The 55,785-nt window shown below is 69.9% G+C and carries 53 protein-coding genes (1 of these 53 only partly in view); 27 read left to right on the top strand and 26 right to left on the bottom strand.

The annotated features are described in order from the left end of the window. Positions 1-112 precede the first annotated feature (112 nt). From HXX10_RS09955 to HXX10_RS09940, 4 genes are all read left to right on the top strand, one after another. Positions 113-988 (top strand): F0F1 ATP synthase subunit gamma, encoded by an 876-nt coding sequence (locus tag HXX10_RS09955; RefSeq protein WP_296522020.1) that lies wholly within the window; start codon positions 113-115, stop codon positions 986-988. A 32-nt stretch (positions 989-1,020) separates the two neighbouring features. Continuing rightward, on the top strand, positions 1,021-1,425 hold the full coding sequence (locus tag HXX10_RS09950; protein ID WP_296522019.1) for an organic hydroperoxide resistance protein: 405 nt from the start codon (positions 1,021-1,023) through the stop codon (positions 1,423-1,425). A 62-nt stretch (positions 1,426-1,487) separates the two neighbouring features. Further along, positions 1,488-2,933: a F0F1 ATP synthase subunit beta gene (gene atpD / locus HXX10_RS09945; RefSeq protein ID WP_296522018.1), complete on the top strand. Its 1,446-nt coding sequence runs from the start codon at positions 1,488-1,490 to the stop codon at positions 2,931-2,933. A 126-nt stretch (positions 2,934-3,059) separates the two neighbouring features. Next, positions 3,060-3,461: a F0F1 ATP synthase subunit epsilon gene (locus HXX10_RS09940; RefSeq protein WP_296522017.1), complete on the top strand. Its 402-nt coding sequence runs from the start codon at positions 3,060-3,062 to the stop codon at positions 3,459-3,461. A 37-nt stretch (positions 3,462-3,498) separates the two neighbouring features. Here the strand turns inward: HXX10_RS09940 and HXX10_RS09935 are convergent, their stop codons facing one another. Continuing rightward, positions 3,499-5,052, bottom strand: coding sequence for a PAS-domain containing protein (locus HXX10_RS09935; protein ID WP_296522016.1), 1,554 nt, complete (start codon positions 5,050-5,052; stop codon positions 3,499-3,501). 316 nt (positions 5,053-5,368) lie between these two features. Between HXX10_RS09935 and HXX10_RS09930 the strand changes: the two genes are divergently transcribed. The 3 genes from HXX10_RS09930 (at position 5,369) to HXX10_RS09920 (ending at position 8,590) form a co-directional block, all read left to right on the top strand. After that, positions 5,369-5,647, top strand: coding sequence for a hypothetical protein (locus tag HXX10_RS09930; protein ID WP_296522015.1), 279 nt, complete (start codon positions 5,369-5,371; stop codon positions 5,645-5,647). 249 nt (positions 5,648-5,896) lie between these two features. After that, positions 5,897-7,060 carry a beta-propeller fold lactonase family protein gene (locus HXX10_RS09925; RefSeq protein WP_296522014.1) on the top strand — a complete coding sequence of 388 codons (1,164 nt, stop codon included), beginning with the start codon at positions 5,897-5,899 and terminating at the stop codon, positions 7,058-7,060. 204 nt (positions 7,061-7,264) lie between these two features. After that, positions 7,265-8,590: a hypothetical protein gene (locus HXX10_RS09920; RefSeq protein ID WP_296522013.1), complete on the top strand. Its 1,326-nt coding sequence runs from the start codon at positions 7,265-7,267 to the stop codon at positions 8,588-8,590. Positions 8,591-8,632: 42 nt separating this feature from the next. On the opposite strand, the gene HXX10_RS09915 is transcribed toward HXX10_RS09920, so the two are convergent. The 9 genes from HXX10_RS09915 to HXX10_RS09875 all read right to left on the bottom strand — a co-directional run bounded on the left by HXX10_RS09915 (position 8,633) and on the right by HXX10_RS09875 (position 17,775). After that, a complete protein-coding gene (locus tag HXX10_RS09915) occupies positions 8,633-9,139 on the bottom strand; it encodes an RNA pyrophosphohydrolase (RefSeq protein ID WP_296522012.1) in 507 nt (168 codons plus the stop codon). A 35-nt stretch (positions 9,140-9,174) separates the two neighbouring features. Continuing rightward, positions 9,175-10,134, bottom strand: a complete 960-nt coding sequence (locus tag HXX10_RS09910) for a tripartite tricarboxylate transporter substrate-binding protein (RefSeq protein ID WP_296522011.1) — start codon at positions 10,132-10,134, stop codon at positions 9,175-9,177. Between the two features lie 220 nt (positions 10,135-10,354). Next, entirely contained in the window at positions 10,355-11,572 is a 1,218-nt protein-coding gene (locus HXX10_RS09905; RefSeq protein WP_296522010.1) for a divergent polysaccharide deacetylase family protein, read from the bottom strand. A gap of 186 nt (positions 11,573-11,758) precedes the next feature. After that, positions 11,759-13,099, bottom strand: coding sequence for a S41 family peptidase (locus tag HXX10_RS09900; protein ID WP_296522009.1), 1,341 nt, complete (start codon positions 13,097-13,099; stop codon positions 11,759-11,761). Beyond that, positions 13,096-14,439, bottom strand: coding sequence for a peptidoglycan DD-metalloendopeptidase family protein (locus HXX10_RS09895; protein ID WP_296522008.1), 1,344 nt, complete (start codon positions 14,437-14,439; stop codon positions 13,096-13,098). The genes HXX10_RS09900 and HXX10_RS09895 overlap by 4 nt, the downstream gene beginning before the upstream one ends. 131 nt (positions 14,440-14,570) lie before the next feature. Beyond that, positions 14,571-15,053, bottom strand: coding sequence for a 23S rRNA (pseudouridine(1915)-N(3))-methyltransferase RlmH (gene rlmH / locus HXX10_RS09890; RefSeq protein ID WP_296522007.1), 483 nt, complete (start codon positions 15,051-15,053; stop codon positions 14,571-14,573). 16 nt (positions 15,054-15,069) lie between these two features. Next, positions 15,070-15,474, bottom strand: coding sequence for a ribosome silencing factor (rsfS, locus tag HXX10_RS09885; RefSeq protein ID WP_296522006.1), 405 nt, complete (start codon positions 15,472-15,474; stop codon positions 15,070-15,072). Positions 15,475-15,596: 122 nt separating this feature from the next. Beyond that, positions 15,597-16,421 (bottom strand): nicotinate-nucleotide adenylyltransferase, encoded by an 825-nt coding sequence (locus HXX10_RS09880; protein ID WP_367141954.1) that lies wholly within the window; start codon positions 16,419-16,421, stop codon positions 15,597-15,599. Between the two features lie 61 nt (positions 16,422-16,482). Continuing rightward, positions 16,483-17,775 carry a glutamate-5-semialdehyde dehydrogenase gene (locus HXX10_RS09875; RefSeq protein WP_296522005.1) on the bottom strand — a complete coding sequence of 431 codons (1,293 nt, stop codon included), beginning with the start codon at positions 17,773-17,775 and terminating at the stop codon, positions 16,483-16,485. Between the two features lie 184 nt (positions 17,776-17,959). Between HXX10_RS09875 and HXX10_RS09870 the strand changes: the two genes are divergently transcribed. From HXX10_RS09870 to HXX10_RS09860, 3 genes are all read left to right on the top strand, one after another. Further along, entirely contained in the window at positions 17,960-18,184 is a 225-nt protein-coding gene (locus tag HXX10_RS09870; RefSeq protein WP_296522004.1) for a hypothetical protein, read from the top strand. A 132-nt stretch (positions 18,185-18,316) separates the two neighbouring features. Then, positions 18,317-19,303 carry a hypothetical protein gene (locus tag HXX10_RS09865; protein ID WP_296522003.1) on the top strand — a complete coding sequence of 329 codons (987 nt, stop codon included), beginning with the start codon at positions 18,317-18,319 and terminating at the stop codon, positions 19,301-19,303. Positions 19,304-19,332: 29 nt separating this feature from the next. After that, positions 19,333-19,824, top strand: a complete 492-nt coding sequence (locus HXX10_RS09860; protein ID WP_296522002.1) for a GNAT family N-acetyltransferase — start codon at positions 19,333-19,335, stop codon at positions 19,822-19,824. Between the two features lie 55 nt (positions 19,825-19,879). On the opposite strand, the gene grpE is transcribed toward HXX10_RS09860, so the two are convergent. Both grpE and hrcA read right to left on the bottom strand, forming a co-directional pair. After that, on the bottom strand, positions 19,880-20,554 hold the full coding sequence (grpE, locus tag HXX10_RS09855) for a nucleotide exchange factor GrpE (protein WP_296522001.1): 675 nt from the start codon (positions 20,552-20,554) through the stop codon (positions 19,880-19,882). 125 nt (positions 20,555-20,679) lie between these two features. Beyond that, positions 20,680-21,753 (bottom strand): heat-inducible transcriptional repressor HrcA, encoded by a 1,074-nt coding sequence (gene hrcA / locus HXX10_RS09850; protein WP_296522000.1) that lies wholly within the window; start codon positions 21,751-21,753, stop codon positions 20,680-20,682. A 198-nt stretch (positions 21,754-21,951) separates the two neighbouring features. Here hrcA and rph point away from each other — a divergent pair, with 198 nt between their 5' ends. From rph to hemW, 3 genes are read left to right on the top strand one after another with little or no spacing between them, the layout of a single operon-like run. Continuing rightward, entirely contained in the window at positions 21,952-22,668 is a 717-nt protein-coding gene (rph, locus tag HXX10_RS09845) for a ribonuclease PH (protein WP_296521999.1), read from the top strand. Next, entirely contained in the window at positions 22,665-23,312 is a 648-nt protein-coding gene (gene rdgB / locus HXX10_RS09840; RefSeq protein WP_296521998.1) for an RdgB/HAM1 family non-canonical purine NTP pyrophosphatase, read from the top strand. The genes rph and rdgB overlap by 4 nt, the downstream gene beginning before the upstream one ends. After that, positions 23,299-24,489 carry a radical SAM family heme chaperone HemW gene (gene hemW / locus HXX10_RS09835; protein WP_296521997.1) on the top strand — a complete coding sequence of 397 codons (1,191 nt, stop codon included), beginning with the start codon at positions 23,299-23,301 and terminating at the stop codon, positions 24,487-24,489. Before rdgB ends, hemW begins: the two co-directional genes overlap by 14 nt. Before the next feature lie 109 nt (positions 24,490-24,598). Here the strand turns inward: hemW and HXX10_RS09830 are convergent, their stop codons facing one another. From HXX10_RS09830 to HXX10_RS09810, 5 genes are all read right to left on the bottom strand, one after another. After that, positions 24,599-25,015: a hypothetical protein gene (locus HXX10_RS09830; RefSeq protein ID WP_296521996.1), complete on the bottom strand. Its 417-nt coding sequence runs from the start codon at positions 25,013-25,015 to the stop codon at positions 24,599-24,601. A gap of 189 nt (positions 25,016-25,204) precedes the next feature. Continuing rightward, positions 25,205-25,390 (bottom strand): 50S ribosomal protein L32, encoded by a 186-nt coding sequence (gene rpmF, locus HXX10_RS09825; protein WP_111418141.1) that lies wholly within the window; start codon positions 25,388-25,390, stop codon positions 25,205-25,207. A gap of 224 nt (positions 25,391-25,614) precedes the next feature. Next, entirely contained in the window at positions 25,615-26,529 is a 915-nt protein-coding gene (locus HXX10_RS09820; protein ID WP_296521995.1) for a 3-keto-5-aminohexanoate cleavage protein, read from the bottom strand. Positions 26,530-26,532: 3 nt separating this feature from the next. Next, positions 26,533-27,516, bottom strand: coding sequence for a tripartite tricarboxylate transporter substrate binding protein (locus HXX10_RS09815; protein WP_296521994.1), 984 nt, complete (start codon positions 27,514-27,516; stop codon positions 26,533-26,535). A gap of 68 nt (positions 27,517-27,584) precedes the next feature. Beyond that, entirely contained in the window at positions 27,585-28,376 is a 792-nt protein-coding gene (locus HXX10_RS09810) for a cyclase family protein (RefSeq protein WP_296521993.1), read from the bottom strand. A 172-nt stretch (positions 28,377-28,548) separates the two neighbouring features. On the opposite strand from HXX10_RS09810, the gene HXX10_RS09805 reads away from it, so the two are divergent. Continuing rightward, complete coding sequence (locus HXX10_RS09805; RefSeq protein ID WP_296521992.1) at positions 28,549-29,265, top strand: TetR/AcrR family transcriptional regulator; 717 nt, start codon at positions 28,549-28,551, stop codon at positions 29,263-29,265. Positions 29,266-29,284: 19 nt separating this feature from the next. Here the strand turns inward: HXX10_RS09805 and mtgA are convergent, their stop codons facing one another. After that, positions 29,285-29,989 carry a monofunctional biosynthetic peptidoglycan transglycosylase gene (gene mtgA / locus HXX10_RS09800; RefSeq protein WP_296521991.1) on the bottom strand — a complete coding sequence of 235 codons (705 nt, stop codon included), beginning with the start codon at positions 29,987-29,989 and terminating at the stop codon, positions 29,285-29,287. A gap of 220 nt (positions 29,990-30,209) precedes the next feature. On the opposite strand from mtgA, the gene HXX10_RS09795 reads away from it, so the two are divergent. The 3 genes from HXX10_RS09795 to HXX10_RS09785 all read left to right on the top strand — a co-directional run bounded on the left by HXX10_RS09795 (position 30,210) and on the right by HXX10_RS09785 (position 33,304). After that, the gene (locus HXX10_RS09795) at positions 30,210-31,817 is read left to right on the top strand and encodes a Na+/H+ antiporter (RefSeq protein WP_296521990.1); all 1,608 of its coding nucleotides are present in this window, start codon (positions 30,210-30,212) and stop codon (positions 31,815-31,817) included. A gap of 105 nt (positions 31,818-31,922) precedes the next feature. Continuing rightward, positions 31,923-32,906 (top strand): c-type cytochrome, encoded by a 984-nt coding sequence (locus tag HXX10_RS09790; protein WP_296521989.1) that lies wholly within the window; start codon positions 31,923-31,925, stop codon positions 32,904-32,906. A gap of 215 nt (positions 32,907-33,121) precedes the next feature. Continuing rightward, positions 33,122-33,304: a hypothetical protein gene (locus HXX10_RS09785; RefSeq protein WP_296521988.1), complete on the top strand. Its 183-nt coding sequence runs from the start codon at positions 33,122-33,124 to the stop codon at positions 33,302-33,304. A 29-nt stretch (positions 33,305-33,333) separates the two neighbouring features. On the opposite strand, the gene gshB is transcribed toward HXX10_RS09785, so the two are convergent. Beyond that, positions 33,334-34,278, bottom strand: a complete 945-nt coding sequence (gshB, locus tag HXX10_RS09780; protein WP_296521987.1) for a glutathione synthase — start codon at positions 34,276-34,278, stop codon at positions 33,334-33,336. A 94-nt stretch (positions 34,279-34,372) separates the two neighbouring features. On the opposite strand from gshB, the gene HXX10_RS09775 reads away from it, so the two are divergent. Together HXX10_RS09775 and HXX10_RS09770 are read left to right on the top strand one after the other, a co-directional pair. Beyond that, positions 34,373-36,085, top strand: coding sequence for a methyl-accepting chemotaxis protein (locus tag HXX10_RS09775; RefSeq protein WP_296521986.1), 1,713 nt, complete (start codon positions 34,373-34,375; stop codon positions 36,083-36,085). Positions 36,086-36,297: 212 nt separating this feature from the next. Further along, positions 36,298-37,257, top strand: coding sequence for a tripartite tricarboxylate transporter substrate binding protein (locus tag HXX10_RS09770; protein ID WP_296521985.1), 960 nt, complete (start codon positions 36,298-36,300; stop codon positions 37,255-37,257). A gap of 29 nt (positions 37,258-37,286) precedes the next feature. Here HXX10_RS09770 and HXX10_RS09765 read toward each other — a convergent pair whose 3' ends face one another. From HXX10_RS09765 to rsmI, 3 genes are all read right to left on the bottom strand, one after another. Then, positions 37,287-37,694, bottom strand: coding sequence for a RidA family protein (locus tag HXX10_RS09765; RefSeq protein WP_296521984.1), 408 nt, complete (start codon positions 37,692-37,694; stop codon positions 37,287-37,289). A gap of 51 nt (positions 37,695-37,745) precedes the next feature. Then, the gene (locus HXX10_RS09760) at positions 37,746-38,195 is read right to left on the bottom strand and encodes a YraN family protein (RefSeq protein WP_296522055.1); all 450 of its coding nucleotides are present in this window, start codon (positions 38,193-38,195) and stop codon (positions 37,746-37,748) included. A gap of 103 nt (positions 38,196-38,298) precedes the next feature. Then, the gene (rsmI, locus tag HXX10_RS09755) at positions 38,299-39,285 is read right to left on the bottom strand and encodes a 16S rRNA (cytidine(1402)-2'-O)-methyltransferase (protein ID WP_296521983.1); all 987 of its coding nucleotides are present in this window, start codon (positions 39,283-39,285) and stop codon (positions 38,299-38,301) included. A gap of 145 nt (positions 39,286-39,430) precedes the next feature. Between rsmI and HXX10_RS09750 the strand changes: the two genes are divergently transcribed. Then, positions 39,431-40,663, top strand: a complete 1,233-nt coding sequence (locus tag HXX10_RS09750; protein WP_296521982.1) for a penicillin-binding protein activator — start codon at positions 39,431-39,433, stop codon at positions 40,661-40,663. Here HXX10_RS09750 and HXX10_RS09745 read toward each other — a convergent pair whose 3' ends face one another. Continuing rightward, the gene (locus HXX10_RS09745) at positions 40,664-43,759 is read right to left on the bottom strand and encodes an FAD-binding and (Fe-S)-binding domain-containing protein (protein WP_296521981.1); all 3,096 of its coding nucleotides are present in this window, start codon (positions 43,757-43,759) and stop codon (positions 40,664-40,666) included. It abuts the gene before it with no gap. Between the two features lie 224 nt (positions 43,760-43,983). Here HXX10_RS09745 and HXX10_RS09740 point away from each other — a divergent pair, with 224 nt between their 5' ends. The 4 genes from HXX10_RS09740 to HXX10_RS09725 all read left to right on the top strand — a co-directional run bounded on the left by HXX10_RS09740 (position 43,984) and on the right by HXX10_RS09725 (position 48,496). Next, positions 43,984-45,192, top strand: a complete 1,209-nt coding sequence (locus tag HXX10_RS09740; RefSeq protein WP_296521980.1) for an aminotransferase class V-fold PLP-dependent enzyme — start codon at positions 43,984-43,986, stop codon at positions 45,190-45,192. 196 nt (positions 45,193-45,388) lie between these two features. After that, positions 45,389-46,258 carry an aldo/keto reductase family oxidoreductase gene (locus HXX10_RS09735; protein WP_296521979.1) on the top strand — a complete coding sequence of 290 codons (870 nt, stop codon included), beginning with the start codon at positions 45,389-45,391 and terminating at the stop codon, positions 46,256-46,258. 237 nt (positions 46,259-46,495) lie between these two features. Further along, positions 46,496-47,746, top strand: coding sequence for a 23S rRNA (adenine(2503)-C(2))-methyltransferase RlmN (gene rlmN, locus HXX10_RS09730; RefSeq protein ID WP_296521978.1), 1,251 nt, complete (start codon positions 46,496-46,498; stop codon positions 47,744-47,746). Positions 47,747-48,007: 261 nt separating this feature from the next. Then, complete coding sequence (locus HXX10_RS09725) at positions 48,008-48,496, top strand: hypothetical protein (RefSeq protein WP_296521977.1); 489 nt, start codon at positions 48,008-48,010, stop codon at positions 48,494-48,496. On the opposite strand, the gene HXX10_RS09720 is transcribed toward HXX10_RS09725, so the two are convergent. After that, complete coding sequence (locus tag HXX10_RS09720) at positions 48,415-50,340, bottom strand: glycosyltransferase (RefSeq protein ID WP_296521976.1); 1,926 nt, start codon at positions 50,338-50,340, stop codon at positions 48,415-48,417. The genes HXX10_RS09725 and HXX10_RS09720 overlap by 82 nt on opposite strands. A 119-nt stretch (positions 50,341-50,459) precedes the next feature. Between HXX10_RS09720 and HXX10_RS09715 the strand changes: the two genes are divergently transcribed. The 3 genes from HXX10_RS09715 (at position 50,460) to HXX10_RS09705 (ending at position 54,063) form a co-directional block, all read left to right on the top strand. Then, on the top strand, positions 50,460-51,386 hold the full coding sequence (locus HXX10_RS09715) for a transporter substrate-binding domain-containing protein (RefSeq protein WP_296521975.1): 927 nt from the start codon (positions 50,460-50,462) through the stop codon (positions 51,384-51,386). A 136-nt stretch (positions 51,387-51,522) separates the two neighbouring features. Next, positions 51,523-53,163, top strand: a complete 1,641-nt coding sequence (locus tag HXX10_RS09710; RefSeq protein ID WP_296521974.1) for a lysine--tRNA ligase — start codon at positions 51,523-51,525, stop codon at positions 53,161-53,163. Between the two features lie 132 nt (positions 53,164-53,295). Next, positions 53,296-54,063, top strand: coding sequence for a TSUP family transporter (locus tag HXX10_RS09705; protein WP_296521973.1), 768 nt, complete (start codon positions 53,296-53,298; stop codon positions 54,061-54,063). 653 nt (positions 54,064-54,716) lie between these two features. Here HXX10_RS09705 and HXX10_RS09700 read toward each other — a convergent pair. Then, entirely contained in the window at positions 54,717-55,481 is a 765-nt protein-coding gene (locus HXX10_RS09700; RefSeq protein ID WP_296521972.1) for a carbonic anhydrase, read from the bottom strand. A gap of 146 nt (positions 55,482-55,627) precedes the next feature. Then, a protein-coding gene (locus tag HXX10_RS09695) for a helix-turn-helix transcriptional regulator (RefSeq protein ID WP_296521971.1) crosses the window boundary here: on the bottom strand, positions 55,628-55,785 show its 3' portion. The gene runs 472 nt beyond the window's last position; only the last 158 of its 630 coding nucleotides appear in the window; its start codon lies off the right edge, out of view — the gene reads right to left on this strand; the stop codon is at positions 55,628-55,630.

The raw sequence follows: 55,785 nt of genomic DNA, 5'->3' as shown, positions 1-55,785 counted from the left end.
GCCTGTCCCGGCCGTCCACGTCCTCGGCGGGGCTGATGACGAGCGTGGATGCCCGGCACGGGGCCGGGCATGACGGAGCAGAGGCCGGTACGGGCGCAAAGGTGACCACGGAATGCCCAGCCTGAAAGATCTGCGAAACCGGATCGCCTCGACCAAGGCGACGCAGAAGATCACCAAGGCCATGCAGATGGTCGCGGCGTCCAAGCTGCGGCGTGCGCAGGCGGCGGCCGAGGCCGCGCGGCCCTATGCCGAGCGCATGCAGCGGACGCTGGGCAACATCGCCGCCTCGGTGCAGAACAATCCGGAGGGGCCGCGCCTGCTCGCCGGCACCGGCACCGATCAGGTCCATCTGCTGATCGTCTGCACCGGCGAGCGCGGCCTGTGCGGCCCGTTCAACTCGGCGATCGTCCGGCTCGCCCGCGAGCGCGCCAACGCGCTCATCGCCGAGGGCAAGACGATCAAGATCCTGTGCGTCGGCCGCAAGGGCTTCGACCAGCTCAAGCGGCAGTACGAGGACGAGATCATCGACCTGATCGACCTGCGCGCCGTGCGGCAGCTCCGCTTCGACACCGCCAAGGAGATCGGGCAGCGCATCATCGCGCTCTACGACCAGGGTGCCTTCGACGTCTGTACGCTGTTCTTCTCGCGCTTCAAGTCGGTGATCGCCCAGATCCCGACGGCCCAGCAGGTCATCCCGGCCGTGTTCGAGGGGGCGCCCGCCGACGGCCCGGCGCCCGCCTACGAGTACGAGCCGGACGAGGAGCAGATTCTCGCCGAGCTGCTGCCGCTCAACATCTTCGTGCAGGTGTTCAAGGCGCTGCTCGAGAACTCCGCCTCGTTCTACGGCTCCCAGATGAGCGCGATGGACAACGCCACCCGCAATGCCGGCGAGATGATCAAGAAGCAGACCCTGAAATACAACCGAACCCGCCAGGCGATGATCACCAAGGAACTGATCGAGATCATTTCCGGCGCCGAGGCGCTGTGACGCCGGCCCAACTGCCGAGAAGGAGAACCCCCATGGCCTACACCACGACGGCGACCACCAAGGGCGGCCGCGACGGACGCGCGGTCCTCGAGAACGGCGGCCTCGGGCTGGCGATGGCGTTGCCCAAGGAGATGGGCGGCTCCGGCGAGGGCCACAATCCCGAGCAGCTCTTCGCGCTCGGCTGGTCGTCCTGCTTCGGCCAGGCGATCCTGGCGCTGGCGAAGAAGCACGGCGTCGACGGCCAGGCCGCAAAGGTGACGGTCGCCATCGGCATCGACAAGGACGACATCAGCTTCGCCCTCACGGCCGAGATCAAGGTCCAGATCCCGGGCGCCGACCGCGACAAGGTCCAGGCGCTGGTCGAGGACGCCCATCGGATCTGCCCCTATTCGCGCGCCACGCGCAACAACGTGCCGGTCAAGCTGACCGTCCTTTAAGGCGCTCACTCGCGTATCGCTCGGGCCGGCTGCGCCGCGGCTCGAGGTCCAAGGAGACTTGCATGGCCACCCAAGACACATCGGTCGGACGTATCACCCAGGTCATCGGCGCCGTCGTCGACGTGCAGTTCGAGGGCTTTCTGCCGGCGATCCTGAACGCGCTCACGACCGACAACCAGGGCCACAAGCTGGTTCTCGAGGTCGCCCAGCATCTCGGCGAGTCGACGGTGCGCACCATCGCCATGGACACGACCGAGGGGCTGGTGCGCGGCCAGACCGTCGCCGATACCGGCCTGCCGATCGCCGTGCCGGTCGGCGTCGGCACGCTCGGCCGCATCCTCAACGTGGTCGGCGAGCCGATCGACGAGGCCGGCCCGGTGCCGCACACCGAGACGCGCCCGATCCACCAGGACGCCCCGCCCTACACGGAGCAGTCGACCGAGTCGCAGATCCTGGTCACCGGCATCAAGGTGGTCGATCTGCTGGCGCCTTACGCCAAGGGCGGCAAGGTCGGCCTGTTCGGCGGCGCCGGCGTCGGCAAGACCGTGATCATCCAGGAGCTGATCAACAACATCGCCAAGGCGCACGGCGGCTACTCGGTGTTCGCCGGCGTCGGCGAGCGCACCCGCGAGGGCAACGACCTCTATCACGAGTTCATCGAGTCCGGCGTCAACAAGGACCCGCACGAGAACAACGGCGACATGACGGGCTCCAAATGCGCCCTGGTGTTCGGCCAGATGAACGAGCCGCCCGGCGCCCGCGCCCGCGTCGGCCTCTCCGGCCTCACCGTCGCCGAGTACTTCCGCGACCAGGGCCAGGACGTGCTGTTCTTCGTCGACAACATCTTCCGCTTCACCCAGGCGGGCTCGGAAGTGTCGGCACTGCTCGGCCGCATTCCGTCGGCGGTGGGCTACCAGCCGACGCTGGCGACCGACATGGGCGCCCTGCAGGAGCGCATCACCACCACGACCAAAGGGTCGATCACCTCGGTGCAGGCCATCTATGTGCCGGCCGACGACCTGACCGACCCGGCGCCGGCGACCTCGTTCGCCCATCTGGACGCCACCACGACGCTGTCGCGCTCGATCGCCGAGAAGGGCATCTACCCGGCCGTCGACCCGCTCGACTCCACCTCGCGCATTCTCGACCCGCGGGTGGTCGGCGAGGAGCACTACGCGGTCGCTCGCCAGGTTCAGCAGATTCTCCAGCGCTACAAGGCGCTGCAGGACATCATCGCGATTCTCGGCATGGACGAGCTCTCGGAAGAGGACAAGCTGACCGTCGCGCGCGCGCGAAAAATCGAGCGGTATCTGTCGCAGCCCTTCCACGTGGCCGAGGTGTTCACCGGCACGCCCGGCGTGTTCGTCGACCTCGCCGACACCATCCGCGGCTTCAAGGGGCTGTGCGAGGGCAAGTACGACCACCTGCCGGAGCAGGCCTTCTACATGGTCGGCACCATCGAGCAGGCGGTCGAGAAGGGCAAGCGGCTCGCGGCGGAAGCCGCGTAAGTCGCGGCTCCCAGGCGAATAGCGAGTGGCGAATAGCGAATAGGGGAGTAGCGAAGCGGGAAGGGCGGCAGCGGATGGTCTCTGAAACTATTCGCTACTCGCTATTCGCCATTCGCTAGAGAACAGATGTCCACGTTCCATTTCGAGCTCGTGTCGCCGGAGAAGCTGATGTTCTCCGGCGAGGTCACCCAGGTGGACGTGCCCGGCGAGGAGGGCGATTTCGGCGTCTTGGCCGGCCACGCGCCGTTCGTCGCCACGCTGCGACCCGGGGTGCTCACCGTCTATGGCGGCGAGCATGTGCCGACCATGATCGTGGTGCGTGGCGGCTTCGCCGAGGTCGGCCCGAACGGCCTGACCGTGCTGGCCCAGGAGGTCGTGCCGGTCGACGAGATTCAGCCCGAGGTGATCCGCCAGGCCATCCAGGACGCCGAGGAAGACCTCGCCGACGCCAAGGACGACCGCACCCGCGACAAGGCGACCGAGCGACTCGCCCAGCTCCAGACTCTCAAGGACGCGCTCGGGCACTGAGCCGAGACATCACCCGCTTTCGGCCCGGCTCGCGGACCTACTCGGCGGCGGCGAGGCGCAGCGGCGCAGCGGCCGCCTTCGCCGTCCGGTCCTCGACCACGCTCAGCAGGAAGGTCACTTCGCCCGCCTGACCGTAGATCGGCAGGCGCCGTGACACGATGGTGCGTCGACCGTCTCTCGGCGTATCGATTTCGTGATCCGGGAATTCCATCATATGCCCCGCGGCCACCATGGCGCGGTCATGGGATTCGATGATCTCGGCCGCTGCCGCGGGAAAGATCTCGCGGGCCGTCTTGCCGATGATGTCCGATCGAGGGACGCCGAAGAGCGCATCGGCTGCCTGGTTGAGCAGCACGTAACGCAGACTGCGCGCGTCCTTCACGATGATCGCTTCCGGAACGTTCTCGATGACGGTGCCGAGGAATCTCTCGGTGCATTCGAGGGCACGCTCCGCCCGCCGTTGTTCGGTGATGTCTTCGTGGGTGGCGACCCAGCCGCCTTCTTCCAAGGTGCGGTTGCAGATCCGGATGGTCCGGCCGCCGGTGAGCTCGAGGTCGCCCGACGTCACCTTGCCGTCCGCCATCCAGCGGATGAATGCGGCGATATCGCCGCAGAACGTCCCGGCCTTGATCTGCCGCCTCAGCAGGCCGTCGAGCCGCAGTCCTGGCTCCGCCGCGTCGGCGGGCAACCCGTAGATCTCGAGATAGCGCTTGTTGCAGAAGACGAGCCGCATCGACCGGTCGACCACGAGCAGACCATGCGCCATGTTGTCGAGCGCCGTGTCGAGGTGGCGCTTCTGCAGACGGATCACGCCCAGCATCAGATTGCGTTCGACCACGGCAGCGGCCGACTCGGCGTCGAGCACCCCGTTGCGTTGCATGGTGCTCTTGAAGACCTCGATCGCGCCGGCGAGGGCGCCGATCTCGTCCGGGCGGTCGGTGTGAGGGGTCTTGGCGTCGACTAGGCCGGCCGCGATCGCGAGAGTCGCGTCCTTGATCTCGGTGAGAGGCTTTACGACTGACCGGTGCATCATGAACGCGCCGGCGATCAAGAGCACCAACGTCACTGTGGCGGTCAGCGCCAGGGACCAGGAAATCAGAATTGAGCTGGCGGTTTGTCGCTCGATCTCGTCCACGCGGGCTTGATAGACGCGCGACAAGGCTTCGAGATCCTGGTTGAGCGCGACCCGCACGGCGCGTGCGGCCTCGTCGTCGCCGAACTTGCGTGCGGACAGCGGGCCGAGATCCACGGCGCGCCGCACCAGCTCCTTGCGGAAGGCGCGGAACTGCTCGACCCGTGCGTGGAATCCGGCGAACCGCACGGCATCGTCCGCGCGCACCATCCTCGACCAGTCGGAGGTGACCTTGCCGATCTCGTCGGTGAACCGCGTCACGCCGTCGGCGAAGCGCTTCGCGGCCGCCGCGTCGGGCGACATGTAAATGCCGCGGGACTCCATGACGGTCGCGTAGACCAGCCCGTTGATCCGCTCGACGTTCAGGGCGCCGCGCTCGGAATTGCGGATCAGCTCCCGAAGGGTCGCCTGCTGCGCTATCGCCGAAACGGCGACGATTGTCAGCAGGGCGATCAGCATGCCGAGCCCGACATTGATCCTGAGGAGCTTCCCGGCGATCGTGGGGCTCCGGATCGCGCTGACGGCGGCGGCGACGTGAGGGTTCACGGATGAGCTCGTTCCTGGAGGTTGCTTCGGCCCCAGGGTTCGCCCGATCTTCTAAGGAAGTCTTGCCGGTGCCTTCACGGCCGGCGAGCGGGACGGTCGGCTAGCCCACAAGAATGACGCACGACTTCTCCGAAAAGTTGAGTTTTCGTGAGTAAATTTGGGTTAAATGCGGTGTTAAGGACGTTTTCATCCTGCCGGCGCGGAAGGCTGCGCGCTTGACGGAGCCCGCATGAGCACACCAGCCGCCTATCTCACGCTCCAGTTTCTCGGCTGGCTCGCCGAGCACCCGCGCAACTATGCGGACGTCATGGAGGCGTGGCGGACGAGCTGCCCGCGGCTGTCGATCTGGGAGGATGCCCTCATCGACGGCCTGGTCGAGATCGGGTCGGGCGCCGCGACGCGCGACGCGTCGCCGGTGCGCCTGACGGCCCGCGGCCGCGCCATGCTGGCGGCCGTGACATCGTCGTCCCGGCCCGCCCGCACATCCGGCGGACGTCCCCGCGGCTGATCGCCGGCCGGCCCCGATCTGCCGTGTCCGCCGGAACGGACATTGCTGCTCTTCCTCTTCGCCGCCCGCGATGGCCGGAGGGCCGGATCGTTCGCCGCCGGTTTGCATCGGTTGAAACTTAGAAAATGGAACTTTGCTTCGTCGAAGCCTAAGCGGTGACGACGGTGCGAGGTCGTCGATCGGCGCGGCGTGGGAGGCACGTCCGGACGAGCAGGACCTGCGGCCGAACCCAGACCGATGGAGTGAAGGATGGGCCGTGTCGAGAGGATGCTCCGCGTCCTGGCCGCCGTGGCGACCGTGCTTGCCGTCGGCGGCGTGACGGCGCTGCAGGCGAGGACCTTCGTCTATGTCGCGAACCCCGACGGCGGCCACATCGTCTCGTTTCGGCTGGACGAGGACACCGGCGATCTCGTGCCTCTGAAGACCGTCGAGGCCGGGAAGGTGGTCACGCCGATGGCCGTCAGCCCCGACCGGCGCTTCCTGTACGCCCACGTGCGCGCGCGGCCGACCTCGGTCCTGACCTACGCGATCGACTCCGTGACCGGCGACCTGGTCCGGCTCGCGACCGTTCCGCTTCCCCACAGCGCTCCGTTCGTGTCGGTCGATCGCACCGGACGGTTCCTGCTGTCCGTCGCCTATGGCGCGGACAGTCTGGCCGTCAGCCCGATCTCCGAGTCCGGGCTGGTGCTCGGCGAGGCGGTTCAGGTTCTGAGGACCGGCAAGCAGCCGCATGCGGTTCTCGCCGATCCCTCCAACCGCTTCGTCTACGCGACCAATCTCGGCGCCGACCGGCTGGAGCAGTTCGTGTTCGACGAGAAGACCGGCCTCCTGCGTCCCAACGATCCCGCCGCGGTCGTCTTTCCACCCGGCACCGGCCCGCGACACTTCCGGTTCGCGCCGAACGGGCGGTCCGTCTATGTCCTCAGCGAGAGCCAGGGCACGGTGACCCGATTGAGTGTCGACGCCGCGACCGGGCTCCTTGCGGTCGCCGAGTCGGTGTCGGCCGTGCCCGCGAGCCTCGGGCTCGCGCCAGGAAAGCCCCACGACGGACGCAGCGCGGCCGGACAGGCGGCGGAATCCCCCGACACCCGACCGGCGATCTGGGCTGCCGACCTTCATCTCGCTCCGAACGGCCGATTTCTCTATGCGAGCGAGCGGTCCAGCAGCACGCTGGCGGTGTTTACGGTCGAGCCCGGCACCGGCCGGCTGACCTACGTGAAGAGCGTACCGACCGAGGCGCAGCCGCGCGGCTTTCGTATCGACACCCGCGGCAACTTCCTGATCTGCGCCGGCGAGAAGTCGTCGGACCTGTCGGTCTTCAGGATCGACCAGGCGTCGGGCGACCTGACGCTGTTGAAGCGCTATCCGGTCGGGCCGTCGGCGAGCTGGATCGAGATCGTCGATCTCCACTGAGCGGCCCGGTTCCGGCGGACGAGCCCCGGCACCGCCGATCACGCGAATGCGGCGGCCACGGGAGCGGCCACTTCGCTCGACCACGCTCCGGAGCGGCGGCGAGCAGCAGGTGAGGTCGTCGGCCGATCGACATCTTGCCGATTGCGGTCCGGCCGCCGACGCGGCACCGTCGCGCGGCGCCGCCGGCGCCTCACAGAGTGGCCCATGCTGTCAAAGACCCTCGATCCCGTGCTCCGCGCCGCGGTGCTGCTCGCGATCGTCGCGCTGGCCGTGTCCGGCGTCTGGTCGGCCCGCGGTCTCTACGGGGACGGCGCCTACTTTTTGCTGCAGATCCTGAAGACGGACGGGTTCTGGACGACCGACCCGCCGCGGCTGTTCGCCAATCTGATCCTGCAGGCGCCCGTGGTGGCGGCGCTCGAGGCGGGCGTCGCGGATCTCAACGGCCTGATCCGGCTGCACAGCGCCGCCCTCGTCGTGCTGCCGCTGGCAGCCTGGACCGGCGCCCTCCTGGTGCTGTTTCGGTCACGCTGCTTCTGGCTGCTCGTCTGGGCATTCGCGGCGACCTATCTCGATTCGGGCTTCTTCGCCGCCGGCGAGTACAATCTGACCTACGCGATGGCGGCCCTGTGCGCCGCGATCCTCGTCCAGGATGGTCCGCTGCGGACCGGCGGCGTCGTCGTGCTGGTCGCTCTCGCCGCCGCGCTGACGCGGTCCTACGAGGCGACGGTCTTTCTCGGGCCGCTGCTGTGCGGCGCGTCGCTTGTGCGGCTGGTCCGGCGTGACGACGCGTCCGCCGTCACCCGGACCGGGCTCGGGCTGGCGGCGGTGCTGTTTGTGGTCGGCGCGGCCGTGGCGGCGTGGTCGATCCTGTCTCCGAGCAGCCCCGGCAACATGGCCGGCGCCGCCGCCGTCAAGCAGGTGCTCCGCAGTCCGCAGGTCGTCTACACCTGCCTCATGAGCATCGCGGTCCTGGTCGCGCTGGTGTCGCGACGACCGTCGTCGCGGCGCGCCGCCCTGATCGGCGCCGCGGTCCTGTCGGTCGTCTTCGTCGCGATGCCGATGCTGTGGCTTCCCCCGGATATGCATTACCTGTCGCGGGCCGTGGCCGGCCTCGGGCTGTTCGGGATCCTGCTGGTGACGATCGTCTGGCGGTTCTCGGCGAGCCTCGGGTGGCGGCCGGTCGCCGAGCCGGACGCCGCCGTCTCCGGGGTCGCGCTTCTGCTGCTCGGGTCGCTGCTGATTCCGTTCCTCGTGCACACGGTCGGCTTTCGCGACTGGGCGAGGACGTTCGAATCGGAGGTGACGACCCGCACCGGGCGGGTGCCGATCGAGGCGACGGCGGTGTATCGCGGCGGTCTGTTCGAGGGCTACAATTGGCCGTGGACCAACCCGGCCCTGAGCGTGCTCCTGCGGGCCGGACCGGCGAGCGCCGTCATCATCAATCCGGTCGTCTATCGCGGCTGGCAGCCGGACGAGCAGGCCCACGCGCTGGCGCCGCGGTTCGCGCGCCGTGAGCCGCTGTTTCGCTGAGCGGGCGGCGCGCCGCTCGACGCGTCGCCGGCAGGGCGGCCGCTACGGCGTCGCGAACCGCGAAAACTCCTGCACCACCCGCTCGTAGACGGGCCGCTTGAACGGGATGATCAGGCCCGGCAGGTTTTCCACCGGCTCCCACCGCCACGCGGCGAACTCGGGCTTGTGGGCGCCGCCGCCCGGGCTGGCGATGTCGATCTCGCGCTCGTCGCCGGTGAAGCGCAGCGCGTACCATTTCTGCGTCTGGCCGCGATACCTGCCCTTCCAGGCCTGGCCGACGATGGCGCGCGGGATGTCGTAGGCGAGCCACTCGGGCATCTCGCCGAGTTTCTCGACCGAGCGGATCGAGGTCTCCTCCCACAGTTCGCGCAGCGCCGCCGGCCACGGGTCCTCGCCCGGATCGACGCCGCCCTGCGGCATCTGCCAGGCGTGCACGGCATCGACGTGCTCGGGCCCCTCGGTGCGCCGCCCGACGAAGGCGAGGCCGTCGCGGTTGAGCACCATCACGCCGACGCAGGGACGGTAGGGAAGGTCTTCGAAGCGGGTCATGCGGGTCTCATGGTCAGCGGTGTGGCGCCTGCGGCTCAGGGCGCCAGCACCTTGCGGTACTTCTCGATCTCGGCCGTGACCAGCCGGCCGGCATTCGCCGGCACCATCTCGTCCTCGGTCGCCGGGATGGAGCCGAGATCGTCCATGCGCTTCTGCAGCGCGTCGCTCGCCACCGCCTTGCGCAGCGCCACGTTCAGCCTGTCGAGCACGGCCTGCGGCGTGCCCTTGGGGGCGAACAGGGCGTTCCAGCCCTGCTGCTGCCACTCCGGCAGGCCGGCCTCCACGGCGGTCGGCACGTCCGGCAGGGTGCGCATGCGGCTTTGCGCCGACACGACGAGGCCGCGCACGAGGCCGTTCTGGATCGCCCCCGTCACCGAGGCGGCGGCGTCGCAGACGCCGTCGACCTGGCCGCCCATCAGGTCGTTGAGGGCGGGGGCGGCGCCCCGATAGCTCACCAGCGTCACATCGATGCCGGCCGCCGCCATGAAGGTCTTGCAGATGAGATAGTTCGACGAGCCGATGCCGGCATGGCCGAGATTGACCTTGCCGGGATTGGCTTTCACGTAGGCGATGAAGCTCTTCAGGTCGGCTGCCGGAAAATCCTTGCGCACCGCGATCACCGGCACGGTCTTGGCGGCCAGACCGATCGGGACGAAGTCGTCGTTGGTGTACTTGATCTCGGGATAGATCGTGTAGGCGGCCGCGTTGGTGCCGACATTGCCGATGGCGATCATGTAGCCGTCGGGGACCGCGCGGGCGACGCGGGCCAGCGCCGTCGAGCCGCCGGCGCCGGGGACGTTCTCGTTGAGGATGCGCTGGCCGAGCGCCTGGCTCATCTGCTCGGAGACGATGCGGGCGATCACGTCCGAGGTGCCGCCGGCCGCGAACGGCACCACCATGGTGACGGGACGGGTCGGATAGGCGTCGTCGGCGGCGGCCGCCGGCAGCGGCGCGGCCAGGATCGCGAGGGCGACGAACGTGGCGACGGCTCTCATATGAAAACTCCGGACATCCGGGGGTCGCGGCGGGGCGCCGAGCGGGCACCGCAAATCTAGCCGCTTTCGCCGACGGCTTCACCGGGAGTTTCATCGCCGTCATCGCCGGGCTCGACCCGGCGATCCATCCCTTCGAAAGAAGAGCATTTTCCGCAGCTTGATGGATTGCCGGGTCGAGCCCGGCAATGACGGAGAATGGCGAGGACAGGAAAGACGGGTATCAGCTCGCCTTGGCCTTGGCCGCGATCGCCGTGATCGGCACCAGCACGATGCCGCGGCCCTCCGCCTGCTTGGCCCACTGGGCGAGGCGCTCGATCGACAGCGGCAGGGCGCGGGCGATGCCGACGGCGCTGCCGGACTCGCGCGCCACAGCCTCCAGCTTGGCCAGCGCCCGGTCGAGCTCGGCGTTGGAGGGCACCGCGTCGAGCACCACGGCGGCCTTGGCGAAGGGCAGGTTGTTGGCGCCGGCGAACTGGCCGGCGAGGCTGCGCGGCGAGGAGCCGTCGTCGACATAGACGAGGCCGCGCTTGGCCACCTCGCGCAGCACCGGGCCGATCGCCGTCTCGGTCGAGGTGAAGCGGCCGCCCATGTAGTTGACGATCCCGACATAGCCCTGGAAGCGGCTCATCGCCCACTGCATGCGGTCGATGTTCTGCTCGGGCGTCAGAGAGGTCAGCAGGGTCTGCGGGCCGGGGTCGTTGTCGGGATACTCGAACGGCTCCATCGGGAGCTGCAGCAGCACCTCGTGGCCTTCGCCGCGGGCCTTCGCCACCAGCTTGTCCACCTCGTTTCCGTAAGGCACGAACGCGAAGGTGACGACGCCCGGCAGCTTCTTCATCGCGTCGGCCGTGGCGGTCGCGCTCACCCCGAGGCCGCCGATCACCAGGGCGACCCGGGCGGTGGCGCCGTCGCTGAGGGGCGGCGGCTTGCGGGCATAGACAACCGAGGGACGCCCGCCGTTGAGGCCGATGCGCGGCACGTGGCCGTGGCGGGTCGCCTCCAGCAGGCTCTGCTCGACCGCGGCGAGCTTGACCTCGCCGCCGGCCGCGCCGCCCGCGGCGGGAAGCGTGACCTCCTGCCGCTTGCCGGTCGAGCCGTCGATGATCGTGATGGTCTGGCCGCCCGCGGCCGGGCCGGCCGGTGCCGGGGTAGCGGCGGCTGCCTCGACCTTGGGCGCGGCCGGTGCCTCCGCCCCGGACGGAGCGGGCGCCGGCGCGGCGCCGCCCGCAGGTCCGCCCGCGGCCGGGAGCGCGGCCGGCAGCTTCACCACCACGACCGGCTCGCCGCCGAGCGGATCGTCGACCACGAAGGCCCAGCCCACGAAGGTGACGAGGCACAGCACCAGCAGGGCCGCGATCGGCATGCCGATCGGGATATGGCGCCGCTTGCGCCCGGGCTCCGTCACGCCGAGCGGCTTTTCCAGGTCGTCGCCGGCCACCGAGGACTCCTCGCGAATCACGCCGCGAATCTAGCACACGCGATTCGCGCCGGTGGCTCCGCGACGCACTCCGTCACGTGTTGGAAACACGGATGCGGTCGGCGCCGGGTCAAACCGAATGGGCCCTAAAACGAAAGGGGCGGCCCTGCGGCCGCCCCTTCGAGCTCGGTTGGGCGCGCGCGCCGTTCAGTTCGGCACGGAGGCGGCCTTGGCGCTCGGCGGGAAGGCGGCGTTCACCTGGGTGCCGCGCATCAGCTCGAGGGCGAGGTTGAGGGCCTTGTCGTCCTTGGCCTCCGGCGGCACGTAGGACTGCGACCCGGCCTGCTCCTCGCCGTCCGCCTTGAGATGGCCGCGCAGCGAGGACTCGCCGCGCATCTCGGCGCGCGACTTCACCTCCTCGGGTACCTCCTGCAGGACCTCGATGTCCGGCACGATCCCCTTGGCCTGGATCGACCGGCCGGCCGGCGTGTAGTAGCGGGCCGTGGTCAGCCGCAGCGCGCCGTTGCCGGCGCCGAGCGGGATGATGGTCTGCACCGAGCCCTTGCCGAACGAGCGCGTGCCGACCAGGGTCGCGCGCTTGTGGTCCTGCAGGGCGCCGGCGACGATCTCGGAGGCCGAGGCCGAGCCGCCGTTGACCAGCACGATCACGGGCTTGCCCTTGGTCAGGTCGCCCGGGCGGGCGTTGAAGCGCTGGGTCTCGTCGGGATCGCGGCCGCGGGTCGAGACGATCTCGCCGCGGTCCAGGAAGGTGTCGGAGACCGAGATCGCCTGGTCGAGCAGGCCGCCCGGATTGTTGCGCAGGTCGATGACGAAGCCGCGCAGCTTCTCGGGCGGGATCTGCGCCGTGATGTCGCCGATCGCCTTCTTGAGGCCCTCGGTGGTCTGCTCGTTGAACTGGGTGACGCGGATGTAGCCGACGTCGGTGCCCTCGATCCGGCTGCGCACCGAGCGCACCCGGATGATGTCGCGCGTGATGGCGATCTCGATCGGCTTGTCGGCGCCCTTGCGCATCACCTTCAGATTGATCTTGGTGTTCACGGGGCCACGCATCTTCTCGACCGCCTGGTTCAGGGTCATGCCCTGCACGGCCTCGCCGTCGAGATGCGTGATCACGTCGTTGGCGCGGATGCCCGCCTTGGCGGCCGGCGTGTCGTCGATCGGCGCCACCACCTTGACCAGCCCGTCCTCCATGGTGACCTCGATGCCGAGCCCGCCGAACTCGCCGCGGGTCTGCACCTGCATGTCGCGGAAGCTCTTCGGATCCATGTAGCTCGAATGCGGATCGAGCCCGTTGAGCATGCCGTTGATGGCCGACTCGACGAGCTTCGAATCGTCGGGCTTCTCGACATAGTGCGAGCGCACGCGCTCGAAGATGTCGCCGAACAGATTGAGCTGGCGATAGGTGTCGGTCGACGCGGCCTTGGCGCTGGACCACAGGAGCCCGGTGGTCGGCGGCTGGATCGCGAACACCGTCAGGGCGGCGCCGGCCGCGGCCCCGAGGAGAACCAGTGAAGTCTTTCGCATCATCCGCGGACCTTCTCGCTATCGTTGGTTGCCCACCATGGGGATGGATCGACGGGGAGGCCGTCTTTCCGGAATTCCACATAGAGAATCGGTTGTGCGGCACCGGCGGCGGCGGTGCTTGCCGTGGCCGGGCCGCTCGTTCCCATCGTCCCTACGGGCTCTCCGGTCAGGACGAATTGGCCGAGGTCGACCGTGATCCGTTCCATGCCCGCCAGCAGCACATGATATCCGCCGCCGGCGTTGAGGATCAAGAGCTGGCCGTAGGAGCGGTAAGGGGCGGCATAGACGACCCAGCCGTCGCACGGCGCCGTCACCTGCGCGCCCGCGCGGGCGGTAATCGACAACCCCTTCTCGGTCCCGCCATGCGTGTCCGAGGCGCCGAACTCGCGCAGTCGCGCGCCGTTCACCGGCAGCGGCAGCAGGCCCTTGGCAGAGGCGAAGGCCACGCCCGGCGCGAGCCGGCCGGGATCCTTCAGGGCGGCGAGGTCGCGGCGCGGCTCGGCCGGCTGGCGGTCGGCCTGGCGGTCGGCCTGGGTGCGCGCGGCGCGGGCGGCCGAATCGAGATTCTGCTCGAGCCGGGCGATCAGATCCTTGAGATTGTCGGCCTGGAGGGCGAGCTGCATGGCGCGGCGGCGCGCCCCGTCGAGCTCCTTCTCGACCTCGCCGAGACGGCGCTGGCGCTCCTCGACCAGAAGACCGAGACGGGTGCGCTCCTCCGACAGGACGGCCAGGTCGTTGGCCCGCTTGGCGTGCTCGGCGGCGCTCTCGCGGCGCACCCGCACGAGGTCGGCGAGGTCGGTGGCGAGCGCCTCCGCCTCGCTGCGCAGCTCCGGCAGCACGGCGCCGAGCAGGATCGCGGTGCGGACCGACCTCAGCGCGTCGTCGGGCGACACCAGCAGGGCCGGCGGCGGCCGTCGGCCGAGCCGCTGCAGGGCGGCCAGCACCTGCGCGATGATGGCGCGGCGCCCCTCCAGCGAGCCGTTGATGCCGTGCTCGGTGCTCTCCAGGAGGTCGAGCCGCGACTCGATGGCGGCGATCGCCTGCTCGGCCCCGCGCACCCGCGCGGCGGTGTCGATCATGGTCTGGTTGAGCTTGCGGCGGTCCTCGCCGAGCCGGTCGATCTCGGCGCGCAGCGCCTTCTCGGTGTCGACCGCGCGCTTCTGCTCGGCCTTGATGGACTCGAGCTCCTGGTCGCGCTGGCGGATGCTGTCGAGCGTCGCCGGGCCGCGCGGTGCGCGCTCCGATTGGGCACGCCCGGGCACCGCCGGCACCGCCACGCAGGCGAATGCCAACGCCAGCGCGAGCGCGGCATGCGCGGGTCGGAGGGCGTGGCTCGGCGTCATCGGTTGCGCGGTCGGGCCTGAATCGCGGAACTTGGGAACGGCACGCTCGTAGCGGCCGATTGGGGCGGCTTCGCGTCCCTGCGGGCGGGCGAAGATGAATTGGAGTCCATGATTCCGGCTCGCAATCCGCCTCAGCCGCGGTGGTAGGGGTGGCCGGACAGGATCGTCGCCGCCCGGTAGAGCTGCTCCAGCAGCATCACGCGGACGAGCTGGTGCGGCCAGGTGGCGGCGCCGAACGACAGCGTCACGTCGGCGCGGCGCCTGATCTCGGGTCCGAGCCCGTCGGCGCCGCCGATCGCGAACACGGCGGCCTCGCGGCCCGAATCGCGCCAGGCGCGGATTTCGCCCGCGATGGTGCCGCTGTCGAGATTGTCGCCGCGCTCGTCGAGCACCACGGTGGCGGCGCCGTCCGGGATCACATTGGCGAGTGCGATCGCCTCCTCGAGGCGGCGGCGCTCCACCTCCTGGGCGCGGCTGTCGCGAATCTCGATCACCTCGACGCCGCGCAGGCCGATCGCCCGCCCGGCCTTCTCCAGGCGGTCGAGATAGCGGTCGGCGAGCTCGCGCTCGGCCCCGGCTTTCATGCGGCCGACGGCGGCGACGACGAGCCGCATGGTCGCTCCGCTGGGCTCAGCTCGCGCGGCGCGTGCCCGTGTCCCGCCCGGCCCACATCTTCTCGAGAGCGTAGAAGCTGCGGACTTCGGGCCGGAACACGTGGACGACCACGTCGCCGGCGTCGATCAGAACCCAGTCGCAATGCGGCATGCCCTCGACGCGGGCCCTCAGCCCGGCCTTGTGCAGGTCCTCGATCACCCGGTCGGCGATCGAGCCGACATGGCGGCTCGAGCGGCCGCTGGCGATCACCATGGTGTCGGCGATCGTCGACTTGTCGCGGAGGTCGATGGTGGTGGTGTCCTCGGCCTTCATGTCGTCGAGGCGTGTGAGGACCAGACGGAGAGTCTCGTCGGCATCGGGTCGCGGCTTTGACGCCGAAGCGGAAGCCGCCGGAGCGGAGGATACCGAACGGGAGACCACGGCGGGCTTTCGTTGAGCGCTCGCCCGCGGGCGCACAGATGTCGTCAGGGGACCTTCCTTCAAGCAAGACCCGGGCCCGTTGCCCGGGAGACTCACAAGATAGGTGGTCGGGGTAAACGGTTTCAACCTCCCCCGGTGCCCTGCCGGCGGTTTCTTTCGGACTCGGGCGGCCGGGCCACAATCGGCGCGTCGGGTCCGACGGACGCCGTCTCGGCGGTCGCCTCGGCGCTGCCGTTGCCGCCCGATGCGGCCTCGCTCCGCCGCGCAGCGGCGATCTCGGCCGCCGTCGGCCGGCGCCTGGCCCGCAACTGGGTCGAGGACAGCGGCGATTTCAGCCCGTGCAGGAAGGCCCAGGCGGGCGGCCGCAGCATCGGCAGACGCACCGCGTTCTCCTCGCGCACGCGGGCGAAGGCGAGCGCCTGCCCGGCAACGCCGGCGCTGGCATAGAGGCTGGGGCCGAGCCGGTCGACCACCACGATCGGCACCAGCGACGCGATGCCGCGCCAATTGTTCCAGCGGTGGAAGCTGCGCAGATTGTCGGCGCCCATGATCCAGACGAAGCGCACGCCGTGGCAGCGCGTCACCAGGTATTTGACGGTGTCGTAGGTGTAGCGCACCCCGACGGCGGCCTCGAAGCCGGTCACGTCGATGCGGGGATGGTGGGCGAGCGCGCGGGCGGCGGCGATCCGCTCGGCCAGCGGCGCGAGGCCGGCCGTGTTCTTGAGCGGGTTGCCGGGCGTCACCAGCCACCACACCCGGTCGAGCTGCAGGCGCCGCATGGCCAGCAGGCAGGCGGCCAGATGCGCCTCGTGGGGCGGATCGAAGGTGCCGCCGAACAGGCCGACCCGCATGCCGGGCGCGTAGGGCGGAACACGGTAGTCGCGGCCGTTGAGCGCCGCGTCATCCCGTGCCGGGATGGGCCGGGGCGATTGGTACGCCATGGGCATGGAATTCGACGATCCCTCCGGCTCCGCGCGCCCCCTCCCGGCCGGGAGGATCAGTCGGACCCTATGGACGGGTCTGTCCCGAGCCGCGGATGCGGTACTTGAATGTGGTGAGCTGCTCGACGCCGACCGGGCCGCGGGCGTGCAGCCGGCCGGTGGCGATGCCGATTTCCGCCCCGAACCCGAACTCGCCGCCGTCGGCGAACTGGGTCGAGGCATTGTGCAGGACGATGGCGGAGTCGACCTCGGCGAGGAATTTTTCGGCCGCGGCGCCGTCGTTGGTGACAATCGCGTCGGTGTGGTGCGAGCCGTAGTGCTCGATGTGGTGGATGGCGTCGGCGACGCCGTCCACCACCTTCACGGCGATGACGGCGTCGAGATACTCGGTGAACCAGTCTTCCTCGACGGCCGCGGTCACGCGCGGATCGACCGCGCGGGCGGCGGCGTCGCCCCGCACGGCGCAGCCGGCGTCGAGCAGCATGCCGACGAGAGGCGCCAGATGGGTCGGCGCCGCGGCGCGGTCGACCAGCAGGGTCTCGGCGGCGCCGCAGACGCCGGTGCGCCGCATCTTGGCATTGAGGACGATGCTCTTGGCCATCGCGAGGTCGGCCGCCGCGTCGACATAGACATGGCAGTTGCCGTCGAGATGGGCGAACACCGGCACCCGCGCCTCGGCCTGGACGCGGGCGACCAGCTCCTTGCCGCCGCGTGGCACCAGCACGTCGAGATTGCCGTCGAGGCCCGCCAGCATCATGCCGACGGCCGCGCGGTCGCGGGTGGGGACGAGCTGGATCGCATCCTCGGGCAGGTCGGCGGCGTGCAGCCCCTCGACCAGCGCCCTGTGGATGGCGCGCGAAGAGCGGAAGCCGTCGGAGCCGCCGCGAAGGATCACGGCATTGCCGGCCTTCAGGCACAGCGCGCCGGCGTCGGCCGTGACGTTCGGCCGGCTCTCGTAGATCACGCCGATGACGCCGAGCGGCACCCGCACGCGCTCGATCCGCATGCCGTTCGGCCGCGTCCAGGCGTCGATCGCGACGCCGACCGGATCTTGCAGGCCGGCGACCACGGCGATGCCGTCCGCCATGGCGCCGATGCGCTTGTCGTCGAGCCGCAGCCGGTCGATCAGCGCGGCGGTGGCGCCGCGGCTGCGCGCCTCGGTCACGTCCTCGGCATTGGCGGCGAGAATGTCGTGGGCGGCTGCGCGCACCGACTCGGCCATCGCGCCGAGCGCCTCGGTCTTGTCGGTGGCGGCGGACCGGGCGATGACGCGCGCGGCCGCGCGGGCCCGCCGGCCGATGTCGCCCATCTGGGCGGCGAGATCCGGAGCCTTGATGCTGGTCGTCAGGGTGGCGCTCATGGCCGACATGCCCTTGTCATCACGCCTTCCTAGCATGTCGACAGGCCGGCTGCGAAGCCGCCGTCGATCTGTCTGCCGCGGGGCAGATTGGCGTTTCGGGCGCATCGGCCTCTGCCCGGCCGCCGCGCCCGTGGTCCACCGGCCCGTTCGCGGCCGCCCGGAAGACTGCTCCTGGAGCTTTGCCATGACCCCCAAGCAGCGACTGCCCCGCCGATTTCCGGTCGGGACCCGTCTGGTGATCGAGGGCGAGCCGGACCGCCATGGCGCGCTGCGTGTCGTGTCCCGCTATGTGGTGATGCCGAACGGCCGCCGCTACGACCTCATGCCGCAGGAGACCGCGCCGCAGGGCACGCTGCCGCCTGCCGCGGGCGGCGTGCGCCGATCCCGCCGCGGCGCTGCGCCGGCCTGAGGGCTGGTCCGCCGGACAGCGAGCGGGGCGCAGATCTGCGTCGACGGCCCGTCTGCCCGAACCGCGCCGCATTGGGCTGACATCAGTCCTCGACCCGGACGGCCGAGCCGATCGGGGCGCGAGGACATGTCGATGGTTCGAAAGCTTCGTCCGTTTGCCTGCGGCCGCGTGCTGGCCGGCCTGACCCTGGTCACGGCGCTGGCGGCCGCCGCCCTGGTCGTCCCGGCCCGGGCGGCCGACCCGGTCTATCCGATCGGCCAGAGGATCGGGCTGTCGCCGGCGCCCGGCCTGCAGGCGAGCGAGCGCTTCCCCGGCTTCGAGGACAAGGACACGGGGGCCTCGGTGCTGCTGCTCGAGGTGACGGGCCAGCCCTTCGCCGAGACGGCCAAGCAGATCGCCCGCGACCGCATCAAGAAGCAGGGCATCGCCGAGGACCGCCGCGAGGCTTTCCCGGCCGGCGGCAAGGGCACGCTGGTGGCCGGCCGCCAGGAGGCCGAGGGCAAGGCGGTGCGCAAATGGCTGCTGCTGGCGCCGGCCGGCGAGGGCGCCGCGCTGGTCATCGTCCAGGTCCCCGAGGAGTCCGCCAAGGCCTATCCGGACGCCGCCGTGCGCGACATGCTGGCCTCCTTCGCGGTGCGCACCGAGGTGCCGATCGAGGAGCAGCTCCGCCTGCTGCCGATCCGGCTCGACGACCTCTCGGGCATGCGGCCGATCCGGGTGATCGGCAGCAACGGCGCGCTGCTCACCGACGGACCCAAGGATACGCTCGACGCCGCCGAGCAGCCGCTGCTGCTGGTCACGGTCGGTCGCGGCGGGCCGGAGGAGAACTCGGCCCGCGACACCTTCGCCCGCAACCTTCTGGCCGGCTTCGGCGGCTACAAGGACGTGCGGGTCGTCGGCACCGAGATGCTGCGGCTCGGCGGCGGCGGTGCCCACACCCACCAGGTGATGGCCGAGGGCAAGGACCCCAAGACCGACGCGCCGATCAAGCTGGTGCAATGGGTGCGGTTCGGCTCCGGTGCCTATCTGCGCATCGTCGGCATCGCCCGCGACGACGCCTGGTCGGACGCGCTCCGCCGCTTCCGAGCCGTCCGCGACGGGGTCAACACGCGAGGGTAGGGCACGCGCAAGGCAGGATGCACAGCCCGATGTCCGAGCGAGTCGATGTCCGGGAATATGTCGGGATCGATCGGACCGACGTGATCGAGCTGATCGTTTCGATCCAGCGGGACGAATTCGGCGTTGCCATCACGGCCGCGCAGCAACCCGACCTGTCGGACGTCGAACACTATTACCAGACGGGCAACGGCAATTTCTGGGTGGCGCAGCACGATGGCCGCGTCGTCGGCACGATCGCGCTCAAGGATATCGGCGCGGCCGGGGCCGCCTTGCGCAAGATGTTCGTGTCCCCCGGCTATCGCGGCCGCGACCACGGTACGGCGGGTCGTTTGCTGCGCACCGCCCTCGCCTGGTCCAGGGCCCGGGGGCTGGCGACCATCCATCTCGGCACGACGGCGCAGTTCCTCGCCGCACACCGCTTCTACGAGAAGAACGGCTTCGTCGAAGTGGCGCGATCGCAGCTTCCGCCGTCGTTCCCGGTGATGGACGTCGACACCAAATTCTATCGATATTCGCTTTGAGTCCCGGGGACGCGGGGCTTCTGCCTCAGCACTGGAAGCGCGCGCCGGAACGTCCTTACGACGCTCCCGGTCCGGCTCCGGCTGTCCCGGAAGACTCGGTCCCGGTCGAGGCCGGCGCCGCTGGCGCCGCCTTCGGGCCGCCCTTGGCGACGCCCACCATCGCCGGACGGAGAACGCGGTCGCCGATCATGAAGCCGGACTGCAGCACCTGCACGACCGTGCCGGTCGGTGCCGTCGGATCGGGGATCTCGAACATGGCCTGGTGGACATTGGGGTCGAATTTCTCGCCGACCGGATCGAACCTCTTCACCCCGTTGCGCTCGAAGGCCTTCAAAAGCTCGCGCTCGGTCAGCTCGACGCCGTCGATGAAGGCGACGATCGGGGCGGGCAGGTCCGCTCGGCTCTCCGGCGCGACGGCGGCGAGCGCGCGGCGGAGATTGTCGGCGACCCCCAGCATGTCGCGGCCGAAGCCCGAGATGCCGTAGGCGCGGGCGTCGGCGACCTCGCGCTCGGTGCGCCGGCGCAGGTTCTCCATCTCGGCCAGCGTGCGCAGCAGCCGGTCCTTGTTGTCGGCGGCCTCCTTGGCGAGCGCGGCGACGTCGACCTGCGGCTCCGCCTGCAACGGGCTTGCCGGCGGCGGATCGGCGGGGGCGGTCGTCGGGGGGGCGCTGGGCGCCGCCGCGCTCGTCGCCTCGTAGGCGGCCGCGGCGTCTGCCTTGCTGTCGGTCATGGCGGTCGGTCCATCTCTGACGGGTACGGTTATGAGTTTCGCCCCCGCATATCGGGCTGCGAGGCCGGAAAATCAAGCGTTTCGGCCGGCATATCGGCCCGCCCGCCGCGCCGCCCGGGCGGCGCTCAGCCGCCCAGCAGGCGGCCGACCACCCGGGCCGTGTAGTCGACCATCGGAACGATGCGGGCATAGTTGAGCCGGGTCGGCCCGATCACCCCGATCACCCCGACGATGCGGCCGGCGGCATCATGGTAGGGGGAGACTATGGTCGACGATCCGGACAGCGAGAACAGCTTGTTCTCCGAGCCGATGAAGATGCGCACCCCCTCGGCCGATTCGGCCCGTCCGAGCAGGTCGACGAGGCCGCGCTGGGTCTCCAGCTCGTCGAAGAGCTGGCGCACCCGCTCGAGGTCCTCCAGCGCGTGCAGGTCCTCCAGCAGATGGGCGTGGCCGCGCACGATCAGCCGCCGCTCGTCGCCGTCGCCGCCCGACCAGCTCGCCAGCCCGGCCGTGACGATCCGCTGGGTGAGCTGGTCGAGCTCGGCCCGGCCGGCCGTCAGCGCCCCTTCGAGCGCCGCCTTGGCGTCCAGGATGGTCTGGCCGCGGATGTGGCGGTTGAGGAAATTGGTCGCCTCGACCAGGGCGGAGCTCGGCAGGCCGGGCGGCAGGTCGACGACGCGGTTCTCGACCTGGCCGTCCTCGGAGACCAGCACGACCAGGGCCCGGGTCGGCTCCAGCCGGACGAACTCGATATGCTTGAGGCGGGCATTGGACTTCGTCGTCAGCACCACGCCGGCCGCCCGGGTGAGGCCCGACAGCATGGTCGAGGCCTCGGTCAGCACGCTTTCCATCGACCGGCCGGCGGTCGCCACCTGGGCCTCGATCGAGCGGCGCTCGTCCTCCGGCAGGTCGCCGACCTGCATCAGCGCGTCGACGAAGAAGCGCAGCCCGAACTCGGTCGGCAGCCGGCCCGCCGAGGTGTGCGGGGCGTAGATCAGGCCGGCCTGCTCGAGGTCCTGCATGACGTTGCGCACCGAGGCGGGCGACAGCGTCATCGCGATCATGCGGGACAGATTGCGCGAGCCGACCGGCTCGCCGGTCGCCAGGTAGCTCTCGACGATCCCACGAAAAATCTCGCGGGAGCGCTCGTTGAGTTGCACCAGGCTGGCGCTCGGAGAGATCGGGAAGTCCTGGGACACGGGGTGCGTCTCGCAAAAGGGCCGGGGACAACAGACTTGTCCCTCCGTCCCCCCGAGCGCAAGGCGGCGTCATGCGCCAGGGGGCCTTGCCGCACCGCCCGCAGAGACCTACAAGCGAGCCGCTGATCGTCATGCGCGCGGCGCCCGCCGCCCGCACGGTCCGGCCTTGTCCCCAAAGCCTGTTCGAGGAGTGCCCCGATGCGTCCGAGTCACCGCCAGCCCGACGAGCTGCGTGCCATCTCGCTCGAACGGGCCGTGGTGAAATACGCCGAGGGCTCCTGCTTCGTGAAGTTCGGCGATACCCATGTGCTGGTGACGGCGACCCTGGAAGACCGCCTGCCGCCCTGGCTGAAGGGCCAGGCGCGCGGCTGGGTGACGGCCGAGTACGGCATGCTGCCGCGGGCCACCAGCGAGCGCACCCGCCGCGAATCCTCGGCCGGCAAGCAGACCGGCCGCACCGTCGAGATCCAGCGCCTGATCGGCCGCAGCTTGCGCGCCGTGGTCGATCTCGAGGCGCTCGGCGAGCGGCAGATCACCATCGACTGCGACGTCATCCAGGCCGACGGCGGCACCCGCACGGCCTCGATCACGGGCGCCTGGGTGGCGCTGCACGACTGCCTCGCCTGGATGAAGGCGCGCGACATGCTGCGCGGCGGCGAGGTTTTACGCGATCACGTCGCCGCGGTGTCGTGCGGCGTCCACAACGGCCTCGCCGTGCTCGACCTCGACTATGCCGAGGATTCCACCGCCGACACGGACGCCAATTTCGTCCTCACCGGCAACGGCGGCATCGTCGAGATCCAGGCGACCGCCGAGAAGGTGCCGTTCAGCGAGACCGAGTTCCTGGTCCTCCTGGGGCTCGCCCGCAAGGGCACCGGCCGCCTGATCGAGCTGCAGAAAATGGCCGTGATGTGAGCCCGCACGCGCATCGCCTGCTGACCGGCCGGTTGGTCGTCGCGACCCACAATGCCGGCAAGCTGCGCGAGATGCGCGATCTGCTCGCCCCCTTCGGCGTCGACGCCGTCTCGGCCGGCGAGCTCGGCCTCGCCGAGCCCCCCGAGACCGGCACGACCTTTCGCGAGAACGCTCATATCAAGGCGGCGGCCGCCGCGGCGGCGACCGGGCTGCCCGCCTTCGCCGACGATTCCGGCCTGGTGGTCGATGCGCTGGACGGCGCGCCCGGCATCCATTCGGCCCGCTGGGCCGGCCCGGACAAGGATTTTGCCCGCGCCATGGCCGACATCCACGAGAAGCTCCTGGAGCGCGGCGCGACCGCGCCGGACGCACGCCGGGCGCATTTCGTCTCGGCCCTGTGCGTCGCCTGGCCGGACGGGCACCGCGAGGACTTCGAGGCCCGGGTCGACGGGATCCTGGTGTGGCCGCCGCGTGGACAACTCGGCTTCGGGTATGATCCGATGTTCCTGCCCGACGGGCATTCGCGTACCTTCGGCGAGATGCCGGCGGAGGAGAAGCACGGCCTTCCGCCGCGCGGCCGCGGCCTCTCGCACCGGGCGCGTGCGTTCCTGCAACTCGCGGAGGCGTGCCTTGAGCAGCGCTGACGTGCTCGACCTCGCCGAGACCGAAACCCGCGAGGACACGCCCTTCGGGGTCTATATCCACTGGCCGTTCTGCCTGTCGAAGTGCCCCTATTGCGACTTCAACAGCCATGTCCGGCAAGGCGCGGTCGACCAGAAGCGCTTCGTCCGCGCCTTCGCGGCCGAGATCGCCGCCACGGCGGCGCGGACCGGCTCGCGCACCGTCTCGACCGTCTTCTTCGGGGGCGGCACGCCGTCGCTGATGGGCCCGGACACGGTCGGGGCCGTGCTCGACGCGGTGGCGAAGCACTGGACCGTGGCGCCCGACGCCGAGATCACGCTCGAGGCCAATCCGACCTCGGTCGAGGCGACGCGGTTCCGCGGCTTCCGCAGCGCCGGCGTGAACCGGGTCTCGCTCGGCGTCCAGGCGCTCGACGACGACGCCCTGAGGGCGCTCGGGAGGATGCACACGGCGGCCGAGGCGCTCGCCGCCATCGCGGTCGCCCGCAGCGTGTTCGATCGCTATTCGTTCGACCTGATCTATGCCCGCCCGGGCCAGACGGCCATCGCCTGGCGCGAGGAGCTCGGTCGTGCGCTCGGCGAGGCGGCCGAGCATGTGTCGCTCTACCAGCTCACCATCGAGCCCGACACGCCCTTCGCGGCGCTGGAAACCGCCGGCAAGCTCCATGTGCCGGGCGACAATGCGGCGCGCCATCTGTTCGACGCCACCCAGGAGGTCTGCAGCCTCGCCGGGCTGCCGGCCTACGAGGTGTCGAACCACGCCCGCCCCGGCGCCGAATGCCGGCACAATCTGGTCTACTGGCGTTACGGCGAGTATGCCGGGATCGGCCCGGGCGCGCATGGCCGCCTCGATGTCGCCGGCAAGCGCATCGCCACCGCGACCGAGAAGCGGCCCGAGAAATGGCTGGAGCAGGTCGAGGCCGCCGGCCACGGCCTGGTCGTCGACGAGATCGTGACGCGCCCCGAGCAGGCCGACGAGTTTCTGCTGATGGGGCTGCGCCTCACCGAGGGCATCGACCCGAAACGCTTCCAAAGGATCGCCGGCCGCGCCCTCGATCCGGCCCGCATCGCCGAGCTCCACGCCTACGGCTTCGTCGAGACCACGCCCTCCGGCCGCCTGCGCGTCACCCGCTCCGGCTTTCCCATTCTCGATGCCGTGGTGGCTGATCTCGCGGCGTGAGGGGGCGTCAGGGCCTTGGCGCGCGCTGCGACACGCGCCATCGAGGACGGCCTCGACGCCGCCTGCCCGTTGCCGGAACCGGGCGTACAGCCGGCGATGCCCGTCGGGATCACGCGTCCGAGGCCCGCACCGTCTCGAAGGAGACGTCGCGCTGCGCGGTGCGCAGCGACACCGTGAAGCCGGCGATCACGTCGACGAAGGCGATGGCGAGCAGCAGGAAGAAGGTCGCGGTGGCGGTCTCCTTGACCATCAGGAACTCGACCAGCATGGCGATGAACAGGAGCAGCGACAGCACGTGATCGACGACGCTGCGGCGCGACATCCGGGTCGCCTTGGCGATCTCCAGGAACAGGAAGAAGAGCGCGACGACGATCAGGCCGTCGCCCCAGCTCAGCACGAAGGGTGCCTGCGAGATCATCGTCACCTGCACCATCGGGTCGGTCCACACGAAGCCGCGCAGCAGGAAGGCGACGATGTTGTAGAGCGCGAACGGGACGACGAGCAGCGGAAACCCGAGGATGAACATCGGCAGGTCCTCGAAACGGCAGAGTCTCGAATGCCGCGTCGTTAAAGCACGTCGGCGCCGTCAGTCCAGTGACACCACGGTACTGGACGCACAAAAACGTCCGGCGCGAAAAAACGCCAGACGTCCGCCGCGATCCGGGTCGCGGCCCCGCAGAGGCTCGGACGCGCCGCCGGGCGGCGCGGGCGGGCCTTATTCCTCGGTCTTCTTGGTGAAGATCTGGCGGCCGCGATACATGCCGGTCTTCAGGTCGACATGGTGCGGGCGGCGCAGCTCGCCCGAATCCTTGTCCTCGACATAGGTCGGCGCCTTGATGGCGTCGGCCGAGCGGCGCATGCCGCGACGGGAGGGCGAGGTCTTTCGTTTCGGCACGGCCATGGGTGCGGTCTCCTCGACAGGGGCCGGCTGCGAAGGCGCGCCGAGGCCCGGTTTTCCGGAAGGTCGGGCTTATAGAGCATGCGCTCCGGCCTGGCTAGAGCGGTTTTCGCGGGGCACGGGCGGGCGCCAAGTCCTTGACATGACACGGCCGTCCGCCGGCGACCGATATCGTCCCCGCGGCGGCCCGCGACGCCGTCGCAGGCCGCGCCGCAACCGTTGGGATATCAAGCGGCTGCCCGTGGCAACCCCAGGAGGCGCCTCGCCTCGGCCGGGCTGGCCGGCTCGGCGTCGAGCGCCCGAACAATCCGCACCGCCTTCTCGACCAGCGCCGCATTGCTGGGGGCGAGCACGCCGCGCTCCAGATGGAGATTGTCCTCCAGGCCGACCCGGACATGGCCGCCGAGCAGCAGTGCCTGCGCCACCATCGGGAACTGGGCCGGGCCGATGCCGAAGCCGGTCCAGAAGGTGCCGGCCGGCAGCATGTCCTTCATGAACATCATGGCCTCGGTCGTCGCCGGGGCGCCCCACGGCACGCCGAGGCAGATCTGGAACATGGCCGGCTGGCGCAGCACGCCCTCCTCGATCAGCCGCAGGGCGAGCCGGATATTGCCGCTGTCGAAGCATTCGAGCTCGGGCAGGACGCCGGCGGCGGCGACCGCCTTCCCCATCACCCGCAGATGCGCCGGCGTGTTGACGAAGACGAACTCGCCGAAATTCATCGTGGTGATGTCGAGCGTGCAGATCTCGGGGCGGATCGCCTCGATGTGCCTTACGCGGACTTCCGGCGGCGCCAGCGTCGAGCCTTCGCCGCCGACCTTCGGGTCGGCCTGCGACGGGATGAAGCGCGCCCCGGCTCCGGTCGTGATGTTGAGGACGACGTCGGCGTCGACGGCGCGGATGCGGTCGACCACCTCGCGGTAGAGCGCGAGCTCGGTCGCCGGCTTGCCGGTCGCCGGATCGCGCACATGGATGTGGACGATCGCGGCGCCGGCCCGGGCCGCCTCGACGGCCGAGACGGCGATCTGTTCGGGCGTCACCGGCACGGCCGGGTTCTTGCCGACCGTGTCGCCGCCGCCCGTCAGCGCGCAGGTGACGATGACGGGCCGCTTGCCGGCGCTGCCTTCAGGCGTCTTTGCCATGGTCTATTCGCCCTTCAGTCCCAGCCGCTGGATCAGCTCGCCCTTGAGCTTGTAGTCGGCGACGATGCGGGCGCGGAACTGCTCGCTGTCGAGATACTCGGCCGTCTGGCCGGTGTTGGTGAGGGCGTTGACGACGCTCTCGGACGTGATCGCTGTTGCGCAGGCGCGCTCCAGGCTCGCCTTGACGGAAGCCGGGATTCCCTTCGGCGCGAACAGGCCGTTGAGGCCCTGCGACAGCGAGCGCTCGACGCCGAGCTCCTTGGCGGTCGGCACGTCCGGCAGCGACGGATGGCGCCGCTCCGAGAACACCATCAGGACCCGCACGGTCTGGCCGCGAACCGACGACAGCGCCGGCACCAGGAAATCGATGTCGCTCTTGAGCAGCACCGGCAGGCCGGCGGCATCGCCGCGGAACGGGATGTGCTGGACCTTGAGCTTGAGGGCGTCGGCCATGTTCTCGGCCGACAGATGGCCGATCGAGCCGACGCCCGGGCTGCCATAGGTCAGCTCGGTCGGGCTCGCCTGCGCGGCGGCGACGAAGTCCTTGGCGGTGGCGTATTTGGAGTCGGCCCGCACCACCACGGCGAAGACGTTCTCGAAATACTGGCAGATGTATTCGAACGAATCGGCGTTGTAGGCGACGCCCTTGACCAGATAGGGCGCATTGGTGACCGGGGTCGCCGGACCCGCGGCGAGCATGTGGCCGTCCGGGGTGGCGGCCAGGAGCTGGCGGAAGCCGAGCGTGCCGCCGGCGCCCTCGCGGTTGGTGACGAAGACGTTCTGGCCGAGCTGGCCCGACATCGCCTGCGCCATGGCGCGGGCGACGATGTCGACGCCGCCGCCCGCCGTCCACGGGACGACCAGCTCGATCGGCCGCGACGGCCAGGTCTGCGCCGCCGCCGGCGCGATCGACAGAGTGCATGCGAGCGCGAGAGCCGATCCCAGGCCGCGCCCCAGTCCAGCTCCTCGTCCAAAAATTTGTCTCATGACAGCCCTTCTTCGCGTGACATGACCGTGCATCGACAGGTCGGTGATGCGGGGGAGCGGCCTGCCGATCAGGTGTCGAGGATCGCCACGGCGCGGGTCCAGCCGGCCGAGGCGGCGTGAATCTTCACGGGAAAGCAGGCGACCGTGAAACCGGTCGGCGGCAGCAGCTCGAGATTGTGCAGCTTCTCCAGGTGGCAGTAGCCGATCTCGCGGCCGGCCTTGTGGCCTTCCCAGATGAGCGCGGCGTCGTCGGTGTCGGCGAACCGCTTCGCCGTCGCCGCGAACGGCGCGTCCCACGACCAAGCGTCCGTGCCGGTGATGCGCACGCCGCGCTCGGTGAGGTAGAGGGTCGCGTCGCGGCCGATGCCGCAGCCCGAATCGAGATAGTCGGGCTGGCCGTAGCGGGCGCCGGCCGCGGTGTTGATCAGCACGATCTCGAGCGGCGCCAGTGTGTGGCCGATGCGGGCGAGCTCGGTCTCGACGTCCGCGGGCGTCGCCACATAGCCGTCGGGCAAATGCCGGAAATCGAGCTTCACGCCGGGCTTGAAGCACCACTCCAGCGGGATCTCGTCGATGGTCGCCGAGCGCTCGCCGCCGGCGACCAGCGCATGGTTCATGGTCGGATGAAAATGATACGGCGCGTCGAGATGGGTGCCGTTGTGGGTGGTCAGCTCGATCTTCTCGATGGCCCAGGCGGCGCCGTCCGGCAGCCGCTCGAGCGTTAGGCCCGGGAAGAACGCGCCGATCCGGTCGAAGGTCTGGCCGTGGTCCAGATAGGTGATCTTCGGCCGCGCCATCGGCGGGTCGCTGACCAGCTCGTTGTCGATGCTGATCGAGAGATCGATGATGCGCTGGACCATGGATGCGGACGCGCTCGGGACAGAGGCGGGCAGGCGGTCGACCATTGCGGCCGGCTCGCCCCGAGGATGGGGCGCGCGAACGACACCATGGGCCGGAATTTTTGTCAATCACTTGCTTGAAGCAGATGCTTGAATTATGGCTATCACCTTGGCAGATCGAGACGAGCACGTGGTGGGTACAGCGATTCGAACCGCGATCGGGAGCCGGCGGGCGAGCGCGGCGGGACGCGAGACGCGCGAGCGGATCCTCGATGCCGCCGAACGGCTGTTCGCCGAGAGCGGCTACAGCAATGTCTCGACCCGCCAGATCGCCGACGAGGCGCGCTCCAACATCGCCGCGGCGCATTACCACTTCGGCTCGAAGGAAGGGCTGCTCGAGGCGGTGCTCGGGCGGCGTCTCGACGGCATCAATGCCGAGCGCGAGCGCCTGCTGACGCAGTGCATGCGTGACGCCGGCGGCCGGCCGGCCATCCAGGACGTGCTGGAGGCCTTCATCGGGCCGACCTTGCGGCTGTCGAAGACCGAGGAGGGGCGGCGGTTCAACCTGCTGACCGGCCGCGCCTCGACCGACCCCAATCCCGAGGTCAAGCGGATCCTCTTCCAGGTCTACGATTCGGTCGGGCGCTGCTTTGTCGAGGCGGCCGCGGCGGCCTGCCCGGACCTGTCGAAGGCGGAGCTGTTCTGGCGGCTCACCTGCGTCTACGGCGCCATGATGTATATCCGCGCCGACAACGGCCGGCTGCAGCACCTGTTCGGCCCCGGCTTCACGCTGTCCGACGTCGACGGCGCGCTCAAATACGCGATGCCGTTCCTCACCACCGGCATGCAGGCGCCGCCGAGCGCTGCGGCTGCCCCGGATGCGACGCCGTCCCGGCGCGAGGACGACTGAGACCAGCCGGCGGCCGCGCTCACCGTCGGGTGGCGACGCAACGCGTCAGCACCCGGGTGGCGCGGCGCTCGTACAGCCCGCCGAGCCGGCGCAGCCCGGGGCCGGGATGGGCGGCATTGCGCCGGTGCGGATCGGGCAGCATGGCGGCCATCAGGGCGGCCTGGCCGGCCGTGAGGTCGCGGGCCGAGCGGCCGAAGGCCTTTCGCGCGCCGGCTTCGGCGCCGAACTCGCCGTCCGGGCCCCATTCGGCGATGTTCAGGTAAATCTCCATCAGCCGGCGCTTGCCGAGCACCAGATCGAGCCACAGCGCCAGCGGCGCCTCCAGCGCCTTGCGCACGAAGCTGCGGCCCGGCCACAGAAAGAGATTCTTGGCGAGCTGCTGCGACAGCGTCGAGGCGCCGCGCACATCGCCGAGGTCGCCGTCCGCGACGGCGTCGCGGATTTCCGCCAGATCGATGCCGCGATGGCGGCAGAATTGGCCATCCTCCGAGGCAATCACGGTGACGGGGAGCACCGGCGCGATCTCGGCGAGCGGCACCCATTGTCGCTCGACCCGGGCGCCGGTGAGCCAGCGGCCGAGCATCAGGGTCGAGACCGGATTTCCGATCAGGTAGAACGGGGTGACGACGTACGGGATCAGCAGCAGCACGAGCACCACCACCGCCGCCAGCTTCAGCCAGCCGGCGAGCGTTCTGGATCGGCGAAGGGACGGCCCCGGGCTCATTGCGACGATCTTATACCAGCCTTCACGGGCTTCGCCCCTTCGCGTCATGGCCGGGCTTGACCCGGCCATCCATCAAGCTGCTGAAACTGAGCTGCTTTCCAGAGATGGATACGCGGGTCGAGCCCGCGTATGACGAGTCGGAGCACGGGACGGCCGGCATTTCCGCACGGCGGCGTGCGCCTCCTTGCATGCCGCGGCGAACTCCCTCAGTTTCCCGCGGATGACCGCCATCATTCAGACCCTGCTCCTGTTGCTCGCCGTCCTGGTCGTCGTGGCCGTGCTGGCCCGGCGCCTGAACGTCGCCCCGTCCATCATCCTGGTGATCGCCGGGGTGGCGATCGCCTTCGTGCCCGGCCTGCCGCCGATCGAGCTCGCCCCCGAGTTCGTGCTTCTGGTGGTGCTGCCGCCGCTGATCTATCTGGCCGGCGTCGCCATGAGCTGGCGCGAGTTCCGCTTCAATCTGCGCTCGATCTCGCTCCTGGCCTTCGGCTGCGTGGTGTTCACCACGGTCGCGGTGGCGGCCGGGGCGCACTACATTCTCGGCCTGCCGTGGAGCGTCGGCTTCGTGCTCGGCGCCATCGTGTCGCCGCCCGACGTGGTCGCCCCGCTCGCCTTGGCGCGCCGGCTCGGCCTGCCGCGCCGCATCCTGGTGGTGCTGGAGGGCGAAGGCCTCGCCAACGACGCCACCGCCTTGATCCTCTACCGCTTCGCCGTGGCGGCGGTGAGCACCGGCATGTTCTCGCTGCCGGAGGCGGCCGGCACCTTCGGGGCCATCGTGGTCGGCGAGATCTTCTGGGGCATCGCGGTCGGCTGGATCAGCCTGCGGCTGCGCCATTGGGCGCGCGATCCGCGCGTCGAGATCACGCTGTCGATGATGACGCCCTATCTCTGCTACTGGGTGCCCGAGCATGTCGGCGGCTCCGGCGTGCTGGCGACGGTCGCGGCCGGCCTCTATGTGAGCTGGAACGGCCCGCTGCTGATCTCCTCGGCGACCCGCCTGCAGGGCGTCTTCTTCTGGGACCTGCTCGTCTACCTGATCGAGGGCTTCATCTTCCTGATCACCGGCATGCAGGCCCGCGCCTTGCTCGAGCGCATCCAGTCGCATTCGCCGCGCGAGATCGTGGTCGGCATCCTGGTCACCACGGCGATCTGCGTCGTCGCCCGCTTCGTCTGGGTGTTCCCGGCCATCTATCTGCCGCGCTGGCTGTCCTCGCGGGTGCAGGCGAGCGATCCGGCACCGATCTGGCAACGGCCTTTCATGATCGCCTTCGTCGGGGTGCGCGGCGTGGTGTCGCTCGCCGCCGCGCTGGCGCTGCCTTTCGTGCTGCAGAATGGCCAGCCTTTTCCCTATCGCGACTTCGTCGTCGTCGTCGTGTTCGGCGTCATCGTGATGACGCTGGTCGGGCAGGGCCTGATGATGCCCGTGGTGATGCGCTGGCTCGGCCTCGCCGCGATCGGCACGGCGGAGAGCCGCGTCATCCGCGAGCAGGAACTGCGCGCCCGCCATTCGGCGAGCGAGGTGGCGCAGGCGCGGCTCCTCGAGCTGGAAACCCGCGCCGACGTGAACGAGGACATCTCGGCGCTGCTGGCGGCGCGCAACGAGCAGCGCACCCGGATGGTGCCGCGCGACCTGGAGGGCAGCTTCGAGACCGCTAGGCTGAGTGCCAAGCTGCGGCTGGACCTGATCGAGGCGGAGCGCCAGCATCTCCACAAGCTCGAGCGCGACGGCGAGATCACCGACGAATCGCGCCGCCGGATCGAACGCGAGCTCGACCTCGAGGAGCAGAGCATCGCCTGCAAGGCGGAGGCCTACGAGCCGCCGCTGTGAGGCGCCGCCGCCGCGTCGCGCCGGCGCGCGCCGCACCTTGACGGTTTGGTCACCGGAGCCCGGCACAGTGGCGCTCCCGCTGCGCCCCGAACAGGAGATCCGTCGATGCGCCTTGCGACCGTGGTGCTGTGCCTCTCCGCCGCGGCGGCCGGGCTCGCGCTCGCTCAGCCGGCCGATCCGCCGCGTGGTCCCGATCGCGTGCTCGCGGCGCCGGAGCCCGGCAGCCTGCCCGACGACGAGGCGGGACGGCTGGTGCGGCGCGGGCGCGACCTCGTCACCGCCACCTACGCCCATATCGGGCCGGAGGTCGCCGATCCGCAAAAGCGCTTTGCCGGCAACAATCTCGCCTGCGGCAACTGCCACCTGCAGGCCGGCACCAAGAAGTTCGGCCTGCCGATCTACGGCCTGTTCGAAAGCTTTCCGCAATACAGCGCCCGGGCCGGCGCCGAGATCACCATCGAGGACCGCATCGACGGCTGCATGACCCGCAGCATGAACGGTCGGGCGCTGCCGGCGGAGTCGCCCGAGATGCGCGCCTTCGTCGCCTATGTGCGGTTCCTCTCGATCGGCTATCCGGCCGGCCGGCCGGTCGCCGGGCTCGGCACCGGCGCGATGCCGGAGCTCGACCGCGCCGCCGATCCGGCCCGCGGCCGCACCCTCTACGCCAAGACCTGCCTCGACTGCCACAACACCGACGGGCAGGGGCTGCGGCGCAGCCTGCCGACCACCGATCTCGGCTACATGGTGCCGCCGCTGTGGGGCCCGGACAGCTTCAACGACGGCGCCGGCATGGCGCGGCTGATCACCGCGGCCAACTTCCTGCACTTCAACATGCCGCACGGGACCGACTACCTGAACCCGCAGCTCTCGGCCGAGGACGCCTGGGATCTGGCCGCCTTCATGGTGTCGCAGCCGCGGCCGCACCGCGCCGGCCTCGACAAGGATTTTCCCGACCTCCTCGCCAAGCCCGTCGACACGCCTTACGGGCCCTATGCGGACGGCTTCCCGGAGCAGCAGCACAAATATGGCCCGTTCGCCCCGATCCGGGCCGCGATCGCGCGGCTGAAGGCCGAGAAGCAGCCGCGTTGACTCTCCCGGATGGGTTGCGGGCCGGACTGCCGTCGATGGCAGCCCGGCGAGATTAGTTTGCGCCGACGTCGACCGTTCGGACGAGAACGATCGCGGACCAATTACAACCGGACACGCGTGCGGATTGTAGAAAAAGAACATTTACAGAACATTTAGGATACATTAGGATAACTTCCGTGTCGCGGCTTGCAGCATTCGCGGTTCGGAGGGGAGCGATGATCGACGTCGGTGTGCTTCAGCAGGAGTTGCAGCAGGCGCGCAAGGCGCGTGCCGAGGCGCAGGCGTCGGCCCGCGATATCGAGACCCTGCTGGACAGCGTCCGCGGCTCGCAGCGCGCCTGGTACCGGCTGCCTTTCGGCCGCGAGGCGGCGAAGCCGGATTTGTTCTCGGTCGGCTGAGGGCGGCGGGTCGGGACGGGCGCTGCGTCTCAGCCGCCGCGCTTCCTCTCGATCGTGTCCCAGATCAGCGCCGCGATGTCGGGGCCGCCGAGAGCCTTGATGGCGCGGATGCCGGTCGGCGAGGTGACGTTGATCTCGGTGAGGAAGCCGTCGATCACGTCGATGCCGACGAACAGCAGGCCGCGCACCCGCAGCGCCGGGCCGATCCGCTCGCAGATCTCGCGCTCGCGGGCGGTGAGCTCGGTCGGCTTGGCGGCGCCGCCCCGCACCATGTTGGAGCGCAGGTCGTCGGCCGCCGGCACGCGGTTGACGGCGCCGGCGAACACGCCGTCGACCAGGATGATGCGCTTGTCGCCCTGCGCCACCGCCGGCAGGAACTTCTGAATCACCCACGGCTCCCGGTACGTCACCGAGAACATGTCGTAGAGCGAGCCGAAATTGAGGTCGTTGCGGGTGACGCGGAACACCGCGCCGCCGCCATGGCCGTAGAGCGGCTTCATCACGATGTCGCCGTGCTCGGCCCGGAACGACTGGATTTCCTCGCGGTCGCGGGTGACCAGCGTCGGCGGCATCAGGTCGGGAAATTCGGTGACGAAGATCTTCTCGGGCGCGTTGCGCACATGCGCGGGATCGTTGACCACGAAGGTGCGCGGGTGAACCCGCTCCAAGAGATGGGTCGCCGTGATGTAGGCCAAGTCGAAGGGCGGGTCCTGGCGCATCAGGATCACGTCGAAAGCGCCGAGCGACTCGCGTTTTTCCTCGCCTAAGCTGAAGTGTTGCCCTGGCTCGTCGCGGACCGACAAGGTCGTCACCCGCGCGAATACTTGGCCGTTCAGCAAAATAAGCCTTTCTGGCGTATAATAGGCTAGTCCGAAGCCGCGAGCCTGGGCTTCGAGCAGCAGGGCGAACGTGGAATCGCCCCGAATATTGATCCGCTCGATGGGATCCATCTGCACTGCGACTCGATATTTCATCTCGATGTGCCAGATCTGGGTTGATGAGAACGGATACTTAACGAGGTGTGGCTAAAGTTTAGATAGTTCGCCGAAGCCTTATTGGAGATTGTCCGTGTTGCACGCGATCGCGCGGGTGTCCATCGCCGCCAAGCTCTACGCCATTTTCGTCATCCTCGGTCTCGCGCTCGCGGCGCTCGCCGTCGTCGGCAACCGCAGCGCCTCGCTGCAGTCGCAGCTCGCCGCCGAGATCGAGTCGGCCGCCCGCGGCGCTCGCAATATCGAGCGGATCAACGGGCTGATCTACGCCGTGGTGATGGAATCCCGCGGCGTCTACATGTCGGCCGAGCCGGCCGTGGTGAAGCGCTACGGCGACGGCCTGCTCGCCTTCAACGGCCAGATCGACCGCACCATGCAGGACTGGCGCGGCACCGTGCGGGCCGACGATGCCGCCCAGTTCGATGCCTTCGCCAAGCGGGTCGAGCAGTTCCGCGATTTCCGCCGCGAGCTGGTGCGCCGTGCCGTCGAGGTGTCGTCGGCGGCCGGCCGCGAGTGGGGCGACAACGACGCCAACCGGGCGGTGCGCACGGCGCTCAACAAGGATCTCGAGGAGCTCTCGAAGGTGTATGCGGTCCGGGCCGAACGGGCGCGCGAGCTGGAGGCGCGCACGGCGACCAGCACGATGATCCAGGACGCCATCGCGGGCTTCGCGCTCGCCTTCGCGGCGATCGGCGCCGTGGTGATCTGGCGCGCGGTGGCGCGACCGCTCTCCGCCATCACGCACACCATCGATGCGGTCGCCGAGGATCGCCACACCGGCGAGATCCCCTACGCGGCGCGACAGGACGAGATCGGTTCGCTGGCCCGCGCCGTCGCGGTGTTCGAGACCGCGATGACCCGCAACAAGGAGCTCGGGCTCGCCGTCAAGGCCCAGACCGAGGCCATCGCCGGCCGCACCAGCCGGGTCGAGGAGGCGATCGAGGCGTTCCGCCACTCGGTCGAGCATATCCTGAAGTCGGTCACCTCCGACGCCGCGTCGATGCGCACCGCCGCCGAGACGATCACGGGCATGGCGCAGAGCGCTGCGCAGGAGGCCGGCTCCGCCGCCGGCGCCACCGAGCAGGCCTCGACCAGCATCCAGACCGTCGCGGCCGCCGCCGAGGAGCTGTCGAGCTCGGTCGGCGAGATCGGCCGGCAGGTCGGCCACGCCACCCGCATCGTCGCCGAGGCGAGCGCCAAGACGGACCGCTCGGTCGCCGAGATCCAGGGGCTCGCCACCGCCAGCATCCGCATCGGCGACGTCATGCAGCTCATCCAGGCGATCGCGGCGCAGACCAATCTGCTCGCCCTCAACGCCACCATCGAGGCGGCCCGGGCCGGCGAGGCCGGCAAGGGATTTGCGGTCGTCGCCCAGGAGGTCAAGGCCTTGGCCGGGCAGACCGCCAAGGCGACGGGTGAGATTTCCGAGCAGGTCGGCGCCATCCAGTCGTCGACCCGCAGCGCCGCCGAGGCGGTCGGCGAGATCGGCGCCGCCATGCGGCAGATCAGCGAGGTCACCACCACGATCGCCAGCGCCATCGAGCAGCAGAACGCCGCCTCGCGCGAGATCTCCGGCAGCGCCCAGCTCGCCGCCCGCGGCAATGCCATGCTGGTCGGCAACATCTCGGGCGTCACCGGGGCGATCGAAGAGACCAGCCGCTCGGCCGCCGACGTGCTCGACAAGATCGGCGGCCTCACCCGCGACACCCAGGACCTCGCCCAGGCCGTCGAAGGCTTCTTCACCCGGCTCCGCAGCGAGGGTGCCGGCACAGCCGCCAAGGCGGCGTGACCCGCAAACGCCCGGCTCGGGCGGGGGTTGTCGCGCAACGCCTGTTCTGCGCATGACGGCACAAGCCGGTCCGGTGGGGCCGGCCCCCCGGCGGCCGGCTCGACCGGCGCTGGGTAGCCAGCCCTCGGGAATGGCTGTTAGCCTGCTGCCGCTCGCTGTCCCGTCTCACCCCCGCGCGGCTGTCGCGTCGGCCGCCCCCAGCGGAGAACTCCATGCGCCCTCTGACCGTGCTGCTCGCGGCGGCCGTGCTCGCCGTCCCGGCTCCCGCGCCTGCCGAGGATGCCTATCCGAGCCGCCCGATCCGCATCATCGTGCCGCTGGCGGCCGGCGGCGGCACCGACATCGTCGCCCGCACCATCGTCCAAGCGGTCGCCGAGGAGTGGCAGGCCAACATCGCGGTCGAGAACCGCACCGGCGGCGGCACCGTGATTGGCGCGCAGGCGCTGTTGAACGCGCCGGCGGACGGCTACACGCTGATGTTCAACACCGCGAGCTTCCTGATCACGCCGCTGCTGCTCGCCGCCAAGCCGTTCGAGCGCTCCCAGGTCGTGCCGGTCAGCCTCGTCGCCGCCTCGCCGCATGTCCTGGTGGTCAGCCGGAACGTGCCGGCCAAGGATGTCGGCGAACTGGTGACCTGGATCAAGAGCAAGGGTGGATCGGCGACTTTTGCGTCGTTCGGAAACGGCTCCTCGGGCCATCTCGGCACCGAGATTCTGCTGCGCCGCCTCGGCGTCCAGATGGTGCATGTGCCCTATCGGGGCAACGCGCCCGCCCTGACCGACGTCCTGGCCGATCACGTGGACCTCATGCTCGCCGACCACATGGACGGCAACATCAAGGCCGGCAGGCCACGGCCGGTCGCCTTCGCGGGCGAGCAGCGCTCGGTCTCGTTGCCGGACGTTCCGACCGTGATCGAGAGCGGCTATCCGGGATACGTCTCGATGTCCTGGTATGGGCTGGTGGCCCGGGTCGGAACGCCGCAGGCCGTGATCGACAAATGGCATGCCGCCGTGACGAACGCGCTGCAAAAGCCCGACGTGCGGGCCAAGCTGATCGAGCAGGGCATCGACCCGATCGGGTCCGCGCCGGCCGATTTCGCCCGCTTCATGGACACCGAGGAAGCGAAATACGCCGAGGTGATCCGCGCCGGCAACATCAAGCCCGGCGACTGAAAATTCGCCGATCGACCGCGCCGGTCCGGTCAGCCCTTCGGCCGGATCAGCGCGACCGCCTCGATCTCGACCAGGATGTCGTCGCGCATCACCTCGGCGCGAAAGCAGGTGCTGATCGGCGGATCCGTCTTGAAGTACTCGGCCCGCACCGCGTTCATGCGTTTGTAGTCGGCGGGGTTCTTCAGCATGATCACCACCTTGAAGACGTCCTCCATGGTGCCGCCGGCAGCCTCGACGCAGGCCCGGATGTTGTCGAGCGTGAGCCGCGTCTGCGCCTCGATGTCGGGCGGGACGTAGCGCTCGTAATAGTCGCCGCTGACATGGCTCAGCGCCGTCGTGCCGGCAATGTAGAGGTGATCTCCGACCAGGACGGCCCGCGAGAACGGGCCGACCGCTTCCGCCATGCCGGCCGGTTGAATGAAGGTCTTGGTCGTCACGGGAGGCTCCTGGTGCAAATGACGAGGCCGAGGCCGCGCGCGGCCGCGGTCTCACGTGCTGGCGTCGAAGGCGCCGGGCAGGTGCCGCGGCAGCGAGCCGGGGGCGATCAGGATGGCGTCGAAGCGCAACGCCAGCCCTTCGGTCTTCGGATGGGCCGCGAGCCAGTATTGTGCCGCGTCGATGATGCGGCTGCGCTGGCGCAGCGAAATCGACTCCGCCGCCGCGTCCAACGACGTGCGCGCCTTCACCTCGACGAACACCACGGTTCCGAGCCGCTGCGCCACGATGTCGATCTCGCCGACCGGCGTCTTGTAGCGGCGGGCGATGATGCGGTAGCCCTTCGCCATCAGGAAGGCAGCGGCCCGGCTCTCGGCCGAGAGGCCGAGTTTCATCGCGGCTTGCCGTTTCGGCGCCGGCGGCGGCTTCGGCTGTCCGTTCGGCTGGCCTGATGCTTCGGTCGGGACAGGCTTGGGCGACGGGCCGGATGCCGGCTGTCCGATTTCGCCCGGACCTTTGAGCGTTCGCCGGCCCTGCAAACCGGTCGGCCCGACGCCGCTCGGCACCGCGCGCACGGGCTTGCGCGGAGGCGGCGGCGTTCCGTCGTCACGGCTCATCGGGCGTCTCCCGGGCGAGCGCCAACGCGCGCTGGTAGACGTCGCGGCGCGGCGCTCCGGTCGCGGCCACGACGGTCGCCACGGCATCCTTCAGCGAGGCCGCGCGCAGGGCCGTCGCCAGCATGGCGTCGATCTCCTCCGGCGCGGTCGCGGCCTCCGCGGCGGGCGGGGCGATCACCAGCACGACCTCGCCGCGGGTCTCGGCCCCTGCGGCATAAGCCGCCGCGAGACCGGCGAGGTCGCCGCGCCGGACTTCCTCGTGCAGCTTGGTCAGTTCGCGGCACACCGCCGCCTCGCGCGGGCCCAGGCCGGCAGCGAGGTCGGCCAGCGCGTCGGCGAGCCGCGGCCCGGTCTCGAACAGCACCAGGGTGGCGGGGATCTTTGAAATCTCGCCGATCCGGTTTCTGCGGGCACCTTCGCGGGGCGGCAGGAAGCCTTCGAAGAAGAAGCGGTCGGTCGGCAGACCGGCGATGGTCAGCGCCGTCAGCACGGCGGAGGGGCCGGGCACCGCCGTCACCGGAACTCCGGCCTCGCGCGCCTCGCGCACTAGGCGGAAGCCGGGATCGGAGACCAGCGGCGTGCCGGCGTCCGACACCAGCGCGACGGCCTCGCCGGCGGCGAGCCGGGCCAAAATCTTCGGCCGGGCGACCGTCGCGTTGTGCTCGTGATAGGCGGTGAGCGGGCGCGAGATGCCATAGCGGGCGAGCAGCTTCCGCGTCACCCGCGTGTCCTCGCAGGCGATCAGGTCGGCGGCCGCCAGCGTCGCCAGCGCCCGCAGCGACACGTCCTCGAGATGGCCGATCGGGGTCGCGACCACATGGAGGCCGGAGGCGAGCGGCGGGCAGCGCCGCGGTGCGCCGAACAGCACGAAGCTGCGCTCGCCCGCGTCCGCGACCGTGGCCGCGTCGAGATCGGTCGTGTCGAAATCCGGCTCCGCCGGCTCGGAGTCGCCGGGTTCTGGCGCGTCGTCGCTCATCCGGGCGTTCTAGCCGGCCCCGGCCCGGACCGGAAGGGCTGGCCGGGCTCCCGGCGCGTCGTTGAGGATTGACCAGGCGATTGCGCTGTGGCGCTGTTGGTCGCGATAGTGTTCTGGCCCGCCTTTCCGCGGGGGAGTTTCGGTCATGGCAGCCTCTGACGATCCGACCGGTCGCGCCCCGACCCGTCGCGTCGTGGTCCGGGTTCTCGGGATCGGCGCGGCGGCGCTCGCGGCCGGCTGCACGGGCGTCGACCTCGGCAGCCTCGGCTCGCGCGGGGGACCCGATGCGCCGCCGCCCTCCACGGCCTCGGCCCCGATCGGCGAGCCGCTTCCCGCCCCCGGCGGCGGTCCGGCCGGGGCGACCCCGCCCGGCCAGACGCGGGTGAGCCTGCTGCTGCCGCTGTCGGCCGGCGGCAATGCCGGCGCCGCCGCCCAGTCGATGAAGAACGCCGCCGAGATGGCGCTCGCCGAGTTCAACAACCCGGCCGTCCTGCTCGACGTGAAGGACGACGGCGGCACCGCCCAGGGCGCTCAGGGCGCCGCCCGGCAGGCGCTGGACGAGGGCGCCGTGGTGATCCTCGGGCCGCTGTTCGCCCATGCGGTCGGCGCCGCCGCCCAGGTGGCGCGCGGCCGCGTGCCGGTGATCGCCTTCTCGACCGATTCGAACGTCGCCTCGCGCGGTGTCTATCTGCTGAGCTTTCTGCCCGAGTCCGACGTCGACCGGGTCGTCGATTACGCGGCCCAGCAGGGCAAGCGCTCTTTCGCGGCGCTGCTGCCCGACAACCCCTATGGCAGCGTCGTCGAGGCGGCGTTCAAGCAGGCGGTGTCGCGCAAGGGCGGCCGCGTCACCGTGGTGGAGCGCTACAAGGCCGAAGGTCTGCAGGGGCCGGTGCGCCAGATCGCCGAGGCGGCCGGCCGCTCCGACGCGCTGTTCATCGCCGACTCGGGCGATTCGCTGCCGCGGGTCGTGCAGGCCCTGCAGGCCGGCGGCGTCGACCCCAAGCGCCTGCAGCTCATCGGCACCGGCCTGTGGGACGACCCGCGCGTCTTTTCCGACGCGGCGCTCGACGGCGGCTGGTTCGCGGCGCCGGATTCGGCCGGCTTCCGCGCCTTCTCGGGGCGCTATCGCGGCCGCTACGGGCAGGACCCGGTGCGCACCGCGACCCTCGCCTACGACGCCGTCGCGCTGGTTGCGGCGCTGCTCAAGGGCGGCCAGCGGATCAGCGACGAGGTGCTGACCAACCCGTCCGGCTTCGCCGGCATCGACGGCGTGTTTCGCTTCCGCGCCGACGGCACCAATCAGCGCGGCCTCGCCGTGCTGAAGGTGACGACCGCGGGCGGCCAGGTGGTGTCGGCGGCGCCCCGAACCTTCACCTGATCACGTCGCCCGATCAGCGCGGGTTTCGCGTGCCGCCTTCACGCTCGCCGCCAGCACGCGGGCGACGTGAAGCGCTTTTCGCCCGGCGCCGTCAGAAATCTGATGCCGGCAGGAGGCACCGTCGGCGACGATCAGGGCGTCGTCGGGCGCGCCGCGCACGGCCGGCAGCAGCGACAGCTCGCCCATGGCGAGCGACACGTCGATGGTCTCGGCCGCAAAGCCGAAGCCGCCCGCCATGCCGCAGCAGCTCGACTCGATCGTCTCGACCGACAAATCCGGGATCAGCCGCAGCACGCGGGCGACGTCGCCCATCGCGCCGAATGATTTCTGATGACAATGCCCGTGCAGAAATGCGCGGCCGGCGATCGGCGCCAGTGGCAGCGCCAGCGTGCCGCGCTCCGCCTCGCGGACCAGAAACTCCTCGAACAGCAGCGCCTGCTGCGCCACCGCGCGGGCGGTATCGGTGTTCACCAGAGCCGGAATCTCGTCGCGGAAGGTCAAGAGGCAGCTCGGCTCCAGCCCGACCACCGGGATTTTTCGCGCGACATAGGGCGCGAGCGCGGCGAGCGTGCGCTCCGCCTCGCGGCGCGCCTCCTCGACGCGGCCGACAGAGAGAAACGTGCGGCCGCAGCACAGCGGGCGTCCGCCGTCGACGGGTCGCGCGACATGGACGCGAAAGCCCGCGGCGGCGAGCACAGTCCGAGCAGCCCGGAGATTGTCGGGCTCGAACCAGCGATTGAGCGTGTCGGCGAACAGGACGACGTGTCTTCCTTCACCCTCCCCTGGAGGGGGAGGGTCGGGCGCGAGCGCAGCTCGCGTCCGGGGTGGGGTGAACGGCGAAGCCGGCGCGTGTGGTTTCACCCCACCCCGCCGCGCTTCGCGCGTCGACCCTCCCCCTCCAGGGGAGGGTGAAAAGACGGTGCCCTCGTCGTCCCTGAAATAATCACTCCGCCACCGCGGCAGCGGGCGCCGTGCCGAGAAGCCGAGCAAACTCTCAGACAATGCCGCCAGCCCCGGAATGCGATCGCGAAGATTCATCAGCCACGGCACGCGCGCCGCATAGGGGGCGTACCGCGGCAGCCAGCCCGTGACGCGGTCCTGCAGCGACAGCCCGTGCGTCTGCGTCCAAGCGTGCAAAACCTCGATCTTCATGCGGGCCATGTCGACGCCGGTCGGGCATTCGCGCCGGCACGCCTTGCAGGAGACGCACAGCGTCAGCGTCTCCATCATCTGATCGGATGTCAGCGCACCCGGCCCGAGCTGGCCCGTGATGGCGAGTCGCAACGTGTTGGCGCGACCTCTCGTGGAGTCTCTTTCGTCCCGCGTCGCGCGAAAGCTCGGGCACATGACGCCGCCGGCGAGCGACCGGCAGGCGCCGTTGTTGTTGCACATCTCGACGGCGCCCTGAAAACCGCTGCCGGCGCCGGGATACGCCGACCAGTCGAGTGCCGTCGTCATCGGCGCCGCGCCGTATCCCTCGCCGAACCGGAACCAGGCGCGGTCGTCGAATTTTCGAGCGCGCACGATCTTGCCGGGATTGAAAAGGCCCTGCGGGTCGAAGCGGTCCTTCACGGTCTCGAAGGCGCGCACCAGGCGCGTGCCGAACATCGCCTCGTGAAACTCCGAGCGCACCAGGCCGTCGCCGTGCTCGCCCGAATGCGAGCCCTTGTACTCGCGCACGACCGCGAAGGCCTCCTCGGCGATCGCCCGCATCGCCTTGCGGTCCTGTTCCAGCCGCAGGTTCAGCACGGGCCGCACATGCAGGCAGCCGACCGACGCATGCGCGTACCAGGTGCCGGTGGTGCCGTGCCTGTGGAACACCTCGGTCAGTCGCGACGTGTAGTCGGCGAGGTGCTCCAGCGGCACGGCGCAGTCCTCGACGAAGGAGACGGGCTTTCCCGCGTCCTTCATCGACATCATGATGTTGAGCCCGGCGGTGCGCAGCTCGGTGACGGCCGCCTGCAGCCCGGCGTCGGTGATGTCGACCACGCCGCCGAAAGTCTTCCCCGGCTTGTCCCAGGCGAAGCCGAGGTCGCCGATCAGCTCGTGCAGGCGGGCGAGGCGGAACAAATTCTCGTCGTGCTCCGCTTCTGCGAACTCGACCAGCAGGATGGCGGCAGGCGTGCCGCGCACCACCGCCTCGAGGGTCGGGCGAAACATCGCGATGTCACGGGCGAGCCCGATCATGGTGGCGTCGACCAGCTCGACCGCCATCGGCATCAGCCGGACGATGTGCTGCGCCGCGTCCATGGCGCCGCGAAAGTCGCCGAAATGGCAGGCGCCGACGACGCGCCGGCCGAGCAGCGGCGACAGCTTCAGCTCGATCGCGGTCGAGAAGGCGAGCGTGCCCTCGGAGCCGACCAGAATATGAGCGAGGTTGAGGTCGTTGGTGCCCGGCACCAGCGCATCGATGTCATAGCCGCCGACCCGCCGCTGCACCTTCGGAAACCGCGCCGCGATCTCGCCGGCCTCTCGTGCGGCCAGCGCGAGCAGGTCCTGGGCCAGCGGCCGTACCGGCGATGTTTTCGGGAGATCGGACAAGTCCGCGGCGACACGGCCGAACCGCGCCGGCGTCCCGTCGGCCAGCAGCGCGTCGATCGCCAGCACGTTCTCTCGCGTATTGCCGTAGCGCAGCGACCGGCCACCACACGAATTGTTGGCCGTCATGCCGCCGATGGTGGCCCGCGACGCGGTGGAGACATCGACCGGAAACCACAGGCCGTGCGGCTTCAGCTTGCGGTTCAGCTCGTCGAGCACCAGGCCGGGCTCGACCACGCAGCGGGATCCGGCGACGTCGAGATCGATGATCCGGGTGAGATGCTTCGAGCAGTCGACGACCAGCGAGTCCCCGACCGTCTGGCCGGCCTGCGAGGTGCCGCCGCCGCGCGCCAGCACGCTGACGCCGTTTTCACGCGCGATCGCGATGGCCTTGGCCGCGTCCTCGGCGGTGCGCGGCGCCACCACGCCGACCGGGAATTTCTGATAGTGCGAGGCATCGGTGGCGTAGCGGCCGCGGGTGAAGCGGTCGAAGGCGACGTCGCCCAGGTTCTCGGCGGCGAGGCGGCGCTCCAGGCCGGACGCGTTGGGACGGGGCATGCGGCACTCTTCGGCGGGCTGGAGGGTCAGGCAGGCGGCGCGAGGCCGTGTTGCGGCGTGTTCTGGTTGCGCTGCAACAGCCCAAGAACCTTGACGGACTGTCGCATTCGTCCTTGAAAACGGCAAGCCGCGGCCTACCGAATGCGCTCCGGCCGGGCCATCCGGCGCCGACACGTTTTCATGCGGCGCTTCGTTCCGAAGACGCCACCGACAGGGAACCCCCGATGCCCAAGAATGCCTCGCGCGCCGCCGGACGGCATTTCCTCCACATTCCCGGCCCGACCCCGGTGCCCGATCGCATCCTGCGCGCCATGGACACGCCGCTGATCGATCATCGCGGCCCGGAGTTTTCGGCGCTGGCGCGCCGCGCGCTCGACGGCATCAAGACGATCTTCAAGACCACCAACCCGGTGATCATCTACACGGCGACCGGCACGGGCGCCTGGGAGGCGGCGCTGGTCAACACGCTGTCGCCGGGCGACCATGTGCTGATGGTCGAGACCGGCCAGTTCGCCGCCCAGTGGCGCAACATGGCGCAGAAGCTCGGGCTGACCCCCGAGATGATCCCGACCGACTGGCGGGTCGGCGTCGATCCCGCCGCCGTCGAGGCGCGCCTGAAGGACGACAAGGCGCACGCCATCAAGGCCGTCTGCGTGCTCCACAACGAGACCGCCACGGGCTGCCTGTCCGACATCGCAGCGGTGCGCAAGGCGATCGACGCGGCCGGCCATCCGGCGCTGCTGATGGTCGACACCATCTCGTCGCTCGCTTCGGTCGACTACCGCCACGACGAATGGGGCGTCGACGTCACGGTCGGCGGCGCCCAGAAGGGCCTGATGCTGCCGCCCGGCATGTCGTTCAACGCGGTCAGCGACAAGGCGCTGGCGGCGAGCAAGACGGCGAAGCTGCCGAAATCCTTCTTCGCCTGGGACGACATGCTGACCATGAACCGGCAGGGCTTCTTCCCCTACACGCCGGCCACCAACATGATCCAGGGCCTGGTCGTCGCCATCGACATGCTGCACGAGGAGGGGCTGGAGGCGGTGTTCGCCCGCCACGAGCGGCTGGCCGAGGCGACCCGCCGGGCCGTGCGGGCCTGGGGCCTGGACATCCTGTGCCGCGACCCGAAGGCGTACTCGCCGACCGTCACGGCCGTGCTGCTGCCCGAGGGCCACAACGCCGACGCGCTGCGCGCCCAGGCGCTGGAGCACTTCAACGTCTCCTACGGCGCCAGCTTCGGACCTTACGCCGGAAAATACTTCCGCATCGGCCATCTCGGCGACACCAACGACCTCACCGTGCTGGCGGCGCTGGCCGGCGCCGAGATGACGCTGTCGCTCGCCGGCATCCCGCACCGCAAGGGCGGCGTCCAGGCCGCCATGGATTTCCTGGTCGAGGCCCACGCCAAGCCGGCCCGGGTGGCGGCGGAGTAGGAGCGGCCGTGTCGTAGGGCGCCAATGAGCGAAGCGAATTGCGCCGGGGTGCCGATGGCGCAATTCGCTGCGCTCATTGACGCCCTACGCTCCGGATTCGCACTGTTCGGAATTTCGCACGGCCCGTGCGGATCGGTCCTAGTTTTCGAACGCTCCTCGACCGTGTAGCTGTGCCGGTCTGACAAGGAGATCGACCATGTCGCGCATCGACCAGTCCGGCACCCACGCGCTCGGCCACCGCAGCGTGAAGCGGCTCGGCTACGGCGCCATGCAGCTCGCCGGGCCGGGCGTGTTCGGGCCGCCCAAGGATCCCGACGCGGCCCGCGCCGTGCTGCGCGAGGCGGTGGCGAGCGGCGTGAACCACATCGACACCTCCGATTTCTACGGCCCGCACGTCACCAACCGGCTGATCCGCGAGGCGCTGCACCCTTATTCGGACGATCTCGTCATCGTCACCAAGATCAGCGCCCGGCGCGGCAAGGACGGCTCGTGGATCCCGGCGATGTCGCCGCCGGAGCTGACCCAGGCCGTGCACGACAACCTCGAGAATCTCGGGCTCGACGTGCTGGAGGTGGTCAACCTGCGCAGCATGCTCGACGTCCACGGGCCGGCCGAGGGCTCGCTCGAGGCGCCGCTGACAGTGCTGGCGGAGCTGCGCGAAAAAGGGCTGATCCGCCATATCGGGCTGAGCAATGTCACGCCCAAGCAGGTTGCCGACGGTCAAAAGATCGTGCCGATCGCCTGCGTGCAGAACATGTACAACGTGGCCCACCGCGCCGACGACGCCCTGATCGACGACCTCGCCCGCGACGGCATTCCCTATGTGCCGTTCTTCCCGCTCGGCGGCTTCACGCCGTTGCAGTCGTCCGTGCTGGACGCGGTCGCCGAAAGGCTCGGGGCGACGCCCATGCAGGTGGCGCTGGCCTGGCTCCTGCGTCGCGCAGAAAACATTCTGCTCATCCCCGGGACGTCGTCGCTCGCCCACCTGCACGAAAACCTCGCCGCCGCCTACCTGACGCTGCCCGACGACGCGATGGCGGAGCTTGCGGGAATCGCAGGCTCTTAACGCCGCCGAAACGTCGTAGGGCGCAATGAGCGCAGCGAATTGCGCCGGCTTGCCCGGCGTCCCGGCGGCGCAATTCGCTGCGCTCATTGCGCCCTACACACTCGGCGACTCGGAGGCGGGTGCGACGGGCCTCCTTGGACATCCGGGACGCGAACGCCTACATAACGGGGCGGCCCGAAAGCCGATCACCCCCGAAAAGCGCCGGGCGATGCCCGAAGACACCGCCCGCAGAGACCCATGACCGCTTCGCCCGAACCTGTTTCGCTCGACACCGCCGCTCCCGCGCCTGCTCCGCTGGAGAAGACGCCGCTCGAGGCCTATGTGGCGCCAGATAAGCCGTCGCTGGTCGGTTTTTCGCGGGCGGCGCTGAAAGAGGCGCTGATCGGCATCGGGGTGCCGCCGGCCCAGACCAAGATGCGGGTCCAGCAGATCTGGCACTGGATCTATGTGCGCGGCGCCCAGAATTTCGACGTGATGACGACCATGTCGAAGGATCTGCGCGTCGAGCTGGACCGGCATTTCACCCTGGCGCGGCCCGAGGTGGTGGCCGAGCAGGTGTCGTCCGACGGCACCCGCAAATGGCTGCTGCGCCTGCCGGGCGACGGGACGGCTGGAAATCCGCACGAGGTCGAGTGCGTCTACATTCCCGAGACCGACCGCGGGACATTGTGTGTCTCCAGCCAGGTCGGCTGCACGCTCACCTGCTCGTTCTGCCACACCGGCACGCAGCGCCTGGTGCGCAACCTGACGGCCGGCGAGATCGTCGGCCAGATTCTCGTCGCCCGCGATCGTCTGGGCGAATGGCCGGGCGGAACACCGCCGACCGACGGCATCGTGCCGACCGACGGCGGCCGCTTCATCAGCAACATCGTCATGATGGGCATGGGCGAGCCGCTCTACAATTTCGAGGCGGTGCGCGACGCGCTGCTGGTGGCCGCCGACGGCGAGGGGATCGGCATCTCCAAGCGCCGCATCACGCTGTCGACCTCGGGCGTGGTGCCCAACATCGTGCGGGCCGGCGACGAGATAGGCGTCATGCTGGCGGTGTCGCTGCATGCGGTGCGCGACTCCGTGCGCGACGAGCTGGTGCCGCTCAACAAGAAATATCCGATCGCGCAACTGATGGAGGCCTGCCGCAACTATCCGGGCCTCAACAATGCCAGGCGCATCACCTTCGAATACGTGATGCTGAAGGGCGTCAACGACTCGCTCGCCGACGCCAAGGCGCTGGTGAAGCTCGTCAAGGGCATTCCGGCCAAGATCAACCTGATCCCGTTCAATCCCTGGCCCGGCACTAGGTACGAATGCTCCGACTGGGAGCAGATCGAGAAGTTCTCCGAGTACGTGTTCGCCGCCGGCTACTCGTCGCCGGTCAGGACCCCGCGCGGCCGCGACATCTCGGCCGCCTGCGGCCAGCTCAAGAGCGAGACCGAGCGCCTCACCGCCCGCGAGCGCATGGCGCTGCGCGCCATGGCGATGACGGAGTAGCGAGGACGCGGCGTCGTACACCGCGCAGGCGCTACGGGGTGCTCAGATCTTGTTTTGTCGAAGAGATCGGATGGTGCGGCAAAGAGCGTGCCTCACCCTCCGACGTCATCGCCGGGCTCGACCCGGCGATCCATCATGCTGCGAAAAGAGCGTTTTTACGAAACTTGATGGATGCGCGGGTCGAGCCCGCGCATGACGGTTCTGATGCATGTGACGCGATGTGTGCCGTGCGCTCCGCACCCGGTCGTGTATAACCGCCGCATGGATCACGTCGGCCGCCTGCTGCTTCGCCTGCTCCTCGTGCCGCTCGGCGGCATGGTCGCCGTTGCGGTGGCGATTGCCGTCGTGGTGGCGGCCCACTGGGGCGCCATCCAGGCGCTGGCGACCGCCGATCCGGAGCGGCAGGGCGACTACATGATGGCGCTGGTCGCGGCCGGGCCCGAGCTGTTCGTGGCGCTGTCGACCACCATGCTGTACACGCTGGCGGCGGCCGCGATCGGCGTGCTGATCGCCGAGGTTTTCGCCATCCGCTCGTGGATCTTTCATGCCGCCAATGGCGGCCTTTCCGCCTGGATCGGCTGGTCGCTCTCGGCCAGCGGCGACGGCGGTCTTCGCGCTTTTTCCGAGCCCAAGACACTGATCGCGGCCGGGCTCGCGGCCGGCCTCGCCTATTGGCTGATCGCCGGCTCGACCTCGGGCTTCTTCAAGCCGCTGCGCACGCCTCGCATACCGGAGCCGGCGTCGCGCTGACGCCACGTCGTCGTGCGCGACGTCCTCGCCAGCCCGTGCTCGGTCTTGTCCCAGCGATAGGGATCGCGGAACAGCTTGATCAGCGCCCGCCACGCGGCTGCGGCGAGCAGCAGCCAGTGCAGCGGCATCAGCAGCAGCACCGGGGCGACCGACAAGAGCCGCCGCCGCGCCAGGCCCACCAGCCCGAGCAGCACCGAGGCTGCATAGCCGGCGACACATGTGCCGCCGAACAGCGTCACCAGCGCCGCCTCGGCGCCGTCGGACAAGCGCGGCCAGCCGGCGGTCGCGAGCTTGGCGATCAGCACGGCGGCGAACAGCGGGTGCACCAGCGCGGCCAGCACGGTGCCGCCGACGACGAGCTGCAGCGTGACGAAGCCGGCCGGCCCGAGCTCGCGCAGCGTGCGGCGCGGCGCGCGCATGTGCACCAGCCAGGTCTGGATCCAGCCCTGGAACCAGCGGGTGCGCTGACGCAGCCACGGTGTCAGCCGCGCCGGCGCCTCCTCGTGCGTGGTCGAGGCGATCACGTCGGTGCCAAAACCGTGGCGGGCGAGCCGCATGCCGAGATCGGCATCCTCGGTGAGGTTGAACGCATCCCAGCCACCGACCGCCCGCAGGGCCGTCGTGCGGAAGTGATTGGACGAGCCGCCGAGCGGCAGCGGCAGCCGCAGCCGCGCCAGAACGGGCAGGAACACGTCGAACAGCCCGGCATATTCGGCCGTGAACAGCGCGGTCAGAACACCGTCGCGGGTGTTGTCGATGGTGAGGCGCGCCTGCACGCAGGCGAGCCGGTCGCCGCCGGCCGCGAAGGCGGCGACGGCGCGGCGGAGCTGGTCGGACTCGGGGCGGTCCTCGGCGTCGAACACCGCGAGCAGATGGCCGCGGGCGAACGGCAGGGCCGCGTTGAGGGCCTTCGGCTTGGTGCGCGGGCCGATGTCGGGAGCGATCAGGATCTCGTAGGGCGGCCCCAGCCGCTGCGCCTCCAGGGCCTCGCGCGTCGCGGCGTCGTCGGCCTCCAGGACCAGAACGATCTGCAGTTTTTCGGGCGGGTAGTCGAGTGCGTCGAGGGCCCTGACGAGCTGCGGCACCGTCGCGGCCTCGCGATAGAGCGCGACCACGATGGTGTAGAGCGGCAGCGCGCCGTCCTGGAGCCGTGCGAGGCGCACCGGCGAGCCCGGCGGCATCGCGACGGCGGCGATCCGCAACGCCGTCCAGGCCAGGAACAGCGCCGCCAGCGCGATACCGAGCGCCGTCGCGACGCCGGGCCAGGCGAGGACCGGCACCGCCCCGGCAGCAAGCGCCAGAACTGGCCAGACGGACCGGGGTCTTTTCGGCGCCGCCGAGAAGGCCGGCCGCTCGTGCACCAGCGCGAAGGCGGCGCGCGTGCCGAGCGCCGCCCCGGCGCCGCGCTGCACGAAGCGGCGTAACCGCTCACCCGTGGTGAGGCGAAGATTCGGCGGCTGCGCCGGCGTGCCGGCGAGCTCGGCGAGGCGCCGTGCCGCCGCACCCTGCGGCACCACCACGACGGCGCTTTCGCGCGCGTCGTCGATCGGCACCATGCCGGCGGCAACGGCTTCGATCAGCCGGTCGTCGGCGAGCGGGCAGGCGCTGCGCGGGCGCCAGTCGATCGGCTCGAACGGCAGGCCGAGCTTCCTGGCAAAGGCCCGGCCATAGTCGTCGTCGGTCAGCAGCCCGGCCGCGACCAGCACCCGGTCGGCCGTGACGCCGAGGCTTCGGGCGCGCTGCTCGGCGAAGGCGAGAACGACCGGCGGCAGCCGGTCGCGCACGCAGTCGAGCTCCGGACACGGGCTGACGGCGCCCGCCGGGTCCGCAAGCGCGTCCCGCACGCGTGGACGCTCGCCGCGATTCCCCATCGCTCCCCCGACACGCGGCTCTGACACAACGGCGCTGCCTCGGCCGGCGACTTCGTCTATAAGGGCGCGGCGCCCCAGACCCGGACGGCCCGATGCCCAGACAGACTAGCCCAAGCAGCTCCAGGTTGCGAATCGTGACGAGCGCGCTTGCCAAAAAGCTCGCTGTGATTGCAGGAACGATCCTGACCGGCGTGGCGATGGTGGCGGGGCAGGGTGCTCTTGCACCGGCGCCGGTCCACGCCCAGGCGGCATCGCCGGGCGTGCCGATCCCCGGCTTCTGGGATCCGCGCCGGCGGCCGGAGCGGCCGGACCTTCGCCTCACCCTGATCCGCTTCATGAGCGAGGTGGATTATCCGCCGTTCAACTATGCGGGGCCGGACGGCAACCCGGCCGGCTTCAATGTCGACCTCGCCCGGGCGATCTGCGACGAGCTCAAGGTCGCCTGCACGGTGCAGATGCGGCGCTTCGACACCCTGGTCGAATCGCTCGCCGAGAACCGCGGCGACGCCGCCATCGCCTCGATGGCGGTCTCGTTCGACACCCGCAAGAAGGTCGATTTCAGCGATCCGTATTACCGGCCGGTTGCGCGCTTCGCCGCCAAGCGCAGCGCCGCGATCGATTCGGTGCTGCCCGAGCGGGTCGAGGGCAAGAAGGTCGCGGTGGTCGCCGGCACGGCGCACGAGGCCTATCTGCGCGCCTTGTTCACCGAGGCCGAGCTGAAGCCCTTCCCGACGCCCGAGGAGGCGCGCGCCGCCCTGGTGAAGGGCGAGGTCGACCTCCTGTTCGGCGACGGCTACGGCCTCGCCTTCTGGCTCAACGGCACCGAGGCGGCCGGCTGCTGCCGCTTCGTCGGCGGCCCCTTCGTCGAGAGCCGCTATTTCGGCGAGGGCGTCGGCATCGCGGTGAAGAAGGGCAACGACCAGCTCCGCCTCGCCATCAACTGGGCCCTGTTCCGGCTGTGGGAGAAGGGCAAGTTCGCCGACCTCTGGCTGAAATACTTTCCCGTCAACCCGTTCTGACGGCGGGCCGGACCGCGCGCCGGCGCGGGCCGAAGCATTTGACCCCGCGCGTCACGATCCTTAGACGAGGCGGACGCGGGTCTTCTGCCGCGGCGCCATGGGCGCCGCGCGCATCCGCGTCTCCCGGAGACCGCCGATGTCCGATGCCGCTGCCGCCCTGGATCCCGCCGCCCTGCGGGCGCTCGCCGAAAGCTCCTCGGCCTGGCCGTTCGAGGAGGCCAGGAAGATCGTCGCCCGGCTGAAGAGGACGCCCAAGGACGAGGTGATCTTCGAGACCGGCTACGGGCCGTCCGGCCTGCCGCATATCGGCACGTTCGGCGAGGTGGCGCGCACAACCATGGTGCGGCATGCCTTCCGGGTGCTGACCGAGGACAAGATCAAGACCCGCCTGATCGCCTTCTCGGACGACATGGACGGGCTGCGCAAGGTGCCCGACAACATCCCCAACAAGGATCTGGTCGGCGCCCATCTGGGCAAGCCGCTGACCCGGGTGCCCGACCCGTTCGGTACCCACGACAGCTTCGGGGCGCACAACAACGCCCGCCTGCGCGCTTTCCTCGACACCTTCGGCTTCGAGTACGAGTTCCTGTCCTCGACCGAGTGCTACACGTCGGGCCGCTTCGATACGGCGCTGCTGCGCGTGCTCGAGCGCTTCGACGCCGTGATGGCCGTGATGCTGCCGAGCCTGCGCGAGGAGCGCGCCGCCTCCTACTCGCCGTTCCTGCCGGTCTGCCCGCGCACCGGCGTGGTGCTGCAGGTGGCGATCGTCGACCGGAACGTCGACGCAGGCACGATCTCCTATGACGACCAGGAGACCGGCGAGCGCGTCACCGTGCCGGTGACGGGCGGCGCCTGCAAGCTGCAGTGGAAGCCCGACTGGGCGATGCGCTGGGTCGCGCTCGGCGTCGACTACGAGATGGCCGGCAAGGATCTGATCGACTCGGTGAAGCTCTCCGGCGAGATCTGCAAGACGCTCGGCGGCGCGCCGCCCGAGGGCTTCAACTACGAGCTCTTCCTCGACGAGCAGGGCCAGAAGATCTCCAAGTCCAAGGGCAACGGGCTCACCATCGACGAGTGGCTGCGCTATGCCAGCCCGGAAAGCCTGTCGCTGTTCATGTATCGCGAGCCGAAGTCGGCCAAGCGGCTCTACTTCGACGTCATCCCGCGCCATGTCGACGAGTATGCGCAGTTCCTGGACGGCTATCAGCGCCAGGACGCCAAGCAGCGGCTGACCAATCCGGTGTGGCACATCCATGCCGGCCATCCGCCCGCGCCCGAGCTGCCGATCACGTTCTCGATGCTGCTGAACCTCGTCTCGGCGTCGAACGCCGAGAGCGCCGAGACGCTGTGGGGTTTCATCGGCCGCTACTGGCCGGGCGTGACGCCGCAGTCGCATCCCAAGCTGCAGCAGCAGGTCGAGTATGCGATCCACTATTTTCGCGACTTCGTGCTGCCGACCAAAAAATTCCGCGAGCCGACCGACGCCGAGCGCGCCGCGCTCATGGATCTCCGCGAGGCCTTGTCGCAGCTCCCCGAGGAGTCGTCCGCCGAGGCGATCCAGGAGGTCATCTACGAGGTCGGCCGGCGGCCGCCCTTCCTGGACGAGAAGAAGAAAGGCAAGGACGGCAAGCCGGGCGTCTCGCTCGACTGGTTCAACCTGCTCTATCAGGTGCTGCTCGGCCAGGAGAAAGGCCCGCGCTTCGGCTCCTTCGCGGCGATCTACGGCCTGAAGAACACGGTCGAGATGATCGACGGCGCGCTCGCCAGAAGCGCGTGAGGAGAACTCCGACGAGCAGTCCCGGTCATTCCGGGGCGCGGGCCAAAGGCCCGCGAGCCCGGAATCCATACTCACAGACCGGGATTATGGGTTCCGGGCTCGCCGCTGCGCGGCGCCCCGGAACGACGGGAGATGGTGGCCCGCCATGAACTCCGCATGACCCTCGCCGCCTATGCGCTGATCGCCGTCACCATCGTGGTGTCGTCCTTCATCTCCGGCATTTTCGGGATGGCGGGCGGCATGATCCTGCTCGGCGTGCTGCTGGTCGAGTACGACGTCGCCACCGCCATGGTGCTGTTCTCGATCATCCAGTTCGCGGCCAACGGCTGGCGCGCCGTGATGTGGCGCAAGCACGTGCGCTGGTCGATCTTCCGGTCCTATGCGGTGGGGTCGCTCGCAGCCTTCGCCATCATGCGGCTGATCGCCTTCATTCCCGACAAGGCGACCGTCTATCTGACGCTCGGCATCCTGCCCTTCGCCATCGAGCTTTTGCCCCGGGACGCGCGGCCCAACATCGAGTGGCGCGGCATGCCGTTCGTGGCCGGCCTCTTGACCACGGTGGTGCAGTTCCTCTCCGGCGTCGGCGGGCTGTTTCTCGACATGTTCTTCCAGAAGAGCATGATCGACCGCAAGACCACGGTCGCCACCAAGGCCGTCACCCAGACCTTCAGCCACATGCTGCGGGCGACCTACTTTGCCTCGTTCGCCGGCGCCGCCACCATCGAGCCCGTGTGGGCGATCCCGCCGGCGCTGCTCTTGAGCATCGGCGGCACGTCGCTCGCCGTGCTGGTGCTGGAGCGGATGACCGACCACGGGTTTCGCCGCTGGACCCGGATCATCATCATGGCGATCGGCGTCGTCTATCTGTGGCGCGGAATCGTGCTGGTGTGGGGCGGGTGAGTGGCGCGCCCGCTTCGCCGTAGCAAATTCGCCACACCTCCAGCGAACGATTGTTAACGAAACGTAAACGCGGTGGCGGCCGCCGCGTCCGCCTGTCTAGGATCGCCTTGGGGGACACGGATCGAGCGTGCGGGAGTACGTCTGTATGCGTGCCGTGTTGTTTGCCGGGATGGTCGTCGCCCTCGGGCTCGGCCTCGCCGGGTGCTCGCGATGCGACATCCCGACCTGGGGATACACCTCGTGCCGGGCCGGTCCGCCGGCGCAGTGATACGGGGTCCGGGCGATCAGCTCGGAACCAGAACCACTGACGTCAGCGCCCGGGGCTTCCCCCCACCCCCGACCCCTCCCCGCCGCTTCGCGGGGGGAGGGGAGCCGCAGCGCCGTCTTCTCCCCTCCTCCCGCGAGCGAAGCTCGTGGTGGGGAGGGGTCGGGGGTGGGGGGCAGCAGCCGAACTAATCAGCCGGAACGCGTATGAGGCAAGCCAGCGGAGAACGCTCCGCCGGGGGAAGGGCCTTCCGGAGTTCGTCATTCCGGGGCGCGGGTTGAAAGCCCGCGAGCCCGGAATCCATACTCCCGGCGTCCAATTTTCTCGAAAGACAGGGGTTATGGGTTCCGGGCTCGCCGCTTCGCGGCGCCCCGGAACGACCGGAGAGTCACCCCGAGCGCAGGATGAAGCGGCGGTTGGCCTTCTGCACCGGGCGAGCGTTCATGGCGTAGAGCTTGGCGAAGCCGGAGACGTCGGACTCGGCGACCTCGACCGGCTCGGCCATCAACAGCCACTCGACCGTCTCGGAGCAGGGCGGCGTGGTCAGCGAGCCGGTGTAGCGATAGTAGCTGCGGCCCTTCGGGATGAAGGCGCCGGGGTCGATCGCCGCATCGGCCGGCACCGGCGGGCCCTCCTTCTGCGGCATCGTCGCGATCACCTTGGCGAAGGCGGCGTTGGCGGCGCCCGTCTTCATCAGCACGCCGACCACGGCGAGGCCGCCGGCGGCGTTCTGGTGGACGAAGTGCACCTCCATCGGGAAGCTCTTGCCGTCGACCGTGTGCTCGCTCGGCCGGTGGAAGTGGAACTGCAGCAGCTTGTAGGTGTCGCCGCCGAGCGACAGCGTCGAGCCGGGCGCCGCGTTCACCTGGATGGTGTGGCCGTTGTTGACGATGGTGGCGGCGGCGTCACGGCCCCACTTGATGTCGAGCGGCGCCAGCTCGGCCCGGATCGTGCGGTCGATGTCGATCGGCGACTGCTGCGAGCCGAGCGTGCAGACCTTGCTGGCGGCGTCCATGTCGCCCCAGTGCGACGGGCCGGCCTCCCCCTCGTAGCCCCAATGGTGCGCATCGGCCGCGAAAGCCGCGGGACCGCACAGCGGGCAGAGCGCGAGGCCCGCCAGGGCCTTGAGCGTATGACGCCGATCGAGCTTCATGGAGCCTCCGGGGGTTGGTGCGGCCGTCCGTCGCTGCGGCGCGGAGTACGCCGCCGTCCGACTCGGGCCGACACGATGCCGACGATTCGCTCTTACCGTGTGACGGCCGCGCGTCGCAAGAGCCGGCCCGGTCGGCACCGCGCCGCCTATTGGCTCGCCCAGACGATGCGGGCGACCCACAGAACCTCCTCGGCGGCGAGCACGCGGTCCTCGTGCTCGGGATTGAGCGAGCGCAGCTCGAGCGTCCTCGCCGTCTTGCGGCGCAGCTCCTTGGCCAGCACCTCGCCCTCGCGGGTCTTCACCA

This window comes from Rhodoplanes sp. (assembly GCF_013377085.1).
Taxonomy (GTDB): Bacteria; Pseudomonadota; Alphaproteobacteria; order Rhizobiales; family Xanthobacteraceae; genus Rhodoplanes.
The sequence above is the reverse complement of the archived record's forward strand: the minus strand, read 5'-3'. Positions and strand labels throughout refer to the sequence as shown.

Coding starts and splice junctions, on each gene's coding strand:
- grpE (WP_296522001.1), bottom strand. CDS start 20,554: ATGACCGACAGCAAGGCAGACGCCGCGGCCGCCTACGAGGCGACGAGC.
- HXX10_RS09790 (WP_296521989.1), top strand. CDS start 31,923: ATGCGCCTTGCGACCGTGGTGCTGTGCCTCTCCGCCGCGGCGGCCGGG.
- HXX10_RS09880 (WP_367141954.1), bottom strand. CDS start 16,421: ATGCCCATGGCGTACCAATCGCCCCGGCCCATCCCGGCACGGGATGAC.
- rlmH (WP_296522007.1), bottom strand. CDS start 15,053: ATGCGGCTCGTCGTCGCCGCCGTCGGCCGCATGAAAGCCGGGGCCGAG.
- HXX10_RS09920 (WP_296522013.1), top strand. CDS start 7,265: ATGCTGTCAAAGACCCTCGATCCCGTGCTCCGCGCCGCGGTGCTGCTC.
- HXX10_RS09955 (WP_296522020.1), top strand. CDS start 113: ATGCCCAGCCTGAAAGATCTGCGAAACCGGATCGCCTCGACCAAGGCG.
- HXX10_RS09950 (WP_296522019.1), top strand. CDS start 1,021: ATGGCCTACACCACGACGGCGACCACCAAGGGCGGCCGCGACGGACGC.
- HXX10_RS09860 (WP_296522002.1), top strand. CDS start 19,333: ATGTCCGAGCGAGTCGATGTCCGGGAATATGTCGGGATCGATCGGACC.
- HXX10_RS09830 (WP_296521996.1), bottom strand. CDS start 25,015: ATGTTCATCCTCGGGTTTCCGCTGCTCGTCGTCCCGTTCGCGCTCTAC.
- rpmF (WP_111418141.1), bottom strand. CDS start 25,390: ATGGCCGTGCCGAAACGAAAGACCTCGCCCTCCCGTCGCGGCATGCGC.
- HXX10_RS09795 (WP_296521990.1), top strand. CDS start 30,210: ATGACCGCCATCATTCAGACCCTGCTCCTGTTGCTCGCCGTCCTGGTC.
- HXX10_RS09735 (WP_296521979.1), top strand. CDS start 45,389: ATGTCGCGCATCGACCAGTCCGGCACCCACGCGCTCGGCCACCGCAGC.
- HXX10_RS09940 (WP_296522017.1), top strand. CDS start 3,060: ATGTCCACGTTCCATTTCGAGCTCGTGTCGCCGGAGAAGCTGATGTTC.
- HXX10_RS09895 (WP_296522008.1), bottom strand. CDS start 14,439: ATGACGCCGAGCCACGCCCTCCGACCCGCGCATGCCGCGCTCGCGCTG.
- gshB (WP_296521987.1), bottom strand. CDS start 34,278: ATGAAATATCGAGTCGCAGTGCAGATGGATCCCATCGAGCGGATCAAT.
- HXX10_RS09910 (WP_296522011.1), bottom strand. CDS start 10,134: ATGAGAGCCGTCGCCACGTTCGTCGCCCTCGCGATCCTGGCCGCGCCG.
- HXX10_RS09710 (WP_296521974.1), top strand. CDS start 51,523: ATGTCCGATGCCGCTGCCGCCCTGGATCCCGCCGCCCTGCGGGCGCTC.
- HXX10_RS09715 (WP_296521975.1), top strand. CDS start 50,460: ATGCCCAGACAGACTAGCCCAAGCAGCTCCAGGTTGCGAATCGTGACG.
- atpD (WP_296522018.1), top strand. CDS start 1,488: ATGGCCACCCAAGACACATCGGTCGGACGTATCACCCAGGTCATCGGC.
- rph (WP_296521999.1), top strand. CDS start 21,952: ATGCGTCCGAGTCACCGCCAGCCCGACGAGCTGCGTGCCATCTCGCTC.
- HXX10_RS09770 (WP_296521985.1), top strand. CDS start 36,298: ATGCGCCCTCTGACCGTGCTGCTCGCGGCGGCCGTGCTCGCCGTCCCG.
- HXX10_RS09915 (WP_296522012.1), bottom strand. CDS start 9,139: ATGACCCGCTTCGAAGACCTTCCCTACCGTCCCTGCGTCGGCGTGATG.
- HXX10_RS09935 (WP_296522016.1), bottom strand. CDS start 5,052: ATGCTGATCGCCCTGCTGACAATCGTCGCCGTTTCGGCGATAGCGCAG.
- rsmI (WP_296521983.1), bottom strand. CDS start 39,285: ATGAGCGACGACGCGCCAGAACCCGGCGACTCCGAGCCGGCGGAGCCG.
- mtgA (WP_296521991.1), bottom strand. CDS start 29,989: ATGAGCCCGGGGCCGTCCCTTCGCCGATCCAGAACGCTCGCCGGCTGG.
- HXX10_RS09875 (WP_296522005.1), bottom strand. CDS start 17,775: ATGAGCGCCACCCTGACGACCAGCATCAAGGCTCCGGATCTCGCCGCC.
- HXX10_RS09820 (WP_296521995.1), bottom strand. CDS start 26,529: ATGGCAAAGACGCCTGAAGGCAGCGCCGGCAAGCGGCCCGTCATCGTC.
- rlmN (WP_296521978.1), top strand. CDS start 46,496: ATGACCGCTTCGCCCGAACCTGTTTCGCTCGACACCGCCGCTCCCGCG.
- HXX10_RS09705 (WP_296521973.1), top strand. CDS start 53,296: ATGGTGGCCCGCCATGAACTCCGCATGACCCTCGCCGCCTATGCGCTG.
- HXX10_RS09900 (WP_296522009.1), bottom strand. CDS start 13,099: ATGATGCGAAAGACTTCACTGGTTCTCCTCGGGGCCGCGGCCGGCGCC.
- HXX10_RS09930 (WP_296522015.1), top strand. CDS start 5,369: ATGAGCACACCAGCCGCCTATCTCACGCTCCAGTTTCTCGGCTGGCTC.
- HXX10_RS09785 (WP_296521988.1), top strand. CDS start 33,122: ATGATCGACGTCGGTGTGCTTCAGCAGGAGTTGCAGCAGGCGCGCAAG.
- HXX10_RS09700 (WP_296521972.1), bottom strand. CDS start 55,481: ATGAAGCTCGATCGGCGTCATACGCTCAAGGCCCTGGCGGGCCTCGCG.
- HXX10_RS09740 (WP_296521980.1), top strand. CDS start 43,984: ATGCCCAAGAATGCCTCGCGCGCCGCCGGACGGCATTTCCTCCACATT.
- HXX10_RS09750 (WP_296521982.1), top strand. CDS start 39,431: ATGGCAGCCTCTGACGATCCGACCGGTCGCGCCCCGACCCGTCGCGTC.
- HXX10_RS09925 (WP_296522014.1), top strand. CDS start 5,897: ATGGGCCGTGTCGAGAGGATGCTCCGCGTCCTGGCCGCCGTGGCGACC.
- HXX10_RS09725 (WP_296521977.1), top strand. CDS start 48,008: ATGGATCACGTCGGCCGCCTGCTGCTTCGCCTGCTCCTCGTGCCGCTC.
- HXX10_RS09745 (WP_296521981.1), bottom strand. CDS start 43,759: ATGCCCCGTCCCAACGCGTCCGGCCTGGAGCGCCGCCTCGCCGCCGAG.
- HXX10_RS09870 (WP_296522004.1), top strand. CDS start 17,960: ATGACCCCCAAGCAGCGACTGCCCCGCCGATTTCCGGTCGGGACCCGT.
- HXX10_RS09815 (WP_296521994.1), bottom strand. CDS start 27,516: ATGAGACAAATTTTTGGACGAGGAGCTGGACTGGGGCGCGGCCTGGGA.
- HXX10_RS09810 (WP_296521993.1), bottom strand. CDS start 28,376: ATGGTCCAGCGCATCATCGATCTCTCGATCAGCATCGACAACGAGCTG.
- HXX10_RS09865 (WP_296522003.1), top strand. CDS start 18,317: ATGGTTCGAAAGCTTCGTCCGTTTGCCTGCGGCCGCGTGCTGGCCGGC.